The organism is Corynebacterium sp. c25Ua_89, assembly GCF_047459735.1.
GTDB classification, from domain to species: Bacteria; Actinomycetota; Actinomycetes; order Mycobacteriales; family Mycobacteriaceae; genus Corynebacterium; species Corynebacterium simulans.
This window is the reverse complement of sequence record NZ_JASBOD010000002.1, coordinates 1-57671: the sequence shown is the minus strand read 5'-3', so window position 1 is coordinate 57671 and position 57671 is coordinate 1. Positions and strand designations below refer to the sequence as shown.

At 59.7% G+C, this 57671-nt stretch carries 52 protein-coding genes and 1 tRNA gene (1 of these 53 running past the window's edge); 41 read left to right on the top strand and 12 right to left on the bottom strand.

Translation table 11 applies throughout. The features are described from left to right. The 13 genes from QKB66_RS03040 to nusB form a co-directional block, all read left to right on the top strand. Window positions 1–399 carry the 3' portion of a replication-associated recombination protein A gene (locus tag QKB66_RS03040; protein ID WP_414252659.1) on the top strand. The gene continues 966 nt to the left of window position 1, outside the view, so the window shows 399 of its 1365 coding nt (coding positions 967–1365); its start codon lies off the left edge, out of view; it ends in the stop codon at window positions 397–399. 91 nt (window positions 400–490) lie between these two features. Further along, on the top strand, window positions 491–3178 hold the full coding sequence (gene alaS, locus QKB66_RS03035; protein ID WP_414252658.1) for an alanine--tRNA ligase: 2688 nt from the start codon (window positions 491–493) through the stop codon (window positions 3176–3178). A gap of 215 nt (window positions 3179–3393) precedes the next feature. Then, on the top strand, window positions 3394–3936 hold the full coding sequence (gene ruvX / locus QKB66_RS03030; protein ID WP_061922754.1) for a Holliday junction resolvase RuvX: 543 nt from the start codon (window positions 3394–3396) through the stop codon (window positions 3934–3936). Window positions 3937–3973: 37 nt separating this feature from the next. Further along, window positions 3974–5161, top strand: a complete 1188-nt coding sequence (mltG, locus tag QKB66_RS03025) for an endolytic transglycosylase MltG (protein WP_414252854.1) — start codon at window positions 3974–3976, stop codon at window positions 5159–5161. Next, entirely contained in the window at window positions 5161–5967 is an 807-nt protein-coding gene (locus QKB66_RS03020) for a shikimate dehydrogenase (protein WP_414252657.1), read from the top strand. The genes mltG and QKB66_RS03020 overlap by 1 nt, the downstream gene beginning before the upstream one ends. An 11-nt stretch (window positions 5968–5978) precedes the next feature. Next, window positions 5979–6368, top strand: coding sequence for an A24 family peptidase (locus tag QKB66_RS03015; RefSeq protein WP_061922744.1), 390 nt, complete (start codon window positions 5979–5981; stop codon window positions 6366–6368). Between the two features lie 51 nt (window positions 6369–6419). Next, entirely contained in the window at window positions 6420–7631 is a 1212-nt protein-coding gene (gene aroC, locus QKB66_RS03010) for a chorismate synthase (protein WP_248091970.1), read from the top strand. 3 nt (window positions 7632–7634) lie between these two features. Then, window positions 7635–8171 carry a shikimate kinase gene (locus tag QKB66_RS03005; protein WP_061922738.1) on the top strand — a complete coding sequence of 179 codons (537 nt, stop codon included), beginning with the start codon at window positions 7635–7637 and terminating at the stop codon, window positions 8169–8171. A 13-nt stretch (window positions 8172–8184) separates the two neighbouring features. Next, window positions 8185–9255, top strand: a complete 1071-nt coding sequence (gene aroB / locus QKB66_RS03000; protein ID WP_414252656.1) for a 3-dehydroquinate synthase — start codon at window positions 8185–8187, stop codon at window positions 9253–9255. A gap of 12 nt (window positions 9256–9267) precedes the next feature. Next, complete coding sequence (gene aroQ / locus QKB66_RS02995; protein WP_248091976.1) at window positions 9268–9693, top strand: type II 3-dehydroquinate dehydratase; 426 nt, start codon at window positions 9268–9270, stop codon at window positions 9691–9693. Window positions 9694–9756: 63 nt separating this feature from the next. Then, window positions 9757–10848: a M24 family metallopeptidase gene (locus tag QKB66_RS02990; RefSeq protein WP_414252655.1), complete on the top strand. Its 1092-nt coding sequence runs from the start codon at window positions 9757–9759 to the stop codon at window positions 10846–10848. Window positions 10849–10930: 82 nt separating this feature from the next. Beyond that, a complete protein-coding gene (efp, locus tag QKB66_RS02985) occupies window positions 10931–11494 on the top strand; it encodes an elongation factor P (RefSeq protein WP_061922726.1) in 564 nt (187 codons plus the stop codon). 8 nt (window positions 11495–11502) lie between these two features. Next, window positions 11503–11982: a transcription antitermination factor NusB gene (nusB, locus tag QKB66_RS02980; protein WP_061922723.1), complete on the top strand. Its 480-nt coding sequence runs from the start codon at window positions 11503–11505 to the stop codon at window positions 11980–11982. A 53-nt stretch (window positions 11983–12035) separates the two neighbouring features. Here nusB and QKB66_RS02975 read toward each other — a convergent pair whose 3' ends face one another. The 6 genes from QKB66_RS02975 to QKB66_RS02950 form a co-directional block, all read right to left on the bottom strand. Beyond that, window positions 12036–13022, bottom strand: coding sequence for an HNH endonuclease signature motif containing protein (locus QKB66_RS02975; RefSeq protein ID WP_414252654.1), 987 nt, complete (start codon window positions 13020–13022; stop codon window positions 12036–12038). 88 nt (window positions 13023–13110) lie between these two features. Beyond that, window positions 13111–13875, bottom strand: a complete 765-nt coding sequence (locus QKB66_RS02970) for an amino acid ABC transporter ATP-binding protein (protein ID WP_282440020.1) — start codon at window positions 13873–13875, stop codon at window positions 13111–13113. After that, window positions 13875–14804 (bottom strand): amino acid ABC transporter permease, encoded by a 930-nt coding sequence (locus QKB66_RS02965; protein ID WP_311518291.1) that lies wholly within the window; start codon window positions 14802–14804, stop codon window positions 13875–13877. The genes QKB66_RS02970 and QKB66_RS02965 overlap by 1 nt, the downstream gene beginning before the upstream one ends. Beyond that, window positions 14797–15675 carry an ABC transporter substrate-binding protein gene (locus QKB66_RS02960; RefSeq protein WP_414252653.1) on the bottom strand — a complete coding sequence of 293 codons (879 nt, stop codon included), beginning with the start codon at window positions 15673–15675 and terminating at the stop codon, window positions 14797–14799. The genes QKB66_RS02965 and QKB66_RS02960 overlap by 8 nt, the downstream gene beginning before the upstream one ends. 9 nt (window positions 15676–15684) lie before the next feature. Then, window positions 15685–16521: a DUF368 domain-containing protein gene (locus QKB66_RS02955; protein ID WP_414252652.1), complete on the bottom strand. Its 837-nt coding sequence runs from the start codon at window positions 16519–16521 to the stop codon at window positions 15685–15687. A 670-nt stretch (window positions 16522–17191) separates the two neighbouring features. Continuing rightward, window positions 17192–17265: transfer RNA gene (locus tag QKB66_RS02950), tRNA-Leu, on the bottom strand. Between the two features lie 151 nt (window positions 17266–17416). Between QKB66_RS02950 and polA the strand changes: the two genes are divergently transcribed. Continuing rightward, window positions 17417–20008, top strand: a complete 2592-nt coding sequence (gene polA, locus QKB66_RS02945; RefSeq protein WP_414252853.1) for a DNA polymerase I — start codon at window positions 17417–17419, stop codon at window positions 20006–20008. Window positions 20009–20075: 67 nt separating this feature from the next. Here the strand turns inward: polA and QKB66_RS02940 are convergent, their stop codons facing one another. Both QKB66_RS02940 and QKB66_RS02935 read right to left on the bottom strand, forming a co-directional pair. After that, a complete protein-coding gene (locus QKB66_RS02940; protein WP_201054688.1) occupies window positions 20076–20531 on the bottom strand; it encodes an RDD family protein in 456 nt (151 codons plus the stop codon). Between the two features lie 30 nt (window positions 20532–20561). Continuing rightward, window positions 20562–21299 (bottom strand): class I SAM-dependent methyltransferase, encoded by a 738-nt coding sequence (locus QKB66_RS02935; RefSeq protein WP_414252651.1) that lies wholly within the window; start codon window positions 21297–21299, stop codon window positions 20562–20564. A 240-nt stretch (window positions 21300–21539) separates the two neighbouring features. On the opposite strand from QKB66_RS02935, the gene rpsA reads away from it, so the two are divergent. From rpsA to QKB66_RS02910, 5 genes are all read left to right on the top strand, one after another. Then, window positions 21540–23000 (top strand): 30S ribosomal protein S1, encoded by a 1461-nt coding sequence (gene rpsA / locus QKB66_RS02930; RefSeq protein WP_414252650.1) that lies wholly within the window; start codon window positions 21540–21542, stop codon window positions 22998–23000. 80 nt (window positions 23001–23080) lie between these two features. Beyond that, window positions 23081–23680, top strand: coding sequence for a dephospho-CoA kinase (gene coaE, locus QKB66_RS02925; RefSeq protein WP_248091994.1), 600 nt, complete (start codon window positions 23081–23083; stop codon window positions 23678–23680). Window positions 23681–23749: 69 nt separating this feature from the next. Then, window positions 23750–24112, top strand: a complete 363-nt coding sequence (locus tag QKB66_RS02920; RefSeq protein ID WP_311518293.1) for a DUF4259 domain-containing protein — start codon at window positions 23750–23752, stop codon at window positions 24110–24112. 18 nt (window positions 24113–24130) lie between these two features. After that, window positions 24131–26224: an excinuclease ABC subunit UvrB gene (gene uvrB / locus QKB66_RS02915; protein ID WP_061922690.1), complete on the top strand. Its 2094-nt coding sequence runs from the start codon at window positions 24131–24133 to the stop codon at window positions 26222–26224. A 191-nt stretch (window positions 26225–26415) separates the two neighbouring features. Continuing rightward, entirely contained in the window at window positions 26416–26856 is a 441-nt protein-coding gene (locus tag QKB66_RS02910; protein ID WP_061922687.1) for a universal stress protein, read from the top strand. A gap of 66 nt (window positions 26857–26922) precedes the next feature. Here QKB66_RS02910 and QKB66_RS02905 read toward each other — a convergent pair whose 3' ends face one another. From QKB66_RS02905 to QKB66_RS02890, 4 genes are all read right to left on the bottom strand, one after another. Beyond that, window positions 26923–27987: an App1 family protein gene (locus QKB66_RS02905; RefSeq protein WP_311518295.1), complete on the bottom strand. Its 1065-nt coding sequence runs from the start codon at window positions 27985–27987 to the stop codon at window positions 26923–26925. Window positions 27988–27997: 10 nt separating this feature from the next. Then, window positions 27998–30229, bottom strand: a complete 2232-nt coding sequence (locus QKB66_RS02900; protein WP_311518297.1) for a HelD family protein — start codon at window positions 30227–30229, stop codon at window positions 27998–28000. A gap of 86 nt (window positions 30230–30315) precedes the next feature. Further along, window positions 30316–31233, bottom strand: a complete 918-nt coding sequence (locus tag QKB66_RS02895) for a DoxX family protein (protein WP_248092003.1) — start codon at window positions 31231–31233, stop codon at window positions 30316–30318. A 127-nt stretch (window positions 31234–31360) separates the two neighbouring features. After that, the gene (locus tag QKB66_RS02890) at window positions 31361–31963 is read right to left on the bottom strand and encodes an MBL fold metallo-hydrolase (protein ID WP_061922676.1); all 603 of its coding nucleotides are present in this window, start codon (window positions 31961–31963) and stop codon (window positions 31361–31363) included. 112 nt (window positions 31964–32075) lie between these two features. Here QKB66_RS02890 and uvrA point away from each other — a divergent pair, with 112 nt between their 5' ends. From uvrA to tyrS, 22 genes are all read left to right on the top strand, one after another. Then, on the top strand, window positions 32076–34913 hold the full coding sequence (gene uvrA, locus QKB66_RS02885; RefSeq protein WP_414252649.1) for an excinuclease ABC subunit UvrA: 2838 nt from the start codon (window positions 32076–32078) through the stop codon (window positions 34911–34913). 304 nt (window positions 34914–35217) lie between these two features. Further along, complete coding sequence (infC, locus tag QKB66_RS02880) at window positions 35218–35739, top strand: translation initiation factor IF-3 (protein WP_082778602.1); 522 nt, start codon at window positions 35218–35220, stop codon at window positions 35737–35739. 36 nt (window positions 35740–35775) lie between these two features. Next, window positions 35776–35970, top strand: coding sequence for a 50S ribosomal protein L35 (rpmI, locus tag QKB66_RS02875; RefSeq protein ID WP_046646844.1), 195 nt, complete (start codon window positions 35776–35778; stop codon window positions 35968–35970). Window positions 35971–36024: 54 nt separating this feature from the next. Beyond that, window positions 36025–36408, top strand: coding sequence for a 50S ribosomal protein L20 (gene rplT, locus QKB66_RS02870; RefSeq protein WP_061922666.1), 384 nt, complete (start codon window positions 36025–36027; stop codon window positions 36406–36408). A gap of 233 nt (window positions 36409–36641) precedes the next feature. Further along, window positions 36642–37073, top strand: a complete 432-nt coding sequence (locus QKB66_RS02865; RefSeq protein WP_248092012.1) for a TM2 domain-containing protein — start codon at window positions 36642–36644, stop codon at window positions 37071–37073. 150 nt (window positions 37074–37223) lie between these two features. Further along, a complete protein-coding gene (locus QKB66_RS02860) occupies window positions 37224–38024 on the top strand; it encodes a TrmH family RNA methyltransferase (protein WP_061922657.1) in 801 nt (266 codons plus the stop codon). An 86-nt stretch (window positions 38025–38110) separates the two neighbouring features. Beyond that, on the top strand, window positions 38111–39157 hold the full coding sequence (pheS, locus tag QKB66_RS02855; protein ID WP_070433183.1) for a phenylalanine--tRNA ligase subunit alpha: 1047 nt from the start codon (window positions 38111–38113) through the stop codon (window positions 39155–39157). A gap of 36 nt (window positions 39158–39193) precedes the next feature. Continuing rightward, a complete protein-coding gene (pheT, locus tag QKB66_RS02850) occupies window positions 39194–41722 on the top strand; it encodes a phenylalanine--tRNA ligase subunit beta (RefSeq protein WP_414252648.1) in 2529 nt (842 codons plus the stop codon). Between the two features lie 176 nt (window positions 41723–41898). Further along, entirely contained in the window at window positions 41899–42879 is a 981-nt protein-coding gene (locus tag QKB66_RS02845) for a LuxR C-terminal-related transcriptional regulator (protein WP_414252647.1), read from the top strand. 349 nt (window positions 42880–43228) lie between these two features. Next, window positions 43229–44224 carry an ornithine carbamoyltransferase gene (gene argF / locus QKB66_RS02840; protein WP_070498545.1) on the top strand — a complete coding sequence of 332 codons (996 nt, stop codon included), beginning with the start codon at window positions 43229–43231 and terminating at the stop codon, window positions 44222–44224. A gap of 33 nt (window positions 44225–44257) precedes the next feature. Next, a complete protein-coding gene (gene arcC / locus QKB66_RS02835) occupies window positions 44258–45193 on the top strand; it encodes a carbamate kinase (protein ID WP_070588523.1) in 936 nt (311 codons plus the stop codon). 73 nt (window positions 45194–45266) lie between these two features. Further along, window positions 45267–46835: a YfcC family protein gene (locus QKB66_RS02830; protein ID WP_414252646.1), complete on the top strand. Its 1569-nt coding sequence runs from the start codon at window positions 45267–45269 to the stop codon at window positions 46833–46835. 174 nt (window positions 46836–47009) lie between these two features. Next, complete coding sequence (gene argC / locus QKB66_RS02825) at window positions 47010–48083, top strand: N-acetyl-gamma-glutamyl-phosphate reductase (protein ID WP_070588524.1); 1074 nt, start codon at window positions 47010–47012, stop codon at window positions 48081–48083. Window positions 48084–48155: 72 nt separating this feature from the next. Continuing rightward, window positions 48156–49322: a bifunctional glutamate N-acetyltransferase/amino-acid acetyltransferase ArgJ gene (gene argJ, locus QKB66_RS02820; protein ID WP_414252645.1), complete on the top strand. Its 1167-nt coding sequence runs from the start codon at window positions 48156–48158 to the stop codon at window positions 49320–49322. Between the two features lie 29 nt (window positions 49323–49351). After that, complete coding sequence (gene argB, locus QKB66_RS02815; RefSeq protein WP_414252644.1) at window positions 49352–50284, top strand: acetylglutamate kinase; 933 nt, start codon at window positions 49352–49354, stop codon at window positions 50282–50284. Further along, entirely contained in the window at window positions 50281–51456 is a 1176-nt protein-coding gene (locus tag QKB66_RS02810; RefSeq protein WP_414252643.1) for an acetylornithine transaminase, read from the top strand. The genes argB and QKB66_RS02810 overlap by 4 nt, the downstream gene beginning before the upstream one ends. A gap of 38 nt (window positions 51457–51494) precedes the next feature. Continuing rightward, complete coding sequence (locus QKB66_RS02805; protein WP_141741046.1) at window positions 51495–52466, top strand: lactate/malate family dehydrogenase; 972 nt, start codon at window positions 51495–51497, stop codon at window positions 52464–52466. A gap of 107 nt (window positions 52467–52573) precedes the next feature. Further along, entirely contained in the window at window positions 52574–53086 is a 513-nt protein-coding gene (locus QKB66_RS02800) for an arginine repressor (protein WP_256374596.1), read from the top strand. Window positions 53087–53148: 62 nt separating this feature from the next. Continuing rightward, the gene (locus QKB66_RS02795) at window positions 53149–54366 is read left to right on the top strand and encodes an argininosuccinate synthase (RefSeq protein WP_070498538.1); all 1218 of its coding nucleotides are present in this window, start codon (window positions 53149–53151) and stop codon (window positions 54364–54366) included. Beyond that, entirely contained in the window at window positions 54366–55799 is a 1434-nt protein-coding gene (gene argH / locus QKB66_RS02790) for an argininosuccinate lyase (RefSeq protein WP_311518316.1), read from the top strand. The genes QKB66_RS02795 and argH overlap by 1 nt, the downstream gene beginning before the upstream one ends. 112 nt (window positions 55800–55911) lie before the next feature. Continuing rightward, window positions 55912–56097: a Trm112 family protein gene (locus QKB66_RS02785; RefSeq protein WP_414252642.1), complete on the top strand. Its 186-nt coding sequence runs from the start codon at window positions 55912–55914 to the stop codon at window positions 56095–56097. A gap of 47 nt (window positions 56098–56144) precedes the next feature. Continuing rightward, a complete protein-coding gene (gene tyrS / locus QKB66_RS02780; RefSeq protein ID WP_414252641.1) occupies window positions 56145–57404 on the top strand; it encodes a tyrosine--tRNA ligase in 1260 nt (419 codons plus the stop codon). The last annotated feature ends 267 nt before the right edge of the window (window positions 57405–57671 follow it).

Genomic DNA, 57671 nt, shown 5'->3' with positions numbered 1-57671 from the left:
TTGCAAATCGCCGTGGCAGCAGCCGAGGCCGCGCAATTGATCGGCATGCCGGAGGCGCGAATTCCGTTGGCCCAAGCCACCATCCACCTGGCCACCGCACCGAAGTCGAACGCAGTGATCCAAGCAATCAGCGCCGCGCAATCCGACGTGCAAGCTGGGCGAATCGGTCACGTCCCGGCCCACCTGCGCGACGGCCATTACGAAGGAGCGGAAAAGCTCGGCAATGCCGTGGGGTATGTTTACCCGCATGATGACCCGCGCGGCGTCGTTAAGCAGCAGTACCTACCAGATGAATTGGAAGGCGCGCTGTACTACGAACCCACCGAACATGGTGCCGAAAAGCGCATCCATGACTACCTGGGGCGGCTGCGCAACATCATCCGCGGCAAGCGGCGCTAAAATTTTCTCCCCCGATACCCGTGCTAGGAAGCGATACGGGTAAAGTTGAGCGCTGTTACGTACCGCTTAAACAGTGAAGGACTTTTAGCTCGTGAAGACTCATGAGATCCGGGAACGCTTTACCCAGCACTTCGTGAAAACCGGACACGAGGCGGTTCCCAGCGCGTCGCTCATTTTGGACGACCCGAACCTGCTCTTCGTCAACGCCGGCATGGTTCCGTTCAAGCCGTACTTTCTCGGCCAGCAGAACCCGCCGTTTCCCAACGGCCTGGCGACCTCCATCCAGAAGTGCGTGCGCACCCTGGACATCGAAGAAGTAGGTATTACCACCCGCCACAACACCTTCTTCCAGATGGCCGGCAACTTCTCCTTCGGCCAGTATTTCAAGGAAGGCGCAATCAAAAACGCCTGGGGCCTTCTCACCGGCTCCGTCGAAGAAGGCGGCTTCGGGCTCGACCCGGAGCGTCTGTGGGTTACCGTCTACCTGGACGACGATGAGGCTGCCGATATCTGGCACAACGAAGTAGGCGTGCCGAAGGAGCGCATCCAACGCCTGGGCATGGAGGATAACTACTGGTCCATGGGCATTCCTGGCCCGTGCGGCCCGTGCTCCGAGATTTACTATGACCGCGGCCCGGAATACGGCGCCGAGGGCGGCCCAGTGGCCGACGACAACCGTTACATGGAGATCTGGAACCTGGTCTTCATGCAGAACGAGCGCGGCGAGGGCATCGGCAAGGGTAACTTCGAAATCCTGGGCCCGCTGCCGAAGAAGAACATCGATACCGGCCTGGGCATCGAGCGCGTAGCCTGCATCCTGCAGGGCGTAGATAACGTCTACGAGACCGACCTTTTGCGCCCGGTTATCGACGCCGCGGAGGAGCTTTCTGGTTCCAAGTACGGCGAGAGCGCAAGCGATCAGGACAACATCCGATTCCGCGTCATCGCGGACCACTCCCGTACCGGCATGATGCTCATCTTGGACGGCGTTACCCCGGGCAACGAAGGTCGCGGCTACATCCTGCGCCGCCTGCTGCGTCGCATCATCCGATCCGCACGCCTGCTGGGGGCTACCGCGCCGAGCATGGAGCGCTTCATGAACACCATCATGGACACCATGACTCCGTCCTACCCGGAAATTGCGGAGCACCGCGAGCGCATCCTGCGCGTTGCCATCGCGGAGGAGAAGGCCTTCCTCAAGACCTTGGAGTCGGGCACTAAGCTTTTCGACGAAGCCGTTGCAGAGCTCAAGTCCACCTCGCGTGCTGCAACCACCAAGGTGCTCTCCGGCGAGAAGGCATTCGAGCTGCACGACACCTATGGCTTCCCAATTGACCTCACCCTAGAGATGGCCCAAGAGGCCGGCCTCGAGGTCGACATGGATGGCTTCAACGACGCGATGGGAGAGCAGCGCCGCCGCGCCAAGGCCGATAACCAGGCAAAGAAGCACGGCCACGCCGACCTTTCTCTCTACCGTGAGTGGGTCGATAACAACCCGACCGTCTTCACCGGTTACGAGACGCTAACTTCCGACGCCAAGATCATCGGTCTGGTTCGCGATGGCGAGAAGGTCAACGAGGTCCACGAGGGCGAGCAGGTGGAGGTCATCCTCGACCAGTCGCCGCTGTACGCCGAGGCCGGTGGACAGACCGCGGACCGCGGCCGCCTGTACGCGGGCGAGAGCCTGCTTGAGGTGGGCGATGTCCAGAAGATCGGCAAGAAGCTGTGGGTCCATAAGGCCACCGTTACTGCCGGCGGCATCGACCTGGGTGCTTCCGTGACCGCTGAGGTTGATAAGAAGTGGCGTCACGGCGCAGTCCAGGCGCACTCGGCAACCCACCTTATCCACGCGGCGTTGCGCAAGGTGCTGGGCCCAACTGCAGTTCAGGCAGGTTCCTTGAACCGCCCGGGCTACCTGCGCTTCGACTTCAACTACACCGAGCAGCTGACCCCAGCCCAGCTGGAGGAGATTGCTCTCATCACCAATCAGGCTGTCGACGCCCACTTTTCCGTCAACACCATCGAGACCTCGCTGGAAAAGGCGAAGCAGATGGGCGCCATGGCGCTGTTCGGTGAGAACTACGGCTCTGAGGTTCGCGTCGTCGAGATGGGCGGCCCGTTCTCGATCGAGCTGTGCGGTGGCACCCACGTCACCAACACGGCGGAGATTGGCCCGGTTTCCGTGCTGGGCGAGTCCTCCGTGGGCTCCGGCGCGCGCCGCATCGAGGCCTACTCTGGCCTGGACGCGTTCCGCTACTACTCAAAGGAAACCGCACTCGTGGAGGGCGTTTCCCGCGAGTTGAAGATCCAGTCCGAGGACCTTCCAGAGCGCATCGCGCAGCTGACCGAGCGCCTCAAGGCTGCTGAGAAGCAGATCGAGGACCTGCACAAGGCCCAGCTGATGTCCCAGACCGCTGAGATGGTCAACTCCGCCGTCGAAGTCAACGGCTTTAGCGTCGTGGCAACCCGCCTGCCGAACAACGTCAGCGGAGGCGACCTGCGCACTGTGGCCACCGACCTGAAGAACCGCCTCGGCGACAAGCCAGGCGTGGTTGTCCTCGCCTCCGAGAATGAGGGCGGCAAGCTGCCGTTTATCGCCGGCGTCACCAAGGCCGCCATTGAGCGCGGCATCAAGGCTGGCGACTTGGTTAAGCTGTTCGCCGGCTACATCGACGGCAAGGGTGGCGGCAAGCCAGACATGGCGCAAGGCTCCGGCGCTAACGCCGAAGGCCTTTCGGCCGCGTTCAACGCCCTGCGCGACGAACTCGAAAAGGCTTAAATTTTTTAACCGCTTAACTCCCCGCATCTTTAGGCCAAAAGGGCGGGGATTTTTGCGCGATAGGGGTAGGTATTAGGCCTTTAAACAGCCAATAACCTAAAACTTATGCCCCCTGCACACCATAGCCGCAAATAATATGACTAGAATCTACATGTCATCGTTACCGTTTTGCGACTTTTGCGTCGCAACCAACCGCGAAGGGACATTCATAGAGCATGGCCGTACAACCCGATACTCCCGGGGTGGACGATCCGGGAAATGGGCGTCGACTAGCGCTAGATGTAGGCACCGTACGTATCGGTGTCGCGGTCTCTGACAACAACGCCAAGCTGGCGCTTCCTGTCGAGACCGTCGCTCGCGAAACCGGTTTCAAAGACCGCGATAAAGGCGATATCGACCGCATTTTGGAGCTCATTCACGAGTACCAAGCGGTAGAGGTAGTAGTAGGCCTGCCCCGCGATCTGCAGGGCAACGGCTCGAAAAGTGTCAAACACGCCAAGGAAATCGCGTTTCGCATCCGCCGCAGGCTGGGAAAAGATGTAACGATAGGACAACCACCTGTCCGCATGGCTGACGAGCGGCTGACCACAGTTGCCGCCACGACAGCGCTGCGGGCGTCGGGGGTATCCGAGAAAAAGGGCCGCAAAGTCATCGACCAAGCAGCCGCAGTAGAAATCTTGCAATCCTGGTTGGACGCACGTAACAACGCGCTTCAAGCAGATGCAACCACCCACGAGCCTTCAACAGCAGGAGACTAGTTACGTGAGCCGAAACCAAGAACGAATCGGGCGCTCCATGGAGCCGAAGCACGTCAAGCGCCGCCAGCGCGGCCTTGCCGTGGTGGTGGCCTCCGTGGTGCTTATTATCGGCGCCCTGGGATACATCGGCTTCCGCTTGCTTGGAGGAGGCAGCAGCATGGACTATGAGGGAACCGGCAACGGCACCGTGCAGCTGGTCGAGGTCCCAGAAGGCTCGTCGATGAGCGAGCTCGGCCCGTCGCTCGTTGAAAAGAACGTGGTCAAGACCGCGGATGCTTTCTCCTCGGCGGCCAACTCCAACCCTCGCGCCGGCAGCATTCAACCGGGCTTCTACCGCCTGCAGGAGGAGATGAACGCAAAGGCGGCGGTTTCTGCGCTGCTCGATGACAAAAACAAGGTCGATCCTTTGGACGTGCAGGGCGGAGCCACGCTTTCCGACGTCAAGGTTGTCGGCGGCGATGTTCGCTACGGCGTCTACTCGCTGATCGCGCAAGTCTCTGAGCAAGAGGGTGGCTCCGTGACCAAGGAAGAACTGGAGAAGGTCGCGGCGACCGTCGATCCGGCCGAGCTTGGCGCGCCAGAGTGGGCGCTGGAGAAGATTCGCTCCCGTGGCGAGGATCCGAAGCGCCTTGAGGGCCTTATTGCTCCGGGCCAGTATGTGGTCGATCCGAACATGGACGCGCAGGCCATCTTGAAGGACTTGATTACTCGTTCCACCGAGCGCTACAACGAGACGGGCATCGTCGACCGCGCGCAGGCTATGGGCAAGACCCCATACGAGCTGCTGGTTGCAGCCTCCTTGGTCGAGCGCGAGTCCCCGGCCGGCGAGTTCGGCAAAGTGGCCCGCGTCATCCTGAACCGCTTGGAAGAGCCGATGCGCTTGGAGCTGGATTCCACCGTTAACTACGGCCTGCCGGACGTGGAGCTGGCGACTTCCGACGAAGCTCGCGCCGAGGTCACCCCATGGAATACTTACGCCAAGGAGGGCCTGCCGGATACCCCGATTGCTTCTCCTTCCGTTGAGGCAATCGACGCGATGGAGCACCCGGAGGAGGGCAACTGGCTGTTCTTCGCCACAATCGACGCCGATGGCACCACCGTGTTCACCGATAACTACGACGAGCACTTGGCCAACGTCGATAAGGCCATCAACTCCGGCATTCTCGAGTCCCAGCGCGACGGCGTGCAGGGTGGCGAGGATCCTGAAGCAAAGCCAGCCGAGTAATGCCACGCGCGGCGGTTCTGGGCCAACCCATCGACCATTCTTTGTCTCCGGTGCTGCATAACGCCGGTTATGCAGCCCTGGGGCTAGAGGATTGGGACTACACCCGCTTTGAGGTCACGGCGGCGTCGCTGCCGCGCTTTCTCGAGGAGGCGCCTGCTGATTTCCGCGGTTTCTCGGTGACTATGCCGGGCAAGTTCGCCGCCCTTTCTTGCGCCGCGGAGCGCACTGAACGTGCCGAACTCATTGGCTCTGCTAATACCCTTGTACGCACCGAGCAGGGCTGGCGCGCCGACAACACCGACACTGAGGGCGTCTCCGGTGCGTTGGCGGCCCTAATGGGGGAAAAGACCGCCCGTCACGCGCTTCTCATCGGCTCTGGCGGCACCGCCCGCCCTGCACTCTGGGGCCTGGCGCAGCGCGGTATTACCGACGTCACCGTGCTGAACCGTTCTGACCGGCTCGCCGAGCTCGCCCCGCTTGCCGACGCCCTCGGCCTCAAGCTTTATCGCGCCACCTTCGACGATGACATCGCCGCCCTCGCGCGCGAGGCAGAGCTCATCGTCTCCACTGTTCCCTCCGCGGCCCTCGACGGTCACCTCTTTGATCTAGCCCACGCGCCAGTCCTCGACGTCATCTACGATCCCTGGCCCACCCCGCTCGTCTCGCATGCGGCCGCCAACGGCTACGCCACGGTGGGCGGCCACGTCATGCTCGCCAACCAGGCCTACAGCCAGTTTGAGCAATTTACCGGCCATCCCGCGCCACAAGCCGCCATGCGCGCTGCCCTCGATGCAGCCTTGAGCTAGGCTGTGGCCCCATGGGGGGAAATTTTTATATCCACGCCTGCATCGCCGCGTGGATAGTCATGCTGTGTATATACGATATCCGCTATAAACGCCTGCCCAATTGGCTTACCCTGCCCGCCTGCCTTATCGCACTGTGCATCTTTTCGCCCGCGGGACTCATCTGGCCCGGCCTCTATCTCGCCCTTGCGCTCTGGCGCGGCGGCGTCGGTGGCGGCGACATCAAACTCGCCTTCCCGCTGGGGATGTGGACCGTCCACGAAGCAGGGGTGATGGGGCAGTTGCTGGCGATGATGGGGGCGTCGCTAAGCACTGCGTTATGGGGCCTTGCCCGCCGCGATGCCGCACCCCCGCACGGGCCCGGAATGCTGCTGGCTGCGGCAGCGTGTGTGATTGCGCTCTAAGTTCGACCCTAGTGTTAGCCCGCGTGTGCGCGGCGTGCGATAATAACCCGCATGCTTCGTTGGACTACCGCAGGTGAATCCCACGGCCAGGCGCTCATCGCCATGCTTGAGCACATGCCGGCCGGAGTACCAGTATCGCAGGATGACATCGCCGCCCAGCTCTCACGCCGCCGCTTAGGCTACGGCCGGGGCGCCCGCATGAAGTTCGAAGCCGATGAACTAACTCTCCTTTCTGGCATCCGCCACGGTAAGACTCTGGGCAGCCCGATTGCGATCATGATCGGCAACACCGAGTGGCCTAAGTGGACCACCATCATGTCACCACACGCGCTGGACATGTCCGACGAGGAGACCGCCAAGGCCATGGCGTCCGGCCGTGGCGCCCCGCTGACCCGCCCGCGGCCGGGCCACGCGGATTTTGCAGGTATGGTCAAATACGGCCACGACGAGGCGCGTCCGATCCTGGAGCGATCCTCAGCTCGTGAGACCGCCGCGCGCGTGGCCGCCGCCACCATCGCGCGTAACTTTCTGCGCGAGACCCTCGGCGTGGAGGTTATCTCCCACGTCATCTCCATCGGAGCCTCGGAGCCTTATGCGGGCCCCACACCGACGCACGCGGATCTCGACGCCATCGATGCTTCACCCGTGCGCGCCTTCAGCGAGGATGCGCAAGCGTCGATGATTTCGGAAATTGAGGCCGCCAAAAAGCAGGGAGATACCTTAGGCGGCATCATCGAGGTGGTTGTCGAAGGCCTGCCCATTGGCCTGGGCTCGCACATCTCCGGCGAGGACCGCCTCGATGCCCAGCTCGCCGCTGCGCTCATGGGCATCCAGGCCATCAAGGGCGTTGAAGTAGGCGACGGCTTCGAGGAGGCCCGCCGCCGCGGCTCCGAGGCTCACGACGAAATGGTGCGCGAAGGCGCGGGCGTTACTCGCCTGAGCAACCGCGCCGGCGGCCTCGAAGGCGGCATGACCAACGGCGAGACACTTCGCCTGCGCGCTGCCATGAAGCCGATCTCCACCGTCCCGCGCGCCCTACAGAGCGTGGATATGGCAACCGGCAAGGCAGCCACCGGCATCCACCAGCGTTCCGACGTGTGCGCGGTGCCCGCCGCGGGCGTGGTCGCCGAAGCCATGGTCGCCCTCGTTCTCGCGCGCGCGGTGCTAGAAAAATTTGGCGGCGATAGCGTCATGGAGACCAAGCGCAATATCGCCGCCTACAATGAGTATGTTTCCCAGCGTCTTGCTTTTGAACAGGAGTAAGTAATGACCACACCGGTTTCCGTGACTGGTAGTCCACGTCCCCGCGTTGTTCTCATTGGGCCACCTGGGGCGGGTAAGTCTTCCATCGGGCGCCGTTTAGCTCATTCCCTCAACTGCGAACTCGTCGACTCCGACCAGATGATTGAACAGCGCGAGGGCGCGGCCTGTGGAGAGGTCTTTTCCTCGCTGGGTGAGCCGGCCTTCCGCGAGCTGGAGGCGGAAGTGGTAAAGCAAGCGCTGTGTTCGCGCGGCGTCGTCAGCCTGGGCGGCGGGGCCGTGCTCGATGAAGGCACCCGCGACCTCCTGGACCGCCACACCGTCATTTTCCTTGACGTTTCCCCGGAGGAGGGCGTTGCGCGCACGCTTGGCGATGCCAACCGCCCCGTCCTCGCCGCCGCCGACCCCCTGGCGCACTACGCTGAGCTGCTGGAGTTGCGCAGGCCGTACTACGAGCAGGTCGCCAACTTGAAGGTCCGCACCGATAAGCGCAGCCCACAGCAGGTAGTCGGCGCCATTTTGGGCTTTATCGACACGCTTTAAGAAAAGAGTAATCATGACCACGATTCCAGTTTCAGGCCCTAGCCCTTATGAGGTCACCATCGGCGCGGGTTTGACCGAAGCCATCGCAGACCGGCTCAGCGCAACCGGCGCGGGCCAGGTGGGGATCGTGTTCCAGCCTGCCGTCGCGGCCGTCGCTCGCCAGCTTGCCGCGGAGGCTGCCGCGCGCAACGTCGTGGTTACCCTGCTGCCCATTCCCGATGCCGAGGCCGCCAAGCGCCTCGACGTCGTAGGTGGGCTGTGGGACAGCCTTGGCGAGGCAAACTTCAGCCGCCGCGACGCCATCGTGGGACTCGGAGGGGGAGCGGCCACCGATCTCGCGGGGTTCCTTGCCGCGACGTGGATGCGCGGCATTAAGGTCATCCAAGTGCCCACCACGTTGCTGGCGATGGTCGACGCCGCCGTCGGCGGCAAAACAGGCATTAACACCGCAGCCGGCAAGAACTTGGTCGGGGCATTCCACGAACCCGAATCCGTCTTCGTGGACTCGGACCGCCTGCACACTCTGCCAGAGGATGAAATCGTCGCCGGGTCGGCGGAGATCGTCAAATCCGGTTTCATCCACGATCCAGTCATCATCTCGCGTTACCTCGCAGATCCCGCCGCCTGCCTCGACCCGCTGCGCGGTCTGCCCGAGCTTATCGAGCGCTCCATCGCGGTCAAGGCCCGCGTGGTGGGCGAGGACCTCAAAGAGGCCGGCCTGCGCGAGACCCTCAACTATGGACACACGTTCGGCCACGCCATCGAGCTGCGCGAGGACTACACCTGGCGTCATGGCCGCGCCGTGGCCGTGGGCATGATGTTCGTCGCCAACCTAGCCCACGCCCGCGGGCTTATCGACGCCACCCTTTTGGACACCCACACCCAGATCCTGCGCTCGCTCGGCCTGCCCACCACCTACGAAGCAGGCCACTTCGACGAGCTTTATCAGGCCATGACGAGGGATAAGAAAAACCGCGGGGGTGCTATTCGTTTCGTAGCCCTTACCGGCATCGGCGAGACCACCCGCATCGAAGATGCTACTGAGGCCGAATTGCGCGCGGCCTATGCAGCAATTTCCCACTAGTTCGGAGCAGACATGAAGATTTTGGTTCTCAACGGCCCCAACCTAAACCGCCTGGGCAAGCGGCAGCCGGAAGTGTATGGAACGACGAGTCTCGCGGACGTCGAAAAGCGCATGCGTGCGGCCGCAGGTGAGGCAGAGCTGGAGTTCTACCAGTCCAATTACGAGGGCGAGCTCATCGATAAGGTCCACGAGGCTGCCGACGCCGGCTGGCCCGTCATCATCAACCCTGGCGGCTTTACGCATACTTCAGTCGCGCTGCGCGACGCCCTAGCCGAGGTTGCCGACGGCGCCGGCTTCGTCGAGGTACATATCTCCAACGTGCACGCGCGCGAGCCGTTCCGCCAGCATTCCTATTTAAGCCCGATCGCGCGCGGGGTTATCGCCGGATTGGGTATCTACGGCTACGAGGCCGCACTCGGTTATTTTCTCAACGATTAGCCCCAAACCCGCGGGTGGTGGGCGTTATCATGGGTTGACCGTCAAGAAGAAAAGGATTAACGCATGAAACTCGCTGATACCCGCTTTAGTGACCGCCGCCGCAAGCTCGCCGTAGAGGTAGCCGGCATGCGCATCGACGCCGTCTTGGTAACCCACCTGGTGCATGTGCGCTATCTTTCCGGCTTCTCCGGCTCCAACGGTGGCCTGCTACTGCGCAAGGATCTCTCGGCGCTGATGGCAACCGATGGCCGTTATACCACTCAGATTGCAGAAGAAGTCCCAGACCTCGAAGCAGTCTTGGGCCGCCCGGTGGGCCCGGCGTTGCTCAGGCGCCTCGAGGGGCCACTGCGCGTGGCTTTTGAGGCCGATTATGTCTCCGTATCTGAGCTCAAGGCCTTAGAAGAGGCAGCGCCCGAGGGAGTGGAGCTGGTTCCGATGAGCGGAGTCATCGAAGACATCCGCCTGGTAAAGGACCCACAGGAGCTGGAGCGCCTTGAACACATCGCGGCGCTGGCCAACGAAGCGCTGGAGGGCTTGGTTGCTGCCGGCGAGGTAGCGGTGGGGCGCACTGAGCGCCAGATCGCGGCGGACCTGGAATACCGCATGCGCAAGCTGGGCTCTGAGCGCGTGAGCTTTGATACCATCGTCGCCTCCGGCCCGAATTCCGCAAAGCCACACCACGGCGCCGACGATCGCGTACTGGTCTCCGGCGACCTCGTAACCATCGACTTCGGCGCGCACCTGCGTGGCTTTAACTCCGATTGCACCCGTACCTTCGCGGTTGGGGAGCCGAACGAGCTCTCCCGCGAGATATACGATATCGTCCTGCGCGCCCAAGAGGCTGGCGTCAAGGCGGCGGTGCCAGGGGCCAAGCTTGTCGACGTCGACGCCGCCTGCCGCGACATCATCACCGAGGCCGGCTACGGCGAGTACTTCGTGCACTCTACCGGCCACGGCATCGGCCTCGACGTGCACGAGGGCCCGGCTGCTGCGCAAACGGGTAAGGGCGAGCTTGCCGAGGGCATGACCCTTACCATCGAGCCGGGCATCTACGTACCGGGCAAGTGCGGAGTGCGCATCGAGGATACGCTTATCATCACCTCCGGCGCGCCGAAGATCATCACTGCATTCCCGAAGGACTTGCAGGTTCTATAATTTGGCCCTGTTATGCTGGCAAACCTGCATAAGGTATGCTGGAACACTGTTTTCACCACTATTTTTACTGGGAGTTTGATCCATGGCTGATACCACCGATTTCAAGAACGGACTCGTTCTCAAGATTGACAACAAGCTGCAGCAGATCGTCGAGTTCCAGCACGTTAAGCCGGGCAAGGGCCCTGCATTCGTGCGTACCAAGCTCAAGGACGTCGTCTCCGGCAAGGTCACCGATAAGACCTTCAACGCTGGCGTCAAGGTGGAGACCGCAACGGTAGATCGTCGCGATATGACCTACCTGTACAACGATGGCCAGAACTTCGTTGTCATGGACGATAAGACCTTCGAGCAGTTCGAGCTGCCTTTCGACAAGTTCGGTGAGGCCGGCAAGTTCCTGCAGGAGAACATGCGGGTGCAGGTCTCCTTCCACGACGGCGAGGCTCTCTTCGGCGAGCTGCCGATCTCCGTTGACCTGAAGGTCGAGCACACCGAGCCAGGCCTGCAGGGCGACCGCTCCAACGGCGGCACCAAGCCAGCTACCCTCGAGACCGGCGCCGAGATCCAGGTACCGCTGTTTATCGAGATCGGCAACGTCCTCAAGATCGATACCCGCACCGGCGAGTACCTCTCCCGCGTCAACAACTAGGGCGCAACGTGTCTGAGCAAAAAGACATCAACTACAAGCGCCACACGGCGCGCTACCGCGCGCGCCGCCGCGCCGCGGACATTCTGTACGAGGCAGAAAACCGCGACGTCGATCCCGTAAGCATCATCGAGGACCGCGTCCAGCTGGCCCGCGAGGATGCCAACGGCGTCGCCCCGGTTGCCGAGTACACCCAGGTCATCGTCAAGGGCGCGGCCGAAGAACTCGACGCCATCGACGAGACCATCGAGCGTTACCTTTCTTCTGAGTGGGAGCTGCACCGTATCCCGGCCGTCGACCGCGCAATTATGCGCGTGGCCGTGTGGGAGATTCTTTTCAACGAGGATGTCCCGAACGCAACCGCACTCGTGGAGGGCGTGGAGCTAGCTTCCGAGTATTCCAATCATCAGGCACCGCCGTATATTCACGCCGTGCTTGACGACGTCATCCAAGCCCAGTCCGCAGACAACCCCATGTCAGAGGAAATTTAGGCACGCCAACAAGCGCTGTTCCCCTTAAGGAGCAGCGCTTTTGCGCGTTTTTATCACCGCCCGCGGTGCCAAGTGAGCACACCATCGATGCGGTCCAGCCTCCCGCGGCCTGGCGGGGCGTTCGGGTCGTCTTGATTGACCCCGTTGTGGTAGCCACAGCAGGTGGTCAGATTCGCCATGTTGGTCTCGCCGCCCAAGCGCCAGGGGTGTATGTGGTGGACTTGGGCTTCATCGGCGCCGATGTTGCATTCCGGCCACGGGCACGTCGGATTTTCCGCGGCCGCCATAAGTCGCTGCTTCGAGCTGGCATGCCTTTGTGCGCGGTATAGGTTCACCGGGCCTTCCACCGGGTGGATGAGCGTAAACAGCTCGCCGAGGCCGGCGTCGGCAAGCACGCGCTCCAAGTAATCTTTTCCAGTCATGGTGGCGCCGTTGGTCAGCCGCAGGGTGATCTCGTCGCCCGTGCCGTGCAGGACGTCGATAAACTCCGGCAGGCGCACGATGACGTTAGTGCGCGGCGTCGGGCGCTGTGCAGCCTTCACGCCGCCGTAGAGAAGGCCGGTCAGTTGCTCCACAGGCTTGGTCTTATCCAAGCGCGCCCACAAGTCCGCGATCATGTCGCTGGGGCCGGTGATGGCGAGCGTCCACGCTTTGCGACGTCGATACAACCGCGCCCCAGCACGCGGCCCCCGTGCCGGCCTGCGGGTCAGCCGGCGCGCCTGCTTTTCGATGTCGCTGGCGGGCGCCTGCAGCGCGCAGAGCTTCTCGCGCAGCCGCCACGCTTCGGCCTGGTTGGCCGCCTTGGCGGCGTAGCGTTCGATGATTTTTAACACCGGCAGACTGTGCGTGGACTCGCGGGCCGTGCGCTGTTTGGCGCTAAATTTGGTGGGGCCGAAGTAGGTATGCGCCAGGCGGGCGAGCATGCGGGCCTCGGTATCCGGGGCGCCGAGGGCTTCTAGTTGCGTGGCAGACATGCCTTGGGCCCCGGCGATGATGTCCATGCCGGGGCGCAGTGCGTCAAGGTATGCCTGAAGAGTCATGCCTTAAACGCTAGGAGCGTTAGTCAACCGATTGCTAGCCCCAATTTCTTTTTCGGGCTAAATCTGTGGATAACTCATCGTAAGCTCGCTATAGCAGCGAGGAGAGGAATTCCTTAGTTCGCGGGTGCTGCGGATCGTCGATGACCTGCTGCGGAGTGCCAGATTCGATGACTTGGCCGCCATCCATGAAGAAAATCTTGTCGGCGACTTCTCGGGCAAATCCCATCTCGTGGGTGACCACCAGCATGGTCATTCCACCCGCGGCGAGATCCTTCATCACGCGCAATACCTCGCCGACGAGTTCGGGATCGAGTGCAGAGGTCGGCTCGTCGAAAAGCATCAGCTTCGGCTCCATCGCCACCGCCCGCGCGATGGCCACTCGCTGTTGCTGGCCGCCCGAAAGCTGCACCGGATAGGCATCCGCCTTGTGCGCAAGGCCTACCTGCTCGAGCAGCTCCATCGCGCGTTTCTTTGCCTTTTCCACCGGCTGCTTTTTCACGTTCACCGGCGCCTCAATGATGTTTTCGAGCACCGTCCGGTGGGCGAAAAGGTTAAATTGCTGGAAGACCATGCCGATATCGGCGCGCTGGGCGGCGGCCTGCTTTTCCGTGATCTCGTAGAGCACTCCGTCGCGCTCGCGGTAACCAATCAGGTCCCCGTCGACGTATAGTCGGCCCGCCGTGACCTTTTCTAGGTGATTGCAGCAGCGCAAAAACGTAGACTTGCCCGAGCCCGAAGGCCCCAGCAGGCAGGCGACCTCGCCCGGCATGACGTCGAGAGTGACGCCTTTCAACACGTCCAAACTGCCGAAGGACTTGTGCACGCTTTGTGCGGAAATCATTGGCGTAGCCATTAGTTATTTACCTCCGGGATGACGGAAACGTTACGGGGGATGGTGCCCTCGGCGTCGGCAAGCGCTGCTAGCTGACGCCCGGTGAGCTCACGCGTGGCACCGCGTTCGAAGCGGCGCTCCAAGAAGTACTGGGCCACCATCAGTAAGGAGGTGATCACCAGGTACCACGTGGCCGCGACCATAAGCAGCGGGATGGGTTCGAAGAGAGCGGCGGAGATATCGGTGGCGCGGCCGAAAATCTCGTAGGTATAGGGCACCGCAACCACGAGCGAGGAGGTCTTGAGCAAGGAGATGAACTCGTTGCCCGTCGGCGGGATGATAATGCGCATTGCCTGCGGAAGCACAGTGCGGCGCATGGTCATCCACCAGCCCATGCCCAGAGCCTTGGAGGCTTCTTTCTGGCCTTCCGGCACTGCAGAAATGCCGGAGCGGACGATTTCTGCCATGTAGGCCGCCTCGTTCAGGCCAAGCCCCAGCACGGACAGCAGGAAGGCGTTGGTCAACACTCCCGAGAGTGAAATCTCGGTGAATCCGAGGTTGACGGATTGATAGAGCGCGGATAAAAGGCCCCAGAACACCAGCTGCACGTAGACCGGGGTGCCGCGGAAGATCCACAAAAATAGCCAGGCGACGCCGCGCAAAACCGGGTTGGGGGACATGCGCATCACCGCGAGCACCGCGCCACCGACGACGCCGATGAGCATCGCGAGGATGGTAATGGCCAGGGTATGCAGGGACGCAGCCCCGATGCGCTTGTCAAAGAGGTACTGGAAGTAGGTATCCCAGCCAAATGCCTCGTTGCGCGCGGAGGCGATGACAAACCAGAGGCCTAGAAGGACGAGGATGGTGGCAAAGACCCAGCGCCATGGGTGACGCAGGGGACGAGCCTGAATTTCTTGCGGCTGCGCGGCCGGGGTTGCCTTAATCATTGACTGGCCTTTCGTTAATCATTGCCTGGTCCACGAGGCCCTCAGAGATGCCCCAGCGGCTCAAAATCTTTTTGTATTCGCCTGTTTCGATGAGGTAGTCCAGTGCCGCAGCGGCAGCAGGACCGAGCTCGGAGTCTTTCGGCACCGCCAACCCATAAGGTGCGGCGTCAAACATGTCACCGACCATGCGCATCTTGCCCTCTGAGCGGTTGACTGCCCAGGAGGAGACAGGCGAGTCGGCGGACATTGCGTCCGCGCGGCCCATCAACACGGCAAGTGCCGCGTTGTCGCTGGTGTCATAGGCCAGGATGCGCAGGTCGCCGCCGCAGGCATCGCGTTTCGGATTAAGGTCGTCGGTTTCTGAGACCGTGGTGCGCTGGACCGCGACGGTAAGCCCACACGGGTTTTCCGGGTTTACGTCTTTGATGCCCTCGGTGCGCTCGGCCCATTGGATGCCGGCGTAGAGGTGGTCGACGAAGTCGAAGTTTTTGCGGCGTTCCTCGTTATCGGTAAATCCGGTGGCGCCGATGTCGATTTGCCCGGATTGCACCGCGGGCAGGATGAGCGAGAAATCCTGTTCGACGGGTTGGAACTCGAGCCCTAGGACGTCGGCAATAGCGTTGGTGATGTCCATCTCAACGCCGACGAGCGCGCCATCGGAGTCCTTGAACTCGAAGGGCGCAAACGGCGGGTTGGTGCCCGCCGTGAGCACGCCATCGTTGTCGTGGTACATCGCCGCGATCTCCGGAACCATCTCGATGTCAGGTGCTTGCCAGCCCTTAGGCATGGAGGATTCCTCGTTGGTGACGCATCCCGTCGCTAGGACGGTGCAACTTAGTACCACGGCTGTGGTGGCGATTTTTCTTTTCATTGGGGTGTTCTAACTTTGCTTTTCCGGCTCGTTGTAGGCCTTGGCCTTGCGTGCGTCGATGAAGATGAATACGGATACGATGATGCCGCCGAGCACCATCATCGCGATGATTGTCCCGCTCGACGCGTCCTGGTCCGCGCCCCACGGCCACAAAGCGCGCAGGGAGCCGAACATGAAGCCGGCCATGGCTGCCAGGGTCAGCGAGCGGTGATTATCCAATAGGTAGTTGAGCAGCTTTACAAACGCCGCGAGGCCGCACAGGGCACCCAAGGCGAATACGGCAATGGTGCCCAGCTCGCGGTCGGAAACGGCGCCGATGACCGGCTGGTAAAGGCCCATCGTCAGCAGAATCAGCGAGCCCGAGACACCGGGGAGCACGAGCGCGCAGACCGCTACCATGGCGGCCAAGAAGACCACGATGAGTGAGGGATTGTCCACCGGCTCCGAGGTAAATCCCGTGACAAAGAAAATAAGTCCGGCCGCCACTGCGAAGGTGGCGATGGAGGAGGCCTTGAAGCGCTCAGCCCGAGTCATCATGGAGATCGGCACGAAGATGGATACCGCCACCATTCCTAAAAACAGGGCGCTTGATATCGATACTTGGCTCTCGACGAAGTTGTGCAACAGCGTCGACAGTCCAAATACGGCCGCGAACATGCCTACAGCGACGGAGGCGAGAAAGCCCCATTCCACCTTTTTGAACCGGCCTGAGATAAGAAAGTTTGCATTGTGCAGCGCGCGTTCGTAAATGCCCACGATAAGCGCGACAGTGCCACCGGAGATTCCGGGGACGAGCTCTGCCGAGCCTATGAGTGCGCCGCGAATGGCGTTGAGAATATATTGCATACTTTCGAAACTAACCTTGAATGATCGGGTTCTGGGGCGTGACGTGCCGCAACACGGCCGAGATTTTTAAGCAGCCGGAGAAATGCCGTGCCGCCCGAGGTATAAATCTATCACAATAAATACCACTCGCGGCATATTATTCACTCAACGTGGCAAAATTTTGGGCTAAGTAGCAAAATGTGTGTCCGCTACGGCGTGTCGTGGGTACGTATCTCTAGGTATAAAGCCTCCTAGGGGCTACGTGGCTTCCATCATTGTGAGCACAAGGTGTGCGCCTCGGACATCGCACATACCGGTTTGTGTGCGCCTCGTTTGAGGCGTCGTAGAGGGCCGGTATGAAGCCTTTAAGCGTTCTACCTGCAATGCGCCGCAGGTAGCTAATCTAAACCGTTGCATTCCGCTCTGATGAACCCCGCGACAATGAAGTTGTATTCACGGCTTCTAAGAGTCGGATGCTGTGGACTACCACAGACTCACATCGAAAGCGGTATTTCGCTATCTAACCTGGCTTATTTCGTATTCGATGAAACAAACCAAGCATTTATATATTCTGGCCAGCACCAATGCTTGGAATCAGACACACTTTCTGCTACTTAGCCCCAAAATTTTGGGTCCCGAACGCAAAAATCCCCTCGCCAGGCAAAGTTGCCAAGCGAGGGGATGAAGGTAGTGCCCCTGGTGAGACTCGAACTCACACTGAATGGGTTTTGAATCCATTGCCTCTGCCAATTGGGCTACAGGGGCGCGTCTTGTTGACTGGAAAGCAGTTTAGCGCAGCCGGGCGAGCAATTACTAATTAGGTGGGGGTAAAGGCTCTATGATGGGGCGAGTGACTTCTTCGACAACACATAATAAGACCACCAAACCGCGCCTTTTGCTTATCGACGGCCACTCCATGGCCTTCCGCGCTTTTTATGCGCTGCCGGCAGAAAACTTCGCCACCTCCGGCGGCCAGCACACGAATGCGGTGTATGGATTTTTGTCCATGCTCTCCAACATCATCGCCGAGGAGAAGCCGGAGTTCGTGGGCGTGGCTTTCGACGTCGGGCGCAAGACCTTCCGTACCGAGATGTTCCCGGAGTACAAGGCCCAGCGCGAGGCTGCGCCCGAGGAGTTTCGCGGCCAGGTAGAGCTCATCCGCGAGGTGCTCGGCACCCTGGGCATCACCACGCTATCCCGCGAGAACTTCGAGGCCGATGACATCGTGGCCACGCTGGCTACCCAGGCCGATAATTATGAAACCCTCATCGTTACCGGCGACCGCGACTACCTGCAGCTGGTCAACGAGGACACCACCGTGTTGTACCCCATGCGTGGCGTTTCCACTCTGCATCGCTTTACCCCGGCCGCGGTGGAGGAGAAGTACGGTCTGACTCCGCAGCAGTATCCGGATTTTGCGGCCCTGCGCGGTGATCCTTCCGATAACCTGCCGAGCGTTCCCAAGGTGGGCGAGAAGACGGCCACCAAGTGGATCCTCCAATACGGCACCCTCGAGGGTCTTATCGAGCACGCCGCGGAAATCAAGGGCGTGGCCGGTCAGAACTTCCGCGATCGCATCGAGCAGGTGCGCATGAACCGCAAACTCACGCAGATGATCACGGACATGGATTTAGAGGTTGGCCCCGACGACCTGGCTTTCCAGGGTGCAACCGTTAGCGAGGTGGCCGAGAAGTTCGACGAGCTCGAGTTCGGCACCAATCTCCGCGAGCGCGTGCTGGAGGCCATTCCGAACGACGGCGGTGGGGCGCCGGCCGTGGAGGAGGCACCGACGCAGGAGATTAAGGTCGTCGACAAGCCTTTGGCCCAGTGGTTGGAAGGCAAGGAGCACGTCGCGGTCTTCGTCACGGGGGACCCCCGTCCGGGTCAGGGCGATGCCAGCGCGCTCGCGCTTGTCGACGCCGACTTTGAAGGCATGCAGGTCGAACTCGGCGAATTGAGCGCGGAGGATGACGCCGCGCTTGCCGCCTGGCTTTCTTCTTCTGCGCCGAAGTATTTTCACGAGGCCAAGGCCGCTTTCCATATGCTGGCAGGCCGCGGCATCGAGCTGCGTGGCATCGCGCACGATACCGCGATCGCTGCCTACCTGCTGCGCCCAGGCCAGCGCACCTATGACCTGCCGGATGTCTATCAACGCCACCTGAAGAAGACTCTCGCCCAGGCCAGCGACCAGCTCTCGCTGCTGGATGATTCTTCCCTGGTGGACCAGGCGGGTGCCATCATGGAGCTGGCCGCGGCGCTTACCAAGCAGCTGCAGGATATCGATTCCTTCGAGCTTTATACCGACTTGGAGCTGCCGCTCGTGGGCATTCTCGCGCGCATGGAAGCCACCGGTATCGCCGTGGACGTGGAGATTCTAGAAACCCAGCGTGATGCCTTCATCGAGCAGGTTGCCGAGCAGGAGCGCGCTGCCCGCGAGCTGGCTGGCGACGAGACGCTGAACTTGAACTCGCCAAAGCAGCTGCAGACCGTGCTCTTCGAGACCTTCGAGATGCCGAAGACGAAGAAGACTAAGACGGGCTATTCCACCGCGGCCAAGGAGATTGAGCAGTTGGCGGTCAACCACCCGCACCCGTTCCTCGATCATCTGCTTGCCCACCGCGAGTACCAGAAGATGAAGACCACCCTGGAAGGACTCATTAAGACCGTGCAGCCGGACGGTCGCATCCACACCACCTTCAACCAGACGGTGGCTTCCACGGGTCGACTTTCCTCCACCGAGCCGAACCTGCAGAACATCCCAGTGCGCACGGAGGCAGGGCGCCAGATTCGCTCTGCGTTCATCGTGGGCGCGGAGTTCGAGACCTTGATGACGGCCGATTATTCCCAGATTGAGATGCGCGTGATGGCGCACCTGTCTGAGGATCCAGGGCTTATCGAGGCCTATCGCGAGGGCGAGGATCTGCACAACTACGTCGGCTCGAAGGTCTTCGACGTGCCGGTCGATGAGGTGACCTCGGAGCTACGCCGCCGTGTCAAGGCGATGTCTTATGGTCTAGTCTATGGCCTTTCCGCGTTTGGCTTGTCCCAGCAGCTGGGCATCCCGGCCCGCGAGGCCAAGGAGATCATGGAAAGCTATTTCGAGCGTTTCGGGGGCGTGAAACGCTACCTCGACAACGTCGTTGAGCAAGCCCGCAAGGATGGCTACACCGCGACCGTCTTCGGGCGCCGTCGCTACCTGCCGGAGCTGAACTCCGATAATCGCCTCGCGCGTGAGAATGCCGAACGTGCAGCGCTGAACGCTCCGATTCAGGGCACGGCTGCGGACATCATCAAGGTCGCCATGATTCGCGTGGATAGGGCGCTCGAGGGCATGCGCTCCCGCGTGCTGCTGCAGGTCCACGACGAACTTGTGGTGGAAGTCGCCCCAGGCGAGGCTGATGCGGTCCGCGAGATTCTAGAACGCGAGATGGATTCGGCCATCGAGCTCAACGTCCCGCTCGAGGTCTCCGCCGGTGCCGGTAAGGATTGGGATGCCGCAGCGCACTAAGGCCCGCGCACGCCTGGTAGCCCAGGGCATCGAGGACCACGGTATCCCGGCCTACGCGAAGGCGAAGTTAGAAAGGCAGCGGGCGGCGCTCGACTAGGCAATTAGCCAGCATGTCGAAGGGCGTTTGGCCCGTTGCCAAAACTGATATTCCTAGCACGCCGAGAACTATTGCCTCCACGTGTGGCACGCCGGTCAAAGAGATGAGCGTGAGAAGAATCCAGCTATTGCGCAGCGCGGCCGACCACCAGCCGGGCTTGTCAGTGATGACGCGCAACTGCAGCGACCATTTGCCCAGCGAGGTGCGTTTGCGTGCCTCACAGATAACGCGGTAGAGGTAGAACACGCTGGCAAGGGCCGCGATGTCGTAGATGGCGGCGGCGTGGCCTGTGATGGGGGCGTCGAAAAGCGCGTTGATGGTCCACCGCACCACCATGATGATGGCGGCGGCGAGGAAGGCATCAATCCACCACGCCACGACGCGGCGGAGGGTGATGCCCAAGCGCTCTTTAACCAAAAAATCCATGCGCTATAGATTACTCATAGTCGATTGCTGCTAAACGGCGGTGCAGATAAAAATGATGCTGCCGGGGAAGATTTCGCCGCGCTCGCGCGACCACTGGCCCCAGGTGATGTCGAGGTCTTGCGGCCACTCCGGCTCGAGGACGTCCTCGATGAGAAAACCGCCGCGGGTTTGTAGCGCACGCACCCAGTCGCCGAGTGTGCGGTGGAACTCCGCGTAGCTCAAGTTGCCATCAGCGTCGTGCTCTAAGTAGGCGCGGTCAAAATAGGAGAGCTCAGCGGTGAGGTTTAGCGGGTCATCGGGGAAAAACCAGCGCATCGGGTGAGTAGCGGAGATGACCAAGCGCCCGCCCGGGCGCAACACGCGGTGGACCTCGGTCAGTGCCGCGTCCAAGTCAGCAATAAAAGGGAAAGCGCCGAAAGCAGAAAAGGCGATGTCGAAGGACTCGTCGGCATAGGGCAGCGCTAGGGCATCTGCCTGTACTAGCGGCAGGCCGCTCGGCGCGTGGGAGAGCATGCCGCGTGAGATATCGAAGCCGGTGGCAAAGCCCGCCTTATCCTGCAACCACGCGGTACAAGGTGCTGAACCACAGCCAATCTCGAGCACGCGCGCGGCGGCGAGGAAGGCGGCGTCGCCAAGCAGGTGTGCGTCAGCCTCGTGCAGCATCTCCGGGCACCAATAAAAGGAGGAAAGATATTCCGGATGCGCGGCATGATAGGCCGCGGCATCGTTGTCCCAAAAGGATTGGTTCGCGCGGGAGGGAGTCTGCATGGATGAAGTCCTTGTGAAAAATTGAAGTATTTGCCGTTTTAGCTGCGCGGATGTAGTATTGCACGGGCGTGTCTATGCCGTGGGTTGTCTAAGGCTTCCGTAGGAGGGCTTTATACATCGTCACGGCGGGATCGGAATCCATCCTAAACTATCGCTATTTTGCCTGTTTAGAGACGCTTTTCGAGAGACGCGTAACTGTCCATTTACGATCTCCTACATCAATTCGGAGCATTTCTACATATGCCAACTTCTAACACCCCTCAGGTTGCGATCAACGACATCGGAACCGCTGAGGACTTCCTCGCTGCCGTTGACGCCACCATCAAGTACTTCAACGATGGTGACATCGTCGAGGGCACCGTGGTCAAGGTTGACCACGACGAGGTCCTGCTCGACATCGGATACAAGACCGAAGGCGTCATCCCATCCCGCGAGCTGTCCATCAAGCACGACGTCGACCCAGATGAGGTCGTCGAGGTCGGCGATCAGATCGACGCACTCGTTCTCACCAAGGAGGACAAGGAAGGCCGTCTGATCCTGTCCAAGAAGCGCGCACAGTACGAGCGCGCTTGGGGCGCAGTCGAGGAGCTGCACGCCAAGGAAGAGCCAGTTACCGGTACCGTTATCGAGGTTGTCAAGGGTGGCCTCATCCTGGACATCGGCCTGCGTGGCTTCCTGCCTGCTTCCCTCGTCGAGATGCGTCGCGTCCGCGACCTGGAGCCGTACATCGGCCAGGAGCTGGAAGCAAAGATCATCGAGCTGGACAAGCAGCGTAACAACGTTGTTCTGTCCCGCCGTGCATTCCTCGAGCAGACCCAGTCTGAGGTTCGCTCCGAGTTCCTGCACCAGCTGCAGAAGGGCCAGGTCCGCAAGGGCGTTGTTTCCTCCATCGTCAACTTCGGCGCATTCGTCGACCTCGGCGGTGTCGACGGCCTGGTTCACGTTTCCGAGCTGTCTTGGAAGCACATCGATCACCCATCTGAGGTCGTCACCGTCGGTGACGAGGTCACCGTTGAGGTTCTCGACGTTGATCTCGACCGCGAGCGCGTCTCCCTGTCCCTGAAGGCTACCCAGGAAGATCCATGGCGCGTATTCGCCCGCACCCACGCTGTGGGCCAGATCGTCCCGGGCAAGGTCACCAAGCTCGTTCCGTTCGGCGCATTCGTTCGCGTCGAAGAGGGCATCGAGGGCCTGGTTCACATCTCCGAGCTGGCTCAGCGCCACGTCGAGGTTCCGGACCAGGTTGTCACCGTTGGCCAGGAAGTCATGGTCAAGGTCATCGATATCGATCTCGAGCGTCGTCGTATCTCCCTGTCCGTTAAGCAGGCAGACGAGGACTACACCGAAGAGTTCGATCCGTCCAAGTACGGCATGGCTGACTCCTACGACGAGCAGGGCAACTACGTCTTCCCAGAGGGCTTCGACCCAGAGACCAACGAGTGGCTCGAGGGCTACGACGAGCAGCGTCAGGCTTGGGAGGCACGCTACGCGGAGTCCGAGCGTCGCTTCAACCTGCACACCGCTCAGATCGAGCGCAACCGTGCCGCAGCCGCTGAGGCTGCAGAGGCTAACGAGTCCTCCAACTACTCCTCCGAGTCCAACGATGCAGCTCCGGTATCCGAGGCTTCGGCTGAGGTTGGCGGCTCCCTGGCTTCCGACGAGCAGCTTGCTGCTCTGCGCGACAAGCTCGCTGGCAACTAATCCCAGCTAGCTCATAAAGGCCGCATCCTCCGTTTGCTTCCAAGCGCGGGGTGCGGCCTTTTCGCGTACCCTGGCCAATTATGAAACTGATTGGTTTGACCGGTGGCATAGGAAGCGGAAAGTCCACCGTGGCCGAGCTTCTGGCAGAACGCGGCTGGAACGTGGTCGACGCAGATCAGATTGCGCGCGACATCGTCGAGCCGGGCCAGCCCGCCCTAGCGGAGCTGGCAGAATCTTTCGGTTCCGACATCCTCCAAGCGGATGGCAGCTTGAATCGAGGCTTGTTGGCACAGCGCGCTTTTGGCGACGTCGCTTCTACCGCGCGCCTCAACGAAATCACCCACCCGCGCATTGCGGCTGAGACCGAATCCCGTTTCGCGCAGGCCCGCAAACGCGGTGAAGTTTTTACCGTCTATGACATGCCCTTATTGGTGGACAAAGGTCTGCACCACGGCATGGACTATACGGTCGTGGTCGACGTCGCTGTTGAGGAGCGCGTGCGCCGCCTCGTCGAGTTCCGAGGTTTGGACGAGGAAGACGCGCGGCGTCGGATAGCGGCACAGATCCCGGATGAGGAGCGCCTGGCCGCAGCGGATCTCGTCATCGACAACAACGGTGCGCGCGAGGCGTTGGTGCCGCAAGTAGAGCGACTAGTGGCGGCCCTCGACGCGAAAATTTAAATTTTGTTGCGATGAATGTTAACGCTGCGCTTTAGCTGCGTTCACTTTCCTTTCCTATTGTCTCAATCTATGGGAACGTGGGATGTAGGACCTTTCGACAATCACGCGGCGTGCGACCTGCTCACCGCTATTCGTGATGGCTCCTTCGATTTCGAACGTTTCAAGCGCATGTGCGCCGCCCCGCAACTCGACGTCGACGAGGCCGAGATGGTCATTGCCCTTGGCATGTTGGCCAAGACCTCACCTGAACATTTGCCCCAGGGTGTTAGCACAGAAAGCATCAACGCGCTCTACAAGCCGCAGTCGCGGGCGTGGTTACGCAAGCAGATAAACGCCACCCTCGACCCGGATTCCTCTTCCGTGTACGCACTGTGGGAACCCACCGGTGAGCTAGAGACGTGGATTATGGCTGTGCGCGCTGCCTTGCCCTAAAACGCTAGACTTGCGGGCATGGCATTTGCAGCGGAACATCCAATTTTGCCGGTCTCTGAGCATCGCCCAGTGGGCGAGGTGGAGCGTCGCTCCGCCGAATTCAAGGTGGAATCAGAGTTTGAGCCCTCCGGAGACCAGCCCTCCGCCATCGCGGAGCTAGACGCGCGCCTGCGTCGTGGCGAAAGCGACGTTGTGCTCATGGGCGCTACCGGTACCGGCAAGTCGGCAACGGCGGCCTGGCTGATTGAGCAGCAGCAGCGCCCCACGCTGGTTATGGCGCCGAACAAGACCCTGGCGGCACAGCTTGCGAACGAGCTGCGCCAGCTCCTGCCGCATAACGCCGTGGAGTACTTCGTCTCTTACTACGACTACTACCAGCCCGAGGCCTATATCGCGCAGACCGATACCTACATCGAGAAGGATTCCTCCATCAATGAGGACGTCGAGCGGCTGCGTCACTCTGCCACTTCGTCGCTGCTGTCCCGCCGCGACGTCGTCGTAGTTTCCTCCGTTTCGTGCATTTACGGTTTGGGTACCCCGCAGTCCTACCTGGACCGCTCGGTGGTCATTGAGGAAGGCGAGGAGATCGACCGCGATCGCTTCCTGCGCCTTTTGGTAGATATCCAATACGAGCGCAACGACGTCGGCTTTACCCGCGGTACCTTCCGTGTCAAGGGCGATACCGTGGATATTATTCCGGCATATGAGGAGCGTGCGGTGCGCATTGAGTTCTTCGGCGACGATGTCGATGAGCTTTACTACATCCACCCGCTGACCGGTGACGTCTTAGAACGCGTCGACGAGGTGCGCATCTTCCCGGCGACGCACTACGTGGCGGGGCCGGAGCGCATGGCCAAGGCCGTGGAAGACATCAAGGCGGAACTGGCTGAGCGCCTGGAGGATCTAGAAAACCGCGGCAAGCTGCTCGAAGCCCAGCGCCTGCGCATGCGCACCGAGTATGACCTCGAGATGATCGAGCAGGTGGGCTTTTGCTCAGGCATCGAGAATTACTCCCGCCATATCGACGGCCGCCCGGCAGGTTCTGCGCCGGCCACGCTGCTGGATTACTTCCCGCAGGACTTCCTGACCATCATCGACGAGTCCCACGTGACGGTTCCGCAGATCGGCGGCATGTTTGAAGGCGATATGTCGCGCAAGCGCAACCTCGTGGAGTTTGGCTTCCGCCTTCCTTCGGCCACGGATAACCGCCCGCTGACCTTTGACGAGTTCGAAGAGCGCGTGGGCCAGACCGTCTATATGTCTGCTACTCCGGGCAACTACGAGCTGACTGCCTCTCAGGGCGAGTATGTCGAGCAGGTCATTCGCCCAACCGGCCTGATCGACCCAAAGGTGACGGTCAAGCCCACCAAGGGGCAGATCGACGATCTCATCGACGAGATCCGCACCCGTACCGCAAAGCAGGAACGCGTGCTCGTTACCACCTTGACCAAGCGCATGGCCGAGGACCTCACCGACTATCTCTTGGAACACGGCGTCAAGGTTCGTTACTTGCATTCGGACATCGACACCCTACAGCGCGTGGAGCTGCTGCGTCAGTTGCGCCTTGGTGAATACGACGTCCTCGTGGGCATCAACCTCTTGCGCGAGGGCCTTGACCTTCCGGAGGTCTCTCTGGTGGCCATCCTGGACGCGGACAAGGAGGGTTTCCTGCGCTCGACCACCTCGCTCATCCAGACTATCGGCCGTGCGGCTCGAAATGTCTCGGGCGAGGTCATCATGTACGCGGACAAAATCACCGAGTCCATGCAAGAGGCCATTGATGAGACCGAGCGCCGCCGTGAAAAGCAGATTGCCTATAACAAGGAACACGGCATCGACCCGCAGCCGCTGCGCAAGAAGATTGCGGACATCTTGGACCAGGTCTACGAATCCGATGGGGAAGAGCAGGACTCCGCCGACCCAGCAGCGATGGTGGACAAACCCGACGTTTCGAGCATGGCTGCCGACGAAGTGCAAAAGCTTATCGACGACCTCACCGCCCAAATGGGGGCTGCGGCCCGCGAGTTGAAGTTCGAATTGGCGGGTCGTTTGCGTGACGAAATTGCCGATTTGAAGAAGGAATTGCGTGGCCTGAAAGAGGCGGGAATCTAGTGTGCTGCGGTGACGACAAACGGCACCAAAAGTGAGAAAAACAGCACTTTCCATTCGGGGTATAAAATGCCACGTTGCGCAACGGACAGGTCACAAAGTTGTTAAACTTACGTTTGCGCCTTTATAAGGATTAGCAATTTGCACATTCTGCATCATCATTTGGGGTATAAGGCCCCTGAAGAAAGGTCATCATGAGCGATTACAAGAAGATCGTGGTCGGCACTGACGGTTCCAAGTCCTCCCTCCTTGCAGTGGAGCGCGCCGCTAAGATCGCCGCCGCATTCGATGCAACTCTTATCATCGGTTGCGCTTATTACGAGAACCAGGAGCAGGCTTCCAAGACCCTGCGCCAGGATTCCGTGACCATTTTGGGTGACCAGAAGGCAGAGGCTAACCTCACCACCGGCAAGGAGCACGCTGAGAAGTTCGGTGCCACCAAGGTAGAGACCGCCGTCCGCCCGGGCACCCCGGTCCAGGCCCTGATGTCCATCGTTAATGACAATCAGGCCGAGCTGCTCGTCGTTGGTAACCGCGGCATCAACTCCCTGACCGGCCGCCTGCTGGGTTCCGTGCCGGCTGACGTTGCTCGTCAGTCTGACTGCGACGTTATGATTGTTCACACCGTGAGCTAATATCTTGCTTTAAGAAAGCCCAGTCAGATTCCCTCGCGGGGAATCTGACTGGGCTTTTCGCTTGCGCTACTCGACGTCGTCGGTCTCCGCTGCGTCCTTTGCAAACGCCTCAGCCTCAAGCTCCGCCGAAATCTTGTGCATCTGTGCGGCGAGCTCCGAGCCGGAACCGCCCTGGATGAGGGGGATGCTAAACGAGCCTTCCTCGTTGGCGTCGGCAAGCGGGCCCAGTGAACCGTGGGAAAGCAATTGCTCCTGCGGCGAAAGGTTGCGGATGGCCACCGCGGCCACGCGGTCTGGGTGCTCGTTCGCGGCATCACCGTAGGTGAGCGGATCGTGCTGGCCATCGTCACCGATGAGCAGCCATTTCATCCATGGGAAAGCGATAAAGAGGTTACGCAGCTGCACGCGCTTGTGCTCCTGGCCGTTGCGGAAAAGCCCGGTGGGGGTAGGGCCCCAGTCAGTCAGCAGGAGTGGACCACGCGGGAAGCCGTTGTGCTCCATGAAGCTGACCAAGGTGTCGTAGGTATTCCACGCGCCGGTGGACAGATAGATGAAAGGCATCTCTGGGTGCTGTTCCTGCAACTGCTGATAGAAGCGCGCCATGCCTTCAACCGGCTGGCGGGAGTTGGTGCGCTTGACCCAAGAGTTCCAGGCCGCAGTCATCGCACGCGGCAGCCACGTCACCATGACGGTGTCATCGATATCGCTGACGACGCCCAGCGGGGAGTCCTCAGACACGATGAGCACCTCGGAGGTAATGGGCTCGGCGCCGTCTGCCTCGATGACTACCTCGTGCCAGCCGGCACCTAGCCCATGCTCGTGGACCAAGATATCGAGATAGCCGTTGTAATTGGTCCGGCCGTGGACGGTCTTGCCATTGACCGTGACACGGACGTCGAGGTTGTTTACCTGAATCGTGAAAAACTGACGGTAACCGCGCTGCGCCCACGTCTCGGTGGCCTCGGCCGCTGGATCGTGCATGAGCACGCGGCCCAAGACGTGGACGAATTCCGTGTTGCCGTATCCGGCATAACCCGTAAGTTCCGGCGTCCAGCCTTTGCGGGTGGTGCGCTCTAGCGCCACCTTATTTGTGGAGCGTTCAATTTTGCGTGCGATGTCAGATAGAGCCATGCCCACCAGACTAGTGGAAAGTCTCTTGGAAACGGCCGGCCAAGGTCAGCGTCTGCGTCGCACGCGTGAGTGCAACGTAGAGATTTTGCAGGCCCTGAGGCGAGGCGGCCACGATGGCATCAGGGTCAACGACCACCACGTGGTCGAATTCGAGCCCCTTGATCTCCTCGACGTTCTCGCGCGTGATGACGGCGTTCAAGCGCCCGTCGGCATCGGTGAAAGTCCCCGGTGTGTGCGTTGCTGGCTGCGCGGTGAAGACGACTTCCGCGCCGTCGCGGACTGCCACAGCCGGAGCTGCCTCGGGGTTAATGAGCTCGAGGAGGGAATTGGCCAGCTCGGTAATCGGCTGCGGCGTGCGGTAGTTCACGGTCAGCTTGTGGTGGCGGAAGCGCTGGGCCACGAAGGGTTCAAGCGCTTCGGCCCAATCGTCTACGCCAGCGGGCGCTCCGGTTTGCGCGGTATCGCCCACGAGTGTCATCCAGCGCGACGGGCTGCGGCGAAAGAGCATGCGCCATTCCATCGGGCTTAATTCCTGGGCCTCGTCGACGATGATATGGCCGTAGGCCCACGTGTAGTCTTCCTGGGCACGTTGCGCGGTGGTGCGGTTATCGCGCACCTCTTGGCGGCGGGCAAGGGTCTCAGCGTCGATGACGTCGTGTGCAGACAGGATTTCGGCGTCGAACATGTCATCGTCGTTGTCCGTGGAATCGGAGGAGGACAAGATGTCGAGCGCGTCTTCGGCGTCGGCAACTTGCTCGCGCCAGGCCTGATCCGCGGCAGCCTTTTCCTCCTCTGGGTTCGGCATGCCGATGAGTACCGCGAGCTCGTCGAGGAGCGCGGCGTCGGATGGCGCCCAGGCGTCGCCCTGCGCGCGGTACAGGCCGTCGCGGGTTTCGGCGTCGTAGTCCGGTGCCGCGGCGTCGATAAGCGCATGCGAAGATAGCAAATCCGCCAGCACTGCGCGCGGGTCCAAGGTAGGCCAGAACTCGTCGATGAGCTCGCGCACTTGTGGCTCCTCCGCCAGGTCATCGTGGAGCTGGTCGATGTCCGCACGCGAAAGCAGGTTCTTGCCACCTAGTGGGTCGGCACCAATTTTTTCTGCCATCTGCTGAGCGAGTGACTCCGTGAGATGTTCGGCGAAGGCCGCCTGCGCGTCATTGTGCGGCTTGCGCGAACGCCGCGCGCGGGTGCGGGCCGCCTTAATCATCGCGGTGTCGACGGTCAGCTCCAAGTGCTCCGCGCGAATGCGGCGCGGGCCTGCTGGAAGCGTCTGGTAGTTTTTCACCGCGGCTGCGAGAATTTCCACCATCGCCTCCGAACCTTTGATTTCGCGCGCGGCCAAAGACTCATGGTGGGTGGGGCGAACGCCGGGGAAGAGTTCACCGATGGTGGAAAGAACCACGCCGGTTTCACCCAGTTCTGGAAGGACGCGCGAGATGTAGTCAAGGAAGGTGGAATTAGGCCCTACGATGAGCACGCCCGTGGCCGCCAGCTGCTCGCGATGGGTGTAGAGGAGATAAGCCACGCGGTGCAAAGCTACTGCGGTCTTGCCCGTGCCGGGACCACCTTCGACCACGAGTACGCCCCGGGTGTTATCGCGGATGATCTCGTCTTGCTCGCGCTGAATGGTCTCCACGATGGATTCCATGTGGCCGGTGCGAGCACGCTGCAGTGCGTGATAGAGCGCGGACTCGCTGGCGACGCCCGCGGTTTCTTCCGCCGCGCCAGCACCGGAGAGGACTTCATCGTTGATATCAGTTACGGTTCGGCCCTTGGTACGGATGTGGCGGCGGACCGTAACGCCCTCTGGCTGCGCTGTGGTGGCCAGGTAGAAAGGTCGTGCCATCGGCGCGCGCCAGTCCAGCAGGAGAGTGCGGTAATCCTCTTCGCGGGCATCCAAGCCCATCCTGCCGATGTAGCGGCGGTCTAGGCCTTCTGCGGTGGGATTATCGCCTGGGGCATCGATATCGATGCGGCCGAAGACGAGGCCTAGCTGCGCGAGATTGAGGCGGTCCAGCTTGGCCTGCAGGCCGTGGTACTCCGTTTCACGGCGGACGAGGGCATCCGCATCAGGCGTGTGCGGGTCCACTGCGGCCTGCACCTCGTTGAGGCGTTCGTTGGCTTGGGCGACCTCGTGGTCGAGCCTTGAGAAGAGGCTGTCAACGTAGGCCTGCTCAGCGGCAATCTCCTGTGCTACCTGCTCGTTCTGCGGGTGATTTGGGCTATTTTCTGGGGAGGCCACGACGGTTAATACACCTCAATACGCGAAGAGATTGATAAAACGACAACGGCCCAGCATACCTTGCTGGGCCGTTGGAGGTTAAAGGCTTAGTTCAGGCGGTCACCGAACTTGTTGATTGCCTTGTCGAGCTTCTTGGAAGCTTGCTTCTGCAGCTTCTCAGCGCGCTTGGAAGCCTTCTTGGCAGCACGCTTGTTGGCCTTGGTATCAACCTGTGCGCGAGCGAAGTCAGCGCGCTCCTGTGCCTTGGAAGCTGCCTTCACAGCGTTCTTGCGAGCCAGCTCAGCGTTTTCCTGGGCGGTGGATAGCCAGTCATCCTTGTTGTCATCGATGAAGCTCTTTGCCTGCTCGGCGCTGTCCTCGATGAAGGAGCGAGCGGAATCCACCAGGTCCTTGCCGGTTGCCTGCCAGTCATCCTTATTGTCATCGACGTATTCCTTAGCGCCCTCGAACCAATCGCTGGCCTTGGTGGAGAACTCGTCGGCACGGTCGGAGAGGTTATCAGCGAACTTCTGCTGCTCGGACTTGGTCGGCAGAGCCTTTTGGATCTTCTTGTTGGTGCGCTCGGCGGACTTGGATGCGCGCCATGCCAGGGACGGCTTACCCTCGGTGTCCTGGGTAGCGATGAACAGTGCGCCAAGCAGAGCGGTGTTGGTAATGAAACCGTTGCGGCGATTGTTCTTCTCCTCAGAATCCTCTGCCTCCCAGAAGGCGTTGCGGCCGAGGAGATTAGGCAGGGTAGAAAGCGCCAACACTGCTGCGGAGGTGCGCGGTGCCTTGCCCAGCGCCAAGGTGGAGCCGGCGCCGACCTTCAGGCCGCCGACTGCGCGGGCAGCCAGCTCTGGGTCGTTCGGGATGTAACCGGCGTACTGTGCCGGGACAACCTTGCGCAGACGCTGCAGAACGGACTCGGTCTCGGCTACGTGGTCGGAGGCGTTACGCAGGGTATCGACGCCGTCCCAGACAAAAACAGAAGCCAGCATAGGGCGAGCAAACTTACGAATCACTTGTTACTCCATTCGTTGAGATTCATTGAGTAAAGTAATGAACTTCTCACCAGTGTACGGAAAACGCCGACCGCTGTGGGTGGAAACCGTGCTTATCCACCCACCACCTGGTGTGCAAAGGTCGCATCTACCAGCGGCGCTGCCACCATTCAGCAAGTTTTGGACGCTCCTCACCCAAAGTGGTGGATTTGCCGTGGCCGGGTCGCACGATGGCGGAATCTGGGTAGACATCGAAGATGCGCTCGTTGACGTCTTTATAAAGGCGTACAAAGTCACCTTCCGAATCGGTGCGGCCCACACCGCCGGGGAAGAGGCTGTCGCCCACGAAGAGATTCGTGGTCCCATCGATATCGACGGCGATGGCGACGCCGCCTGGGGTATGGCCGCGCAAAATAATCGCCGGGAATTCGTGGCCTGCGAAAGTCAGTGTGTCTCCCTGCTTCAACTCGACGTCGACAGGCGCCGGCATCGCAGGGGAGTCGAGGAAGGAGGCGTAGTGGGTAGCGCCGGTAGCTTTGATTACTTCCTTAGTGGCGCGGACATGGTCCCAGTGGCGGTGGGTAGTAAGCACGGCGCTAATGCGGACGCCGTTTTCCTTGGCCAAGTTGAGGAGTGCGGGAGCGTCATCCGCGGCGTCGACAAGCAGTGCTTCTTCCCCGGCACAGATGAGGTAGCAGTTGTTGTCCATCTCGGACACGGAAATACTTTTGAGCTTTAGTGCGTTATTCATGTGTCCAACCCTACGGGTAGATTTCGAGATAGACATTTTTCACTGGTCTGGCTGCTTATCCCCAACAGAACCTAGGATGGGCGCGAAGCTAGGCTGACAAAGGAGGCAATAAGTGGCTGATCGTTTGGTCGTACGCGGTGCTCGCGAGCACAATCTCAAGGGCGTCGATATCGACCTGCCGCGCGACAAGATGGTGGTCTTTACCGGCCTTTCCGGTTCCGGTAAATCATCGTTGGCTTTTGACACTATCTTCGCGGAAGGCCAGCGGCGTTATGTTGAATCGCTGAGCTCCTACGCCCGCATGTTCCTAGGTCAGATGGACAAGCCTGACGTCGAATTCATTGACGGCCTTTCTCCCGCGGTCTCGATTGACCAAAAGTCCACCAACCACAACCCGCGTTCTACGGTGGGCACCATCACGGAGATCTACGACTATCTGCGCCTTTTATTCTCCCGCGCGGGCACGCCGCATTGCCCGAAGTGCGACGCCGTGATTGAGCGTCAGACCCCGCAGCAAATCGTGGACACAGTGCTTGAACTCGAGGAAAAGCTAAAGTTCCAGGTCCTGGCTCCCGTGGTGCGACACCGCAAGGGCGAGTTTGTGGATCTCTTTGCCGATCTTGCATCTCAGGGTTTCTCCCGCGTGCGGGTTGATGGCGAGGTTTATCAATTAACTGAGCCGCCGACGCTGAAGAAGCAGATCAAGCACGATATTGACGTGGTGGTGGACCGTTTGCAGGTCAAGGCTTCACAAAAGCAGCGTCTGACCGATTCTGTCGAAACTGCGCTCCGCCTGGCAGACGGTCTCGTTACCCTAGACTTCATCGATCGCCCCGAGCTCACGCATACCTACTCGGAGAAGGCCGCCTGCCCCAATGGTCACACCCTAACCATCGAGGAATACGAGCCGCGTGCGTTTTCATTCAATGCGCCTTTCGGCTCCTGTCCAGAATGTGACGGTCTAGGTACCCGCCTTGAGGTCGACGTAGATCTGCTGATTCCGGATCCTGACGCCCCAGCAGTCGACGCTATCCAGCCGTGGCATTCCAGCCCGAATTCGCGCTACTTCGTCAAGCTCGTCGAGGGTCTTGGTAAGACGTTGGGCTTTGATCCGCAGACTCCGGTTTCACAGCTGACAAAGCAGCAGCGCGATGCCCTGATTTACGGCACCGACGTGGAAGTAAATGTGCGCTATAAGAACCGCTACGGCAGGCAGCGCAACTGGACCGCTCCCTTTGAGGGTGCGATCGGCTTCTTGGAGCGCAAGCTCGAGCAGGCCGATTCCGAGTCGCAGAAGGACCGTTTGCTGCGGTACACCCGCCGGGTGGCTTGCAATACCTGTAATGGCACGCGCCTGCGCCCGGAGATCTTGGCTGTGCGGCTTGCCTCCACCGCGCACGGCGAGAAGTCCATCGCGGGGCTGTCCGCGCTGTCTATCGAAGAGGCCGCGGAGTTCCTTGACTCGCTGGTACTGGGGCACCGCGAGGAAATCATCGCTGGCGCAGTATTGAAGGAGATTCAGGCCCGCCTGCGATTCCTGCTCGACGTGGGTCTGAATTACCTCACCTTGGATCGTGGAGCTTCCACGCTTTCTGGTGGTGAGGCGCAGCGCATCCGCCTGGCAACCCAGATTGGTTCGGGTCTGGCTGGCGTGCTGTATGTGCTGGATGAGCCTTCCATTGGTCTGCACCAGCGTGACAATCAGCGCCTCATCGCTACTTTGAAGCGCCTCCGCGACATCGGCAATACGTTGATTGTGGTTGAGCACGATGAAGACACCATCCGCGAGGCCGACTGGCTTGTTGATGTTGGCCCGCGCGCCGGCGAATACGGCGGCGAGGTTGTCTATCAAGGTGAGCCCGCCGGCATCATGGATAAGGAAGAATCGCTTACGGGTCAGTATCTGTCTGGCAAGCGTGTGCTGGCGGTGCCGGATAAGCGTCGTGAGATTGACCCTGAACGCAAGCTCAAGGTAGTCGGCGCTCGGGAAAACAACTTGAAGGGCATCGACGTTGAGATTCCGCTCGGCGTGCTTTGCTGCATCACCGGTGTATCGGGTTCCGGCAAGTCCACGGTGGTCAACCAGATTCTGGCCAAGACTCTGTCCAACAAGCTCAACCGTGCGCGCCAGGTGCCAGGCCGCGCCAAGCGCGTCGAGGGCGTCGAGCACCTCGACAAGCTGGTGCAGGTGGACCAGAGCCCGATCGGCCGTACCCCGCGTTCCAACCCGGCTACCTACACCGGTGTATTCGACAAGATTCGCAACCTCTTTGCGGAGACCCAAGAGGCAAAGGTGCGCGGATACAAGCCAGGCCGTTTCTCCTTTAACGTAAAGGGTGGCCGCTGCGAGGCCTGCCAGGGTGACGGCACGTTGAAGATCGAGATGAACTTCCTGCCGGACGTTTATGTCCCGTGTGAGGTCTGTGAGGGTGCGCGCTATAACCGGGAAACCCTGGAGGTCCTCTACAAGGGCAAGAACATCGCTGAGGTCCTCAATATGCCTATCTCCGAGGCCGCCGAGTTCTTCGAGCCGATCACCTCGATTCACCGTTACCTCGCCACGCTTGTCGACGTCGGACTGGGTTATGTTCGCCTGGGTCAAGCGGCCACCACGCTGTCTGGCGGCGAGGCGCAGCGCGTAAAGCTTGCTGCTGAGCTGCAAAAACGCACCAAGGGGCGCACCGTCTACATTCTGGACGAGCCAACCACGGGCCTGCACTTCGAAGACATTCGCAAGCTCATGCTGGTTATCCAAGGGCTGGTGGACAAGGGTAATTCGGTTCTTATCATCGAGCACAACCTTGACGTGATTAAGGCCGCTGACTGGATCGTGGACATGGGCCCCGAAGGCGGAAATGGCGGCGGTCGCGTCGTAGCCGAGGGCACACCAGAAGATGTCGCAAAGGTGGAAGGCTCCTATACAGGCCAGTTCCTGAAGGAGCTCCTGTAGTCACCTCTGGCAGTGAGCGCGCAATTAGTTGCGCGTGGCGATTTGGCTCTGCGGGAAGTGGGGGTTATACTAATCAGCACTACCGCCCGTAGGGCCTTCTCCAGGAGGTCACGGGTCACAAGCGGAGTTTCTCCCACCTGAAGCCGCGAATCTATTCGGTTCGAAGGATAAAGGTAAAAGGGTTGAGGTTAATACCTCGGCATTTTTGTGAGAACTCCCGGCTGCCTTATGGCAGACCGGGTTTTTCGTTTGTGGTCTCGGTAGGCACATCACTAACCCACCCCCTTAATCGAGGAGAACCACAATCAGCGCTGAAGCTCGCATCAATGAGCGCATCCGAGTACCCGAGGTCCGTCTAGTTGGCCCCGGTGGTGAACAGGTGGGCATCGTCCGTACTGATGATGCTCGCAAGCTTGCATACGAAGCAGACCTTGATCTTGTTGAGGTCGCACCTAATGCAAAGCCGCCCGTAGCCAAGATCATGGACTACGGAAAGTTTAAGTACGAGCAGGCTCAGAAGGCTCGCGAAGCCCGCAAGAACCAACAGCAGACTGTGGTCAAGGAACAGAAGTTCCGTCCGAAGATCGATGATCACGATTATGAGACCAAGAAGGGCAACGTGGTGCGCTTCCTGGAGAAGGGTTCCAAGGTCAAGGTAACCATCATGTTCCGTGGCCGCGAGCAGTCGCGTCCGGAGCTTGGTTTCCGCCTGTTGGAGCGCCTCGCCGAGGATGTCGCTGAGTACGGCTCCGTCGAGTCCCGCCCCAAGCAGGATGGTCGCAACATGACCATGGTTCTGGGACCCGTCCGCAAGGGCAAGAAGTAGACCAAACTCCACTTAGGATTTAAGGACTTAATTCTCATGAAGCAGAAGACCCACAAGGGCACCGCCAAGCGCATCAAGGTGACCGGTTCCGGCAAGCTGCGCCGTGAGCAGGCTGGCCGCCGCCACCTGCTGGAGGGCAAGCCATCCAAGCAGACCCGTCGTCTCAAGGGCACCAAGGACGTTGCACCTTCCGACGTCAAGCGCGTAAAGCGCCTGCTCGGCCGCTCCTAATTAGCGCCGAATCAACCCACTTACTAGACCCACACAAGATAAGGAAGTAATACTGTGGCACGAGTAAAGCGCTCAGTTAACGCCAAGAAGAAGCGTCGCGCGATTCTGAAGTCCGCTAAGGGCTACCGCGGCCAGCGTTCCCGCCTCTACCGTAAGGCTAAGGAGCAGTGGCTGCACTCCATGACTTACGCTTACCGCGATCGTCGCGCTCGTAAGTCTGAGTTCCGTAAGCTGTGGATCCAGCGCATCAACGCCGCTGCCCGCATGAACGACATCACCTACAACCGCCTCATCCACGGCCTGCGCCTGGCTGAGATCGAGGTTGACCGCAAGATCCTCGCTGAGCTTGCAGTCAACGACTTCGAGGCGTTCTCCGCACTGTGCGAGGCAGCCAAGGCTGCTCTGCCGGAGGACATCAACGCTCCGAAAGCTGCCTAATTAAATAGGTACGCGCAAAGCGTATTGCTTTTAAAGCTCCCGCTACTACTTTCCGTCAATTTTGACGTGAAAGGGTAGGGGGAGCTTTTATGTATTTGGGGATTTTTCCCCAGCTATCTATACCCATCTAGGAAATCGCAGTTAGCTCGTGCTAATTTGTCTGTGACACACGGCGCGGACTTTTCCGGTGTGTATTCCTTTTTCATCTTTTGCCCATTTCTCAGGAGCCTTCTATGACCTATCCAAACAACGGAAACCCTCAAGGTTACGGCAACCAGCCGCAGAACCCGTTTGGCCAACAGCCGCAGCAGTTCAACAACAACGCTCCTGCGCCTGCTCCATACCAGGGCGGTCAGCCACAGTACGGCCAGGCCTACCCAGTTCAGCAGTACCCAGCAGGCGTCGAGCAGAAGTCCTGGGTTGCAGCGATGCTGCTGGCTTTCTTCTTCGGCTACTTGGGCGCGCACAACTTCTACTTGGGCAAGACCAACCGCGGTATCGCACAGCTGATTACGTTCGCGGTTTCCGCTGTGACCCTCGTCGTGTTCATCGGCTTTTTTATCGGTGGCGCCCTCGAGATCTGGGCGTTCGTCGAGTTCATCATGATCATCGCTGGTGCCGGCGGCTACGACCGCGATGGCCGCGGTATCCCGCTGCGTCGCTAAGCATTTGCTCACTTAAGCCCGCGCTCTAATACTTGCCCACTACGGCTTTTGCTGTGGTGGGTTTGGTGGTTTTCTGGGGCTTTTGGTGCTTTTGGGGTGTGGCTTAATCCTTTTGGTGTGTGGGGCGTATGCGCTGCTAGATTTGGGGCTATGGAATTGGACTTTGAATCTGCTTTTACTGAGAGAACCCCGCGCATCGTTAATGCGGTCAAGCTGCACCGCGCGGCTAATAGGCGCAAGGCCAAGCAGTTCATCATTGAGGGCGAAAATGCGGTGGACGCGGCAGTGTCCACCGGTGCCGCAACCGATGTCTTCGTCACCGAGAAGGCAGCCGAGCGTTTCGCAGACATCGTCACCGCTGCCGGCTACATGGATGTCTACGTCCATCCCATCACGGATAAAGCAGCGCGCCACATGTCTGATACCGCAAGCACCACCGGGCTATTTGCCCTCTGCAAGCCGGTGCTGTGGTCAGTGGGCAAGATTCTCAACGCCAAACCACGTCTGGTCTCGGTTCCGGTCTTGACCTCGGAGCCAGGCAACGCGGGTACCTTGATCAGGACTTCTGACGCCATGGGCGCCGATGGCGTCATCTTCGCCGGCGAGACTGTTGATCCCCTAGGCTGCAAGGTGGCGCGTTCCTCAGCAGGTTCGCTCTTCCACGTTCCCGTTGCGCGCGACCCTAACATCAAGGACGTCCTAGGCCAGTTGCGCAAGTCTGGTATGCAGATTCTTGCCACCGCAGCCGACGGCGAGGTCGACCTTGCGGAGGCAGATCTCAGCCAGCCCACCGCGTGGCTATTCGGCAACGAGGCACACGGGCTGGGGGAGCTGCTCGACGAGGCAGACATGCGCGTGCGCATCCCGATCTTGGGCCGCGCGGAGTCGCTGAATCTCGCCACCGCCGCTTCTATCTGTCTTTACGAATCTGCGAAGTCTCATAGCCGCTAGCTGGTGCCCCTGCTGGCTTCTTGTGACGGTCACTACGGTATGATTAGCGCCGTTAGTTTTCGCGCAAGAAGAAGGTTTCAAGGCACGTGTCCGACACATCTCAGATCGAATTGACCGAAGCCGCGCTGGGCGCGGCTGCCGATTCCGCCATAGCCGCATTTGACGCTGCTACAAGCCTCGATGAGCTGGCTGCCGCTCGCCGCGAGCACTTGGGCGAGCAGGGCTATATCCCACAGGCACGCACCATGCTTGGCAGCCTGCCAAAGGACCAGCGCAAAGACGCAGGCAAGAACGTCAACATGGCGCGCGGGCGCGTCGAAAAGCGCTTTGCCCAGGTCCAGCAGCAGCTGGAAGCAGAGGCCCGGAAGGCACAGCTGGCGGCAGAAACCGTTGACGTGACCATCCCGACCACCCGCAACCAGACCGGTGCGCTTCACCCAATCACCGCGCTTTCGGAGCGCATTGCCGACATCTTTGTTGGCATGGGCTGGGAGATCGCCGAGGGGCCTGAGGTTGAGGCTGAGTACTTTAACTTCGACGCACTGAACTTCAAGCCTGACCACCCGGCACGTACCCTGCAGGATACCTTCCACGTGGGTAAGGAAGACTCCCGTCAGGTTCTGCGTACGCACACCTCGCCGGTGCAGGTACGCACCATGTTGGACCGCGATGTTCCGCTCTACATTGCTTGCCCGGGCCGTGTCTTCCGTACCGACGAGCTCGATGCCACCCACACTCCAGTCTTTCACCAGGTCGAAGGCCTGGCAGTGGACAAGGGGCTTACTATGGCACACCTGCGCGGCACTCTGGATCACCTGGCGAAGGTGCTGTTTGGTCCAGAGACCAAGACGCGCATGCGCACCAACTACTTCCCATTCACCGAGCCTTCCGCTGAGGTTGACGTCTGGTTCCCGAACAAGAAGGGCGGCGCCGGTTGGATCGAGTGGGGCGGCTGCGGCATGGTCAACCCGAACGTCCTGCGCGCAGTAGGCGTTGACCCGGAGGAATACACCGGATTCGCTTTCGGCATGGGCCTAGAGCGCACCCTGCAGTTCCGCAACGGCCTGACCGATATGCGCGACATGGTCGAGGGCGACGTTCGTTTCACCCTGCCGTTCGGCGTCCAGGCATAACCGTTTACCCCGCAATTAGGAAGGAATCTAGACACAATGCTTATTTCCCAGAGCTGGGTAACCAGGTTGCTTGGCGCGAAAAATCCCGGCTGGTCAGCCACCCCGGAAGAACTTGACGCTGGTTTCGTTCGCGTCGGCTTTGAGACCGAGGGCTACGAGGGCCTGCCAGAAATCACCGGCCCGCTCGTTATCGGCCACGTTGACTCCTTCGAGGAGCTCGAGGGCTTCAAGAAGCCAATCCGTTATTGCCAGATCAATGTCGGCGACGCTAACGGCACCGGCGAGCTCCAAGGCATTATTTGTGGTGCGCGCAACTTCCGCTTGGGGGACTACGTCGTAGTCTCCCTGCCAGGTGCTGAGCTGCCAGGCGGCTTCAAGATCTCCGCACGTGAGACCTACGGCAAGATCTCTGCGGGCATGATGTGCTCCGCGGCCGAGTTGGGCATCGCTGAGAAGTCCGATGGAATCATCACCTTGGGCGAGGAGTTCGCGGACAAAGTCGGCCAGGATGCCCGTCCGTTCTTGGGGCTGGACGATACTGTCTTCGACGTCAACATCACTCCGGACCGTGGCTACGCGCTTTCCCTGCGCGGCCTCGGCAGCGAGGTTGCTTCGGCCTTCGGCCTCGATTACGCGTGCCCGGCGCAGGACCCTTCCGTTGCTGGCATCGATGTCAGCGCCGTGCCGGAGGCTAGTGGCTCACTCATCAATGTTGAGCTGCGCGAGGAGACCAAGACACAGCGCTTTGGCCTGCGGAAGGTCACTGGCATTGACCCGACCGCGCGCACTCCGTTCTGGATGGAGCGCGAGCTCATGCTGGCAGGCCAACGCCCTGTTAACCCAGCAACCGACGTAACCAACTACGTCATGCTGCTGCTCGGCCAGCCGATGCACGCTTTCGACGCCGATCAGATTTCTGGCGACCTTGTTGTACGTAACGCGCAGGCAGGGGAGAAGTTCGAGACCCTTGACCACGTTGAGCGCACCCTCGACGCCGAGGATGTAGTCATCTGCGACGACAACGGCATCCAGTCCCTGGCCGGCGTGATGGGCGGAACGAGCTCGGAGATTACCGAGGGCGAAAACGGCACCACCAACGTCTACTTCGAGGCCGCAAACTGGGATTCCATCACCGTGGCTCGCACCTCGCGCCGCCACAAACTGTCTTCTGAGGCATCCCGTCGCTTCGAGCGAGGCGTAGATCCGGCCATCGTTGAGGTCGCACTCGACGTCGCCTGTGCACTGCTCGTGCAGATCGCTGGCGGCACCATCGAGGCCGGCCGCACCCTGGTCGGCGAGGTCGCTCGTCCGCAGCAGATCACCATGCGCGCTACCAAGCCGAGCGAGTACGCCGGTGTTGACTACTCCCGCGAGACCATCGTGAGCCGTCTGCAAGAGGTGGGCTGCGAGGTTGAGGAGTCTGGTGACAACCTGCTGGTTACTCCGGCTACCTGGCGCACCGACATCACCATGGACGTTGACCTCATCGAAGAGGTTCTGCGTCTGGAGGGCTTGGAAGATATCCCGACCATCCTGCCGACCCCAGTTGGTGGCCGTGGTCTGACCCCGGCTCAGAAGCGTCGCCGCGCTATCGGTCACGGCCTGGCATATGCAGGCTACGCTGAGGTGCTGCCTTCGCCGTTCATCGCCAACAACACATTCGATGTCTGGGGCCTGGAAGGCGATGACGAGCGCCGCAAGACCGTTTCCGTGCAGAACCCGCTCGAGTCAGATAAGGCAATTCTGAGCACCACCTTGCTGCCGAACATGCTCGAAGCAGTTGCACGCAACGTTGCTCGTGGCCGTAATGACCTCGCGCTGTACGGCCTGCAGCAGGTTTCCTTCAAGCGTGCGGATGCTTCCGCAATGCCTTCCGTTGAGGAGCGTCCAAGCGACGCCGTCGTTCAGGAGCTGCGCGACTCCCTTCCGCATCAGCCGCTGCACGTGGCTACCGTTGCTACCGGCAACGTCGAGCACGAGGGCCCATGGGGCAAGGGCCGCGTCTACACCTACGCCGATGCCATTGAGTCTGCGCGCCTGGTCGCTCGCGCGGCCGGCGTAGAGATCGAGGTAGAGGCTGCCTCCGAGCTGCCGTGGCACCCGGGCCGTTGCGCAGCGATTAAGGCTGTTGTGGGCGGCGAGAGCATCGTCGTGGGCCATGCAGGCGAGCTACATCCAGAGGTCCTCGAGGCACTGAACCTGCCGGCGCGGACTTGCGCGATGGAGATGGATGTAAACGCGCTGCCTACTGAGGAGATGTTCCCAGCTCCGGTTCTGTCTGCATTCCCGGCACTTCACCAAGACATCGCGTTGGTAGTCGACGAAGACACTCCTGCTGAGTCGGTGCGTAAGGTCGTGGAGGAAGGCGCCGGCGAACTTCTCGAGGGCGTTGAGCTTTTCGACGTCTTCCGCGGCGAGCAGCTCGGTGAGGCCAAAAAGTCACTCGCCTTCCAGCTGATCTTCCGTGCCTCCGACCGCACGCTGACCGACGAGGAAGCAAACGAGCACCGCCTGGCTGCCGCACAGCTCGCCGAGCAGCGATTGGGCGCTCAGATGCGCGCTTAAGCTCGGTTCAGCTGCCGAACTCTAGCTCGTCGTAAAAGGGCCGCGCAGATCACCTTTTCTATGGGGTGGCTGCGCGGCCCTTTTTTAATGAATCCTTAACCTTGTGAGCTAAACTTACTCCCGCTATTGAACGTGACTTAAGGCCGGCAGTTTCTCTCTCGCTGCTGGGAAAGTAGGTGCTGGTGCTAGAGTATGCCGTCTTCTATTTCACTATCTGCATGCTGCTAGCCAGCGTCCTGGTCGCCGGCGTCTGCGTGGGATGCCTGGTGGCCACCCGCTCCCAGGTTTTTAAACTGTTGGCGGTATTCTTCGGTGTCTATGCCTTCGATATAGCGCTTGTCTTTCGAACGCAGTTCATCCACGGCGGAATGGCTAACCGTGAGGTTTCTGTTTACGCAATTACGGCGCCTTTCGAGTCGATATTGCTGGGTGGCGTGATGATGGCTGTGATGGCCATCGTGGTGCAGCGCTACTTAAATGGCTGGCGCTTTCTGCCGCATGCCTGCGTCGGGCTGTTCCTGATAGGCAGCGTCGCGGCCTTGTGGGCAGTAGAGGACCCGGCACTACGCCAGTTCTTTTTCTTCAACATGCGGCCTATCACGCTGGCATTTCTGCTTTGCTATGGCTTTGGCTGCTACTTGCGCGCGAATGATCCCGCGGAGCGCGCACGCCTTTATTCCTACCGCCATCTCTTCTTCCAGGTCGCTATCTGTGCCGTGCTGGTGGTGGCAGAGAACGTTTACTATCAGCTCATCTTTGACTGGGAGGCTGCCGGGCCCGATGTGCTCTCATTCTTGCCGGAGCGCAATTTTATGGAAAACGTTCTGATCGTTGCCATCGGCTGGGCGGTCATCTCTCATGCGCGAGTGGTTCTGCGCCACGTTGGTGCGGATGCGGCGGTTAAGCCAATCGCAGATGCGGCAACGGATGACTTTCATGAGCGCAGCCTTGAGCGCTTTTCGGAGGCCCATGGCCTTTCGAAGCGCGAGCATGAAGTGGCCGGCCTGGTGCTTGCCCGCAAGAGCAATCGCGAAATCGCGGACGAACTCGGCATCTCGCTTTCTACCGTAAAGGTCCACGTTCACAATATTTTAAAAAAGTCATCCTACGAGTCTCGTGACCTATTGGTTGAGGGGTACTGGTCAGGGGTAATGTAACCGGCTTTTGTTCGCGTTTGGGTAGCGGTTTAAACCGGGTGAATTTGTACGTTGTGCTACCGTCTCTAGGAAAAGAGATGGATGTCACAATCTAAACCTTGCGTGTAAACCTGCACTTCAAAGGCGGTTTAAATCGGGTTTAGTGGCGGCCAACGCCGGATTTAATGAAAAATTAACTCGATTAGCGCTTGCTCGGGTGGGGAAATCGAGTCACGATAAAGCCAGAACTTCAGATGAGAAGCACAAGGCTTCCGGGTTCGGCCGGCGCACCCCATGAGCGTGAATTGAAGGGGAGTAGCCGGAGTGAAAATAGGGTAAAAGGCCCTATTAAAGAAAGGAGTTGGCAACAATGCCAGTAAGCCTCAGCGGACGTAACTTCCTCAAGCTTTTGGACTACACCCCAGACGAGATTCGCTACCTTATCCGCCTCTCCAAGCAATTCAAAGAAATGAAGATGGCCGGTGTGCCGCACCGCTACCTCGAGGGCAAGAACATCGCCCTCCTCTTCGAGAAGACCTCGACCCGTACCCGCTGTGCATTCGAGGTTGCCGGCTCCGACCTCGGCATGGGCGTTACCTACTTGGCACCGGATAGCTCGCAGATGGGCAAGAAGGAGTCCATCGAGGACACCGCTCGCGTGCTAGGCCGCATGTATGACGGCATCGAGTACCGCGGCTTCGCTCAGGAAATTGTTGAGGACTTGGGCGCAAACGCAGGCGTTCCAGTTTGGAACGGCCTGACCACCGAGTTCCACCCAACCCAGATGATTGCAGACATGCTCACTGTAGAGGAGAACTTCCCACAGGGCCTGAAGGGTCTGAAGCTGGTCTTCATGGGCGATGCAGGCAACAACGTTGCAAACTCCCTCATGGTTGTCTGTGCAAAGCTCGGCATGCACTTCGTCGCTTGTGGCCCGAAGGCACAGATGCCAGAAGATGGCCTGGTCGAGGAGTGCACCAAGATTGCAGCCGAGACCGGCGGCTCCGTCACCCTGACCGAAGACGTCAAGGAAGCCTGCACCGACGCTCACGTCATCTACACCGACATCTGGCTGTCCATGGGTGAGCCAGCTGAGCTCTGGGAGGAGCGCGTCAAGCTGCTCGAGCCATACCGTGTCACCAAGGATGTCATGGCAATGGCTGCCGACGACGCCATCTTCATGCACTGCCTGCCTTCCTTCCACGACGTCAAGACCGTTATTGGCAAGGAAATCTCCGAGAAGCTCGGAGTTAGCGAGATGGAGGTCTCCGACGAGGTCTTCGAGTCCGCTTACTCCAAGGTCTTCGATGAGGCAGAGAATCGTCTGCACACCATCAAGGCGGTCATGTACGCCACCTTGTCCTAGAAAATCAAGGTCTTTTCATCAGGAGAAAGTGCAATGGATAAGCGACGTGTTGTCGTTGCCCTAGGTGGCAACGCCCTTGGAAACACCCCAACCGAGCAGCTGGAAGCAATCCGCCAGACCGCCGACTCAATCGTTGACCTCATCGAGGCCGGCCACGAGGTCGTGGTTACCCACGGCAACGGTCCACAGGTTGGCATGATCAAGGTTTCCTCCGACTTCTCACACCAGCAGGGAACCACGCCAGAGATTCCTTTCGCCGAGTGCGGTGCAATGTCCGAAGGCTACATCGGATACCACCTCCAGCAGGCCATTGAGAATGTGCTGCGCATGCGGAACCTAGAGCGCGACTGCTATTCCCTCATCACGCAGACGGTTGTCGACGAAAAGGACCCGGCTTTTGATAACCCAACCAAGCCCATCGGTGTGTACTACAGCGAGGAAGAGGCAAAGCGGTTGGCTAAGGAAACCGGCAACACCTACGTCGAGGATTCCGGCCGCGGCTGGCGTTGGGTCATTGCCTCGCCACTTCCTATCGAGGTTGTAGAGGCAAGGAGCATCGCCAACATCCTGGGCTCCGGTGGCATTGCCATCGCAGCCGGTGGCGGCGGCATCCCAGTCGTCCGCAAGGAAGGCCAGCTCAGCGGTGTCACCGCAGTCATCGATAAGGACCGCACCGCGGCTCTTATCGCTCAGCAGATTGAGGCAGACACCCTGTTGATTCTCACCGCAGTTGACTACGCCTACGCCGGCTTTAACACCCCAGAACAAAAGGCTCTGGAGAAGGTCACCGTTGACGAGGTAGAGAAGCTGATTGATGATGCAGCCTTTGCACCAGGCTCAATGCTGCCGAAGGTGGAAGCATGCTTGGAGTTCGCCCGTTCGGGCGCCGGCCGTCGAGCAATCATCACCTCGCTCGAACATGCCGGTGAAGCCATGACTGGTTCCGTCGGAACCGTTATAACCTCTTAGGAGAAGTTTATTGGCCGGGTAAGACAGTATGTGCTGGCTTCCCCGGCCTTTTATGACATGAAAGGAAGGCGCCATGACCGCGCCAATGAAAGAGAAGGATACAGACCGCAAGAAGAGGCGGAGGTTCCACTTCTCAGTTCCGTCTGCTTTTACGATTCTGTTTGCCCTGACGGTTATTTCCGCAATCGCCACCTGGCTGGTTCCGGCAGGCTCGTATTCGAAGCTGATGTATGACCCTGACTCGGGCAAGCTGAACGTGACCAATCCTGATGGTTCGGTCGACGTTCTGGACGCTACGCAAAAGACTCTCGATAGCTTGGGCGTGCAGATCAACATCGATCAGTTCACCTCTGGTGCACTGACGCAGGCAGTTTCCGTCCCGGGCACTTATGAGCATGTCACGCAGAACCCGGCTGGTCTGTGGGATATCCCGGTCAGCATGGTGCATGGCACCATTGAGGCTGTTGACATCATCGTGTTCATCCTCGTGCTGGGCGGCCTCATTGGCGTGGTCCGCGCAACGGGCGCTTTCGAGTCGGGCCTGGTCGCACTGACCAAGAAGACGAAGGGGCACGAGTTCCTGCTCGTCGTCGTGGTCTCCGTGCTGATGGTCATGGGCGGTTCCGCCTGTGGCCTGGAGGAGGAAGCTGTTGCTTTTTACCCAATCCTCGCCCCAATCTTTATCTCGCTAGGCTATGACGCCATCGTCGTGGTGGGCGCCATCTTCCTGGCAGGTTCCATGGGTACGGCGTTCTCTACGATTAACCCGTTCTCGGTTGTTATCGCGTCGAACGCGGCGGGTATCAACTTCACGGATGGCATCGTATGGCGTCTGGTCGGCTGTGTCGTCGGCGGCATCGTGGTAATTAGCTACATGGCTTGGTATGCGCGTCGCCTCAAGGCAGACCCGAACTTCTCCTACGTTCTGGAGGATAAGGAAGTCTTTGAGGGCCAGTGGTCCATGGACGCCACCGGTGACGTTAAGAAGTTCGACCTTCGTCAGAAGGTCATCCTCATCCTCTTCGCTATCGCGTTCCCGTTGATGGTCTGGGGTGTTATGTCCCAGGGCTGGTGGTTCCCAACGATGGCGGCCGCATTCCTCACGGTGGCCCTGGCCATCATGTTCATTGCGGCAACCGGTGAGAATCGCTTGGGCGAAGCTGAGCTTTGCGACGCCTTCACTGAGGGTGCTTCCAGCCTGGTCGGCGTTTCCCTGATTATCGGTCTGGCCCGCGGCATCAACCTGGTGCTCAATGATGGTCATATCTCCGATACACTGCTGAACTCTGCAACCAACCTGGTTGAGGGAATGCATGGTCCAGTCTTCATCATCATGCTGATGATCATCTTCTTCCTGCTGGGCTTCGTTGTTCCTTCCTCCTCCGGCCTAGCTGTGCTGTCCATGCCGATTATGGCGCCGCTGGCAGATACGGTGGGCATCGACCGTTGGATTGTGGTCTGTGCTTATCAGTGGGGACAGTATGCAATGCTGTTCATCTGCCCGACCGGCCTGGTCATGGCAACGCTGCAGATGCTGAAGATGAAGTACACGCACTGGCTGCGCTTCGTCTGGCCGATGATGGTCTTCCTTCTGGTCTTCGGCGGCATCATGCTGGTAACTCAGGTGCTGATTTACTCCTAAGCTGTGGCTCGAGGGTGGAGGCCCTCAGGCTCAGTGTTTAGTGCCTCCCGCTTGGCTTTCTTCTCCACTCAATTGTTAGAGGAGGGCCGCGGGAGGCACTTTGCGTTTTGGAGCGATATAAAAGACTCCTCGTATATATTGCAGCGCCTTGCATAACTTGTTATTGTTTCCCGCATGAGTATTTCAGTAGCCATCGCGGGCGTTTCCGGATATGCAGGCGGCGAGATTCTGCGCCTGCTCTTGTCCCATCCAGCATATTTGTCCGGTAAGCTGCGGATTGGCGCCCTCTGTGGGCACTCCACAGCCGGGCAACCGGTGGCGCAGGTCGTGCCAAATGCGCCGCAGGTGTGGGGGAATACTATTCAAGACATTGCGGCGGAAAACCTGCTTGGGCATTCGGTGGTCTTCCTGGCGCTGCCGCACGGACACTCGGCGAAGTTGGCGCGGGAGATTGAGGCGGCGTCGCAAAGCACCGGCGTCGCCGTGCCGGTGTTGATTGATTGCGCGGCCGATTTCCGCCTCCGGAGCGAAGAGGACTGGCGGGAGTTCTATGGTGGGGATTACGCGGGCGCATGGCCCTATGGCATCCCAGAGCTGCCTGGAAATCGCGCACAGCTGCAGGGGGCATCGCAGGTAGCGGTGCCGGGATGCTTTCCCACCGCCGTGACTTTGGGTGCTGTGCCGGCCTTGGCGCAGGAGCTCATCGAACCTGAGCTCAACGTGGTTGCGGTTACTGGCGTTTCCGGCGCAGGCAAGAAGGCCGCAGTGGGGTTGCTTGGTACTGAGACCATGGGCAGTTTGCGCGCCTATTCGCCGGGCGGCACGCACCGCCATACCCCGGAGATGGTGCAGAACCTGGCGCCTTTCGTGCACGGTGACGCTGAGCTCAACCTCAGCTTTACTCCGGTCTTGGCCCCGCTGGTGCGGGGGATTTTGGCCACTATCAGCGCTCCTCTTGCCGGAGGAGTGGATGCCTCCCAGGTGCACAAAGCCTTCGCGGACTTCTACAAGGACGAGCCTTTTTGCTTGGTTTTGCCAGAAGGAATCCAGCCAGAAACGCAGAACGTAGTGGGCTCCAACATGGTGCATATCCACGCTCATGTGGACGGTCGTGCCCGACGATTGCTCATCACTGTTGCGCTCGACAATCTGACCAAGGGCACCGCCGGTGCCGCCGTTCAATGTATGAATCTCGCGCTAGGGCTTGAAGAAGCCGCCGGCCTGCCACAAGCGGCCGTCGCGCCCTAGGCGGTTATTAATAGCCACCTTTTTAATTAGGAGAAGATCATGTCACTATCACCCACCACGCCAGGAGTGCCCGTGACCAAACCAACTGGCGTTACCGCGCCGAAAGGTTTTGTGGCGGGAGCAACCACTGCTGGGATTAAGCCATCTGGAAAATCAGATATGGCGCTCGTTGTAAATCAAGGCCCACATTTTAATGCAGCGGCGGTATTTACCCGCAACCGGGTCGTTGCCTCACCGGTAAAACTTTCCAAGGCCGCCGTCGCAGACGGGCAGGTAAGGGCCGTGTTGTATAACTCGGGCAACGCCAACGCCTGTAACGGGAAGCAAGGCGACAAAGATGCCCAAGCCATGGTGGATGAACTTGCTGCTCTAACTGGAATTGTCGGGCAAGATATCGCTGTATGCTCCACAGGGCTGATTGGCGAGCCTTTGCCGATGAATAAAACATTGGGCGGCGTTCGCGGCGTCGTGGGGCAACTCAGCTCAGAAGGAGGTCACGCTGCCGCCGAGGCGATAATGACCACCGATACCGTGGCGAAGGAAGCTGTGGTGCACGGTGGTGGATGGACTTTGGGTGCGATGGGCAAGGGCGTGGGCATGATGGCGCCCTCGCTTGCAACGATGCTCGTGTGCCTGACAACCGACGCCGCGGCCACGCCTGCCGCGCTGCAGCAAGCGCTGCACAGTGCATGCGATGCGACCTTCAATACCTTAGATATTGATGGCTCGACCTCGACTAATGACACCGTCATCATCTTGGCAAATGGTGCATCGGGCATCGAGCCTTCGCAGGAAGAGCTCGACGATGCTGTTCTTAAAGCCTGCGCCGACATTGTGGACCAGCTGCAGGCCGACGCGGAAGGGGTGACCAAGCGCGTCAAAATCACCGTCGAGGGCACCACTGACGATGCACAGGCGCTTGCCGCTGCGCGGACGCTGGGCCGGGATAACCTTTTCAAGTGTGCGATGTTTGGCTCCGATCCCAATTGGGGCCGCGTCCTGGCGGCAGTAGGCATGGCGGACGCAGATATGGATCCGGAAAACATTTCTGTTGCCTTCAACAATCAGCCTGTCTGTATCAACTCCACGGGCGCGCCCGGCGCGCGCGAGGTGGACCTTTCAGGAATCGATATTGACGTCCACGTTCACTTAGGCCTTAACGGGCCAGGCCGAGCATTTGTACGGACTACGGATCTGTCTCATCAGTACGTCGAAATCAACTCGGCCTATAGCTCTTAGCTTCGGGGAATAGGCAAGGCGAGGAGACTATGCAGACTTTAACGAACGTGGAGCGGGCCACGGTCTTGGCGGAGGCACTGCCGTGGCTCCAGCATTATCGCGACAAAATAGTCGTGGTGAAATATGGCGGCAACGCCATGGTGGATGAGCGGCTCAAGGCGGCGTTCGCGGCAGACATGGTGTTTCTGCGCGCGGTGGGCGCGAAGCCGATTGTCGTCCACGGCGGCGGCCCGCAGATCAACCAGATGCTGGGCAGGCTCGGCATCGAGGGGGAATTCAAAGGTGGCTTTCGGGTAACCACCCCGGAGGTTATGGAGGTCGTACGGATGGTCTTGTTTGGACAGGTGGGCAGGGGATTGGTCAACCTTATCAACTCCCACGGGCCCTACGCGGTGGGCACCTCGGGCGAGGACGCAGGACTATTTCGCGCCCAAAAGCGCCTTGTCAACATCGATGGGCAGCTGACAAACATCGGTTTGGTCGGCGATATTACTGATGTCAACCCCGAAGCCTTGATGGACATCGTGGATGCAGGAAGGATTCCCGTTGTGTCAACCATTGCGCCCGGTAGGGATGGCGAGGTTTATAACGTTAATGCAGATACCGCGGCGGGTGCGCTCGCTAGCGCTGTGGACGCGGAAAGGCTCGTGGTCCTAACCAACGTGGAGGGCCTTTATACCGACTGGCCAGATTCCGATTCTTTGGTCTCCAAGATTGAGTGCAGCAAGCTTTCGCAGCTCTTGCCCACCTTAGGCAGCGGGATGATCCCCAAGATGGAGGCCTGTCTTAAAGCAGTGGAGGCAGGGGTAAATGCGGCACACGTTATCGATGGCCGCACCGAGCATGCGGTGGTCCTAGAGCTGCTGACCTCCGGCGGCATCGGAACGATGATTCTGCCTGATAACTATGACCGCGCTGATTATCCGGAAGGAACGGTCTTTAGAAAGGACGATAACGCATGACTTCGCTTATAATGCAGTGGAACGAGGCGATCACGAATACCTACGGCGCTCCGCCGCTCGGATTGGTCTCAGGTGCAGGATCTACCGTGGTTGATGAAGAGGGAAAGTCCTACATCGACATGCTGGCCGGCATTGCGGTCAATTCACTAGGCTACGGGCATCCTGCCGTAGTTCAGGCGGTAAGCCAGCAGGTGGCTAAGTTGGCGCACGTATCCAACCTTTTTGCTAGCGAGCCTGTGGTTGAGGTTGCGCAGAAGCTCAAGGCTCGGGTGGGCGATAGCGATGCCCGGATATTCTTCTGCAACTCCGGTACCGAGGCCAACGAGGCCGCATTCAAGGTAGCGCGCTTGACTGGAAAGAAGCGGGTGCTGGCGGCGCACCACGGGTTCCACGGGCGTACGATGGGCGCGCTCGTGATGACGGGGCAGCCGGGCAAACGAGCGCCTTTCGAGCCGCTGCCAGCTGGCGTGGAATTTTATCCCTATGGCGACATTGAATATCTGCGCACATTGGTGGAACAGGACCCAGCCAATACAGCAGCAATCATTCTGGAGCCTATCCAAGGCGAAACCGGAGTGATTCCCGCGCCGTCTGGATTTCTGGTTAAGGTGCGCCAGTTATGCGATGAATACGGGCTCCTCTTGATTGTTGATGAGGTTCAGACTGGCGTCGGGCGTACCGGTGACTTTTTCGCTTTCCAGTCCGCGGGAATTTTGCCCGATGTGATCACCATGGCCAAAGGCTTGGGGGCAGGCCTGCCCATCGGCGCGACCATCGTACGGGGCGCGGCGAAGGATTTGCTTACTCCGGGGAGCCACGGCACGACCTTTGGCGGCAATCCCGTTGCGTGTGCGGCGGCAAATGCGGTACTGGACACCATCGACGCCGCGTTCATTTCTGAGGTACGCAACAAGGGAGAGCGGCTCGCAGAACGCGTAGCTGCGTTGCCTGGCGTAGTAGAAGTGCGCGGTCGCGGCCTGATGCTGGGCGTGGTGCTGGAACGCCCTGTGGCCAAACAGGTGGTCAGCGCCGGCTTCAAGCACGGCGTAATTGTGAATGCGCCGAGTGATTCCGTCGTGCGGTTGACGCCGCCGCTGGTGATTGAAGAGGCAGAGCTGGACGTGGCGGTTAACCGCTTTGCGCTGGCGCTTTCCGACGCCACCGCCAGTTAAAGCGCCACGTGTCCGGCGTGAGGTTTATGCTCGGGTACATGAAGAACCTAAACACCACAAAGCTTGTTTGTATTGGCCTGGGTCACGTTGGATCCTCGGTCCTTGCTTATGCCATGGAGTCCGGCCTTTTCGCGGATATCGCCGCAATCGATGTCAACGATAAGGTGGCACACGGTGAGGCGCTGGACCATGATCAATCCACCGGCGTGCCTGGCGTTGACCATATCCACGTCCACGCCGGTACCTATGAGGACTGCGCCGATGCTGATCTCATCATCGTATCTGCCGGTGCGTCCATGCAGCCGGACCCGGACAATCCGGGTTCTGCTCCTGACCGTGCCGAGTTGGCAGTTTCTTCCGGCCACGTTATTCGCAACGTCATGGAAGGCATCACTGCCCATACGCGTGAAGCGGTCATCCTGTTTATCACCAATCCTCTGGACGCAATGGTTACCCTTGCACACCGCGAGTTCGACTACCCGCGCGAGCTACTCTTTGGTACCGGCACCATGCTCGATTCAGCGCGTCTGCGCTGGGCTGTAGGGCGCGAGCTCGGTATCGATCCCAAGTCTGTCACCGGTTACATGATGGGTGAACACGGCATGACTGCCTTCCCAGTGCTGTCGAAACTGAACGTCCAAGGCTTGGGCTGGGAAGAACTTGAAGAGCTCCATCACGGCTCGCTACCAGGTAAGGAAGAGCTCAAAGAAACCGTCGTCGGCGCGGCCTACGACGTCTTCAATGCAAAGGGCTGGACCGACGCTGGTGTGGCACGTTCCGCGGTAGCGATTGCGCGATCGATCATGCTGGATGAGAAGGCGGTTCATCCGGTCTGCTCCATGTTGGAGGGGGAATACGGCATCGACGATGTTGCGCTTTCCATGCCATCGGTTGTCGGCCGCGGTGGAGTCGAAAAGCGCTTGGCCCCCAAGCTCAATGAATGGGAGACCCAGAAGTTGGCTGAGTCCGCAAGCTATATCCGCGCAACTTTCGAGCGTGCGCAAGGTTAATGGCGCCCGCCGGGACAATTCCGGAATCCTTCACGCTGAAGGTTTATGCTTGAAAGCGAATTTAATGCACTAAGACTTAGTGCATTTGAGGATATCGGATTGCCGGCATGAGTTTTAAGGAGAATTCTTTAGCGATGACAACGACGCCGACCACGCGCAATGCGCGCCAAGCCAAGATCCTGGAAATTCTGGATCGCACCCGCGTCACCAGCCAGGTGCAGCTTTCTGAGCTGCTGCTTGATGAAGGAATCGACATTACCCAGGCAACCCTTTCGCGCGATCTTGACGAGCTTGGTGCGAAGAAAGTAAAGCGCGGTGGCGGGCGTTCCTTCTATATGGTCGGCGGCGAGCTGGAGCAATTCGAAGACCAGCTTAACGGACCCCGCGAGAAGCTGCGCCGCATGCTCGACGAACTTGTTGTCTCGCATGATCATTCAGGAAACATCGCCATGCTGCGCACTCCAGCCGGCGCTGCGCAGTATTTGGCTTCCTTTATTGACCGCGTTGGTTTGAGCGATGTAGCCGGCTGTATTGCTGGTGACGACACTATTTTCGTCCTCGCCCGCGAGTCGACCACCGGCGAGGAACTTGCGAAGAAGCTCACATCACGCGACGTTTAGGTTTTATACGTTCTATCGTATAATATTAACGGTAGCTCGAAGATAACCTAAGGAGAATGATTATGAGCGCACGTGTTGTACTGGCTTATTCCGGCGGGCTGGATACGTCCGTGGCGATCCCTTACCTGGCTAAGATGACCGGCGGTGACGTTGTTGCTGTTTCTCTTGACCTTGGCCAGGGTGGCGAGAATATGGAGTCGGTACGCCAACGCGCCCTCGATTGCGGCGCGGTCGAGTCCATCGTTATTGACGCGAAGGATGAATTCGCAGAAGAGTACTGCCTGCCTACCATCAAGGCTAACGGCATGTACATGAAGCAGTACCCGCTCGTTTCTGCGATTTCCCGCCCGCTTATCACCAAGCACCTCGTGAAAGCTGCGCAGGAGCACGGTGGAACACACGTTTCCCACGGTTGCACTGGTAAAGGTAACGATCAGGTCCGCTTCGAGGTTTCCTTCCGCGCACTCGATCCTTCGCTAGAGATCATCGCGCCAGCGCGTGACTACGCCTGGACTCGTGACAAGGCAATCGCCTTCGCAGAGGAGATCAACCTCCCGATTGAGCAGTCCGCATCCTCGCCATTTTCTATTGACCAAAACGTGTGGGGCCGGGCGGTAGAAACCGGCTTTTTGGAGGATCTGTGGAATCCGCCAACAAAGGATCTTTACGCCTACACCGAGGATCCGGCATTGGGTAACGCCCCCGATGAGGTCATCATTTCCTTTGAAAAGGGCAAGCCCGTTGCCATCGACGGCAAGCCGGTGACCGTTCTGGAAGCAATCGAAGAGCTCAATCGCCGCGCGGGTGCACAAGGCGTCGGCCGTCTCGACATGGTTGAGGACCGGCTTGTAGGCATCAAGTCCCGCGAGGTCTACGAGGCTCCGGGTGCCATGGTGCTTATCAAGGCTCACGAGGCGCTGGAGGATGTCACCGTCGAGCGTGAGCTCGCACGTTATAAGCGCCTGACCGACGCTCGCTGGAGCGAAGAGGTCTACGACGGCCTCTGGTACTCGCCGCTGAAGCGTTCCCTGGATGCCTTCATCGAGTCCTCCCAGGAGAACGTCACCGGCGATATCCGCATGGTTCTCCACGCCGGCACCGCAACTGTCAATGGTCGCCGCTCGGGTGAGTCTCTGTACTCCTTCGACCTGGCCACCTATGACACTGGCGACGCCTTCGATCAGTCCGCGGCCAAGGGCTTTGTCCAGCTGCATGGCCTGTCCACCCAGATCTCCAACCAGCGTGACCGCGATGGCGGTTTCCCAACCGGAAAGAAATAATGCATAAGACAAACGAGGGCGCACTGTGGGGCGGGCGCTTCACCGGCGGCCCGTCTGAGGCAATGTTCGCCCTGTCCGTATCCACTCACTTCGACTGGGTCCTGGCGCCATATGACGTCTTGGCTTCCAAGGCACATGCGAAGGTCCTACACAAGGCAGGCCTGCTTTCCGACGCCGACCTGCAGACCATGCTCGATGGTCTGACGCAGCTGGGGGAGAAGGTAGCCTCCGGCGAGTTCCGTCCGCTGCCCACCGATGAGGATGTACACGGCGCGATGGAGCGCGGGCTTATCGACATCGTCGGGCCTGAGGTCGGCGGCCGCCTGCGCGCGGGTCGTTCCCGCAATGACCAGGTAGCAACCCTGTTTCGCATGTGGGTCCGCGATGCCATTCGCGATATTGCTCTGCAGGTCACTGACTTGGTGGATGCTTTGTCTCAGCAGGCAGCGGCGCACCCGGAGGCAATCATGCCGGGTAAGACTCACTCGCAGGCAGCACAGCCGATCTTGTTGGCACACCAGCTGTTGGCGCACGCGCAACCTTTGCTTCGCGACGTCGATCGCTTGAAGGATCTGGACAAGCGCCTAGCCGTATCACCTTATGGCTCTGGCGCGCTGGCGGGTTCTTCGCTGCACCTTGATCCGGAGGCCATTGCACAGGAATTGGGCTTCGATTCAGCTGCGGAGAACTCTCTGGATGGAACCTCATCGCGTGACTTTGCCTCGGAGGCAGCTTTCGTCTTGGCGCAAATCGCGGTCGATATGTCTCGCTTGGCGGAAGAAATCATCTATTGGTGCACTCCGGAATACGGTTACGTCACCCTGGATGATGCTTGGTCGACCGGTTCTTCCATCATGCCGCAGAAGAAGAATCCCGATGTTGCGGAGCTAACCCGCGGCAAGACGGGCCGCCTCATTGGCAATCTTTCCGGATTGCTGGCCACGCTGAAGGCGCAGCCTTTGGCCTATAACCGTGACTTGCAGGAGGATAAAGAGCCGATCGTTGACTCGGTGGCGCAGCTCAATCTGCTGCTGCCAGCCATGACCGGCCTGGTTTCCACTTTGGAATTCCACGAAGACCGCATGCGTGAGCTTGCCCCACGTGGATTCACTCTGGCAACGGACCTCGCCGAGTGGATGGTTCGCCAAGGCGTTCCGTTCCGCGAGGCACATGAGGCTTCGGGCGCGTGCGTTCAGATTGCCGAGGCAAGGGGAGTGGACCTGGTGGACCTCAGCGATGAGGAGCTCGCCGGCGTCGATAAGCGCTTGCTCCCTGCAGTGCGTGACGTACTCACCATCGATGGTGCGGTGGCCTCGCGTTCTACCAAGGGTGGAACCGCAGGTATGCGGGTCGCTGAACAGCGTGAACGCGTTGACGAGATTGCCGCGGAATTTAAGAAATGGGCACAGGCTTCGGTGATCCCAGAAGCTTAAGCCAGTGGAGCCGGTCATCTTCAGGGAGTGAAGACGGCCGGCTTTTCGCTTGTGCATTTCGCATCGCTGGGTTGGAGCCGCCGGCCGAAGCGCCGAGTGTAGGATTAACGCCATGAGTCTTGATCCACAACTTCTAGAGATTTTGGTCTGCCCCCAAGATAAAGGGCCGCTGACCTATAACGAGGATGCACAGGTTCTGGTCAATGAGCGTCTCGGCATTGCCTATCCCATCGAGGACGACATCCCAGTGATGCTAGCTGATCACGCAAAAGCATGGCCTGCACAAGCAGAGCCCTAACAAACTTTTCTGCACCTCGAATCTAGGAAGAAATTAGGAAGACCTTTATGAACATTATTGACGAGCTGTCTTGGCGCGGCCTCATCAACCAGTCCACCGACCTCGACGCACTGCGCGAAGAGTGCGAAAAGCCGATTACCCTGTACTGCGGTTTCGACCCGACGGGGGATTCCCTTCACGCAGGGCACCTAGTGCCGATGATTATGCTGCGCCGCTTCCAGGAATTTGGCCACCGTCCGATCACCGTTGCTGGTGGTGCGACCGGCACTATTGGTGACCCACGCGACGTCGGCGAGCGTTCCATGCTCAGCATGGACGTCATTGAGCAGAACCTGCAGGCAATCCAGAAGCAGCTGCGTCGTTTTGTGGACTTCGAAGGCGAGAACGCCGCCATCATGGTTAACAACGCTGATTGGACCATGAACCTTTCCGTTATCGACTTCCTGCGTGATATCGGAAAGAACTTTTCGCTGAACACGATGCTTGACCGCGATACCGTCAAGCGCCGCTTGGAATCCGACGGAATTTCCTACACCGAGTTCTCCTACATGCTTTTGCAGTCCAACGACTACGTACACCTGCACCGTGAATACGACTGCGTGCTGCAGATCGGCGGCGGCGATCAGTGGGGCAACATTGTCTCTGGTGTCGATCTGAACCGTCGCATGGATAACGCTAAGGTCCATGCGCTCACCGTTCCGCTCGTTACCGACGCCCAAGGCCAGAAGTTCGGTAAGTCCACCGGCGGCGGCAAGTTGTGGCTGGATCCTGAAAAGACCTCTGCTTACTCCTGGTACCAGTACTTCCTTAACGCTGGCGACTCTGTCGTCATTGACTACCTGCGTTGGTTCACCTTCCTGACTCAGGAAGAAATCGCGGAGTACGAGAAGGCCGTGGCGGAAGAGCCATACAAGCGCGCTGCGCAGCGTCGCCTGGCTCAGGAGATGACCAACATGGTTCATGGTGAAGAGGCAACCAAGGCAGTCGAGCTTGCTGCCCAGGCACTCTTCGGTAAGGCGGAGCTTAAAGAACTGGATGAAAAGACCCTGGCGGGTGCGTTGTCTGAAACCACAGTCGCTGAGATTACGGAAGGCGAGCCGCGGACCATCGTTGACCTTCTGGTGGCTTGTGGTCTGGCTGACTCCAAGGGCGCTGCACGCCGCACCATTAAGGAAGGTGGCGCTTACGTCAACAACCAGCGCATTGAATCGGATGACTGGGAGCCTGCAGCAGAGGACCTACTGCATGGCACCTGGCTCGTCCTACGCCGCGGCAAGAAGAACTTTGCGGGCGCACGCCTGGCTTAAAGGCCTCTAGCGCGACAAGTCGTGAGAACCGTCCACCAAAGGTGGGCGGTTTTCGTGTTTGACCTGGCGATTTGTCAACCTTTAGGGGCATGCGTATATTTATCGAAGTCGCCGCGACAAGCGGTCGGCGGAGAGATTAATTCTTGGTTGACAAGATATCGACTTGTTAGCTAAAGTATGAACTCCAGTCGCTTAGAGAAACAGCAGGTTAAATGTTGTTGAACTAATGCGAATGATGTCTGAGAACTCAATAGTGTGCCAATGTAC

Bases quoted from the DNA above. Each gene is read 5' to 3' on its own strand.
- ruvX (WP_061922754.1), top strand. From the start codon at position 3,394: ATGGCCGTACAACCCGATACTCCCGGGGTGGACGATCCGGGAAATGGG.
- mltG (WP_414252854.1), top strand. From the start codon at position 3,974: ATGGAGCCGAAGCACGTCAAGCGCCGCCAGCGCGGCCTTGCCGTGGTG.
- QKB66_RS03020 (WP_414252657.1), top strand. From the start codon at position 5,161: ATGCCACGCGCGGCGGTTCTGGGCCAACCCATCGACCATTCTTTGTCT.
- QKB66_RS03015 (WP_061922744.1), top strand. From the start codon at position 5,979: ATGGGGGGAAATTTTTATATCCACGCCTGCATCGCCGCGTGGATAGTC.
- aroC (WP_248091970.1), top strand. From the start codon at position 6,420: ATGCTTCGTTGGACTACCGCAGGTGAATCCCACGGCCAGGCGCTCATC.
- QKB66_RS03005 (WP_061922738.1), top strand. From the start codon at position 7,635: ATGACCACACCGGTTTCCGTGACTGGTAGTCCACGTCCCCGCGTTGTT.
- aroB (WP_414252656.1), top strand. From the start codon at position 8,185: ATGACCACGATTCCAGTTTCAGGCCCTAGCCCTTATGAGGTCACCATC.
- aroQ (WP_248091976.1), top strand. From the start codon at position 9,268: ATGAAGATTTTGGTTCTCAACGGCCCCAACCTAAACCGCCTGGGCAAG.
- QKB66_RS02990 (WP_414252655.1), top strand. From the start codon at position 9,757: ATGAAACTCGCTGATACCCGCTTTAGTGACCGCCGCCGCAAGCTCGCC.
- efp (WP_061922726.1), top strand. From the start codon at position 10,931: ATGGCTGATACCACCGATTTCAAGAACGGACTCGTTCTCAAGATTGAC.
- QKB66_RS02975 (WP_414252654.1), bottom strand. From the start codon at position 13,022: ATGACTCTTCAGGCATACCTTGACGCACTGCGCCCCGGCATGGACATC.
- QKB66_RS02970 (WP_282440020.1), bottom strand. From the start codon at position 13,875: ATGGCTACGCCAATGATTTCCGCACAAAGCGTGCACAAGTCCTTCGGC.
- QKB66_RS02965 (WP_311518291.1), bottom strand. From the start codon at position 14,804: ATGATTAAGGCAACCCCGGCCGCGCAGCCGCAAGAAATTCAGGCTCGT.
- QKB66_RS02960 (WP_414252653.1), bottom strand. From the start codon at position 15,675: ATGAAAAGAAAAATCGCCACCACAGCCGTGGTACTAAGTTGCACCGTC.
- QKB66_RS02955 (WP_414252652.1), bottom strand. From the start codon at position 16,521: ATGCAATATATTCTCAACGCCATTCGCGGCGCACTCATAGGCTCGGCA.
- polA (WP_414252853.1), top strand. From the start codon at position 17,417: ATGGCCTTCCGCGCTTTTTATGCGCTGCCGGCAGAAAACTTCGCCACC.
- QKB66_RS02940 (WP_201054688.1), bottom strand. From the start codon at position 20,531: ATGGATTTTTTGGTTAAAGAGCGCTTGGGCATCACCCTCCGCCGCGTC.
- QKB66_RS02935 (WP_414252651.1), bottom strand. From the start codon at position 21,299: ATGCAGACTCCCTCCCGCGCGAACCAATCCTTTTGGGACAACGATGCC.
- rpsA (WP_414252650.1), top strand. From the start codon at position 21,540: ATGCCAACTTCTAACACCCCTCAGGTTGCGATCAACGACATCGGAACC.
- coaE (WP_248091994.1), top strand. From the start codon at position 23,081: ATGAAACTGATTGGTTTGACCGGTGGCATAGGAAGCGGAAAGTCCACC.
- QKB66_RS02920 (WP_311518293.1), top strand. From the start codon at position 23,750: ATGGGAACGTGGGATGTAGGACCTTTCGACAATCACGCGGCGTGCGAC.
- uvrB (WP_061922690.1), top strand. From the start codon at position 24,131: ATGGCATTTGCAGCGGAACATCCAATTTTGCCGGTCTCTGAGCATCGC.
- QKB66_RS02910 (WP_061922687.1), top strand. From the start codon at position 26,416: ATGAGCGATTACAAGAAGATCGTGGTCGGCACTGACGGTTCCAAGTCC.
- QKB66_RS02905 (WP_311518295.1), bottom strand. From the start codon at position 27,987: ATGGCTCTATCTGACATCGCACGCAAAATTGAACGCTCCACAAATAAG.
- QKB66_RS02890 (WP_061922676.1), bottom strand. From the start codon at position 31,963: ATGAATAACGCACTAAAGCTCAAAAGTATTTCCGTGTCCGAGATGGAC.
- rpmI (WP_046646844.1), top strand. From the start codon at position 35,776: ATGAAGCAGAAGACCCACAAGGGCACCGCCAAGCGCATCAAGGTGACC.
- QKB66_RS02865 (WP_248092012.1), top strand. From the start codon at position 36,642: ATGACCTATCCAAACAACGGAAACCCTCAAGGTTACGGCAACCAGCCG.
- QKB66_RS02860 (WP_061922657.1), top strand. From the start codon at position 37,224: ATGGAATTGGACTTTGAATCTGCTTTTACTGAGAGAACCCCGCGCATC.
- pheT (WP_414252648.1), top strand. From the start codon at position 39,194: ATGCTTATTTCCCAGAGCTGGGTAACCAGGTTGCTTGGCGCGAAAAAT.
- argF (WP_070498545.1), top strand. From the start codon at position 43,229: ATGCCAGTAAGCCTCAGCGGACGTAACTTCCTCAAGCTTTTGGACTAC.
- arcC (WP_070588523.1), top strand. From the start codon at position 44,258: ATGGATAAGCGACGTGTTGTCGTTGCCCTAGGTGGCAACGCCCTTGGA.
- QKB66_RS02830 (WP_414252646.1), top strand. From the start codon at position 45,267: ATGACCGCGCCAATGAAAGAGAAGGATACAGACCGCAAGAAGAGGCGG.
- argC (WP_070588524.1), top strand. From the start codon at position 47,010: ATGAGTATTTCAGTAGCCATCGCGGGCGTTTCCGGATATGCAGGCGGC.
- argB (WP_414252644.1), top strand. From the start codon at position 49,352: ATGCAGACTTTAACGAACGTGGAGCGGGCCACGGTCTTGGCGGAGGCA.
- QKB66_RS02810 (WP_414252643.1), top strand. From the start codon at position 50,281: ATGACTTCGCTTATAATGCAGTGGAACGAGGCGATCACGAATACCTAC.
- QKB66_RS02805 (WP_141741046.1), top strand. From the start codon at position 51,495: ATGAAGAACCTAAACACCACAAAGCTTGTTTGTATTGGCCTGGGTCAC.
- QKB66_RS02800 (WP_256374596.1), top strand. From the start codon at position 52,574: ATGAGTTTTAAGGAGAATTCTTTAGCGATGACAACGACGCCGACCACG.
- QKB66_RS02795 (WP_070498538.1), top strand. From the start codon at position 53,149: ATGAGCGCACGTGTTGTACTGGCTTATTCCGGCGGGCTGGATACGTCC.
- argH (WP_311518316.1), top strand. From the start codon at position 54,366: ATGCATAAGACAAACGAGGGCGCACTGTGGGGCGGGCGCTTCACCGGC.
- QKB66_RS02785 (WP_414252642.1), top strand. From the start codon at position 55,912: ATGAGTCTTGATCCACAACTTCTAGAGATTTTGGTCTGCCCCCAAGAT.
- tyrS (WP_414252641.1), top strand. From the start codon at position 56,145: ATGAACATTATTGACGAGCTGTCTTGGCGCGGCCTCATCAACCAGTCC.